Source organism: Pseudonocardia sp. GCM10023141 (assembly GCF_042653605.1).
On the sequence record NZ_JBHSIR010000023.1, the window covers coordinates 1 to 55,053 of the forward strand.

A 55,053-nucleotide genomic window follows, 5' to 3' on the forward strand; every position below is an offset into this window, starting at 1 on the left:
ACCGAGGCCGCCCGCCGGTTAGCAGAAGACCTCACGGACTGATCACCCAGGTTCGACAACACCCTCTGAGGATGCCGGTCGCGACGGGGCCGGGTGTCTGGTGTTTCACCGACTCCCTCCCCGCGACCGCGGCGGCGGAGTTCGCCTGCCGGCTGGAAGATCTCGGATACACGGCGCTCTGGCTGCCGGAGACCGTCGGCAGGGAGCCGTTCACGCACGCCGCGCACCTGCTCGGCGCCACGCGGACGCTCACGCTCGCCACCGGCATCGCCAGCATCTACCACGCCACCCCGGCACGACCAGACAGGCGGCAGCCACGCTCGCGGAGCAGAGCGGCGGCCGGTTCGTACTCGGCCTGGGCGTCAGCCACGCCCGCACCGTCGTCGGGCTGCGCGGTCTCGACCACAGCCGGCCGCTCCAACGCATGAGCGAGTACCTGACGGCCATGGACGCCTCGCCGTATCGCGGGCCACGGCCGGACGCGCCGGCTCGCTGCTCTCGGCCCGCGGATGCTGGCGCTGGCCGCGGCGGCCGCCGATGGTGCGCACCCCTTCTCGACAACACCGGACCACACCGCGCTCGCGCGGGCCGCGCTCGGCGCCGGAAAGCTGCTGTGCGTCGAACAGAAGGTGGTGCTGAGCCACGATCGGGACGCCGCACGCGCGGCGGCCCGCGGTGCGCTGCAGGTGATCCACACCCTGCCGAGCTATCGCGCATGCTGGCTGCGGCTCGGATTCACCGAGCACGAGATCGACGCCTTGGCCCACCGTTTCGTCGACGCCGTCGTCGCGCACGGCGACGAGGAGCAGATCCGCGCCCGCGTGCGCGCCCACTACGACGCGGGCGCGGACCACGTGTGCATCCAGCCGCTCGATCCCGCCGGCTCGCCCAGCCCGGACATCCGGGCGCTGGAACTGCTCAACCCTCTGAAGGGAGCCCTCTCATGACGCCGGAAGAGCTGGAGCGCACGGTTCGCGAGCTCGCCGACCGCCAAGCCATCCTCGACTGCCTGATGAGCTACTCGCGTGGGGTCGATCGGTTGGACCGGGAGTTGCTGCTGTCCTGCTACCACGAGGACGCTGTCGACGATCACGGCATGTTCGTCGGCGACCGTGAGGAGTTCGCGGACTGGGTGGTCGGCATGCACTCCGACACCCACCTGTCGCACCAGCACTGCCTGTTCAACCACAGCTGCGACCTCGACGGCGACGTCGCGCACACGGAGACCTACTACATGTTCGCCGGCATGAACCGCGTCGGAACGCCGCTCGTGACCAGCGGCGGTCGCTACATCGACCGCTTCGAGAAGCGGGACGGCCGGTGGGCGATCGCCGACCGCGTCTGCATCCGCGACTGGGCACCGCTGGACGAGCAGCCCGACCCCGAGGACCCGAGCACCCTCACGGCCATCCGGGCCGCGCTGCCGCCCTCGGTGCTGGCGTTCATGCGGGGCGGGCCGCTGCCCACACGCGACCGCCGCGATCCTTCCTACAGGCGGCCGCTCACGACGGATCCCGAGCGGCTGAAGCTGGGACGTGAGCTGCGCGCTCAGGCGCCCAGGTAGGCGGCCCGGACCGCGTCGTCGTCGCGGACGTCGGCGGCGGGACCGCTCGTCACCACCTTCCCGAGCTTGAGCACGATCGCCGTGTCGGCGATGGCCAGTGCCTCCTCGGCGAACTGCTCACTGAGCAGGACGGTCGTCCCGGCGTCGCGCAGTGCGCGCACCTCGTCGAACACCTGCCGCACCACGAGGGGCGCCAGGCCGAGCGAGGGCTCGTCGAGCATCAGCAGCCGGGGACGGGCCATCAGCGCCATCGCGATGGCGAGCATCTGCTGCTGCCCGCCCGAGAGCGCACCGGCCATCCCGGAGCGCCGCTCACCCAGGACCGTGAACCGGTCGAACATCCGCTCCCGATCGGCGGCGGCGCCGTGGCGGTCGCGCCGCCGGGTCCAGCCGCCGAGTCGGAGGTTCTCCTCCACGGTGAGCATCGGGAACAGCCGCCTGCCCTCCGGGACGAGCGCGATTCCCGCCCGCCCGACAGCTGCGGGACCCGCCTTCGTCAGATCCGCCCCGGCGAACCGGATGTTGCCGCCGACGACCGGGTTGACGCCGATGATCGTGCGCATCAGCGTCGACTTGCCCGCGCCGTTGGCCCCGATCACCGCCAGCAGCTGCCCCTCGGCGACGGCCAGGTCGATGCCGTGCAGCACGGGCACCCGGCCGAAACCGCTCACGAGACCGTGACGGTGTCGGCCAGGCGCATCACGAGATCGACGTGGTGCTCGACGAGCAGCACGGCGACGCCCGCGGCGCGCAGCGCCCGCACCACGTCCTCCAGCTCCTCGATCTCGGGGCCCGAGAGCCCGGCAGCGGGTTCGTCCATGAGCACCAGCACCGGATTCGAGCGCCACCACCCGTGCGATCTCCAGCAGCCGGCGCTCACCCGGGGGCAACGCACCGGCCGGCGCGGCCGAGCGGCCGGCGAGCCCGACCGCGGTCAGGATGGCGGTGGCGCGGTCCACGTTGGCTCGCTCCTCGCGCCGGGCGCCGGGAAGCCGCAGTGCGTGGGCGGCCATACCGTAGCGGCGGTGCGCGTCGAGCGCGGCGAGCACGTTCTCCAGCAGCGACATCTCGGCGAACACGAAGGGCGTCTGGAACGTCCGGCCGAGCCCGTTCCGCGCTCGGGCGGGCACGCCCCCGGCCGCGGGCTGCCCGCGGAACTGCACGATGCCCTCGTCGGGGGTGAGGAAGCCCGAACACGTGTTGAGCAGCGTCGTCTTGCCCGAGCCGTTGGGTCCGATGAGTGCGTGCACCGTGCCCGCGTCAACGGTGAGGTCGACGCCGTCGAGCGCGCGCACTCCGGAGAACGCCTTGCGCACGCCGGCGAGCCGGAGCACGGCGCCACCGTCGGTCACCGGCGTGATCGCACCGGCGATCTCCGCACGGGCCCGCTCGGTCGCCGGCAGCCCCGCGTGACGGCGGAACGGGCGCGCAACCGCCACCACGCGCTCATCAGGCCACGGGGGAACAGGAACACCGACAGCAGCAGCACGCCGTAGACCAGCAGCGGGAGCTCCCCCGCCTGTCCGGTGAGGCGGTCGACCTCGATCGGGAGCCGGAACAGCAGGTTGCGCGCCTTGACCGTTGCCGCCTGGTCCGGGCCTGCGGCCTGGAAGACGACCAGCACGTCCGGCTTGGCCTCGACCAGGGTGCGAACCTGTGGGCTGAGATCGGGAAGCCCGGTGTCGTGCAGCTGCGGCGCGGTGGCCAGCGTGAGTCCGGACCCCGCGATCCCCTTCGTGAACGCGCCCTCGAGGAACGTCCCGAGTGCGTTGTTCACCGCGATGACCGCCGGCTTCGTGTATCCCTTGCGCTTCAGGTACGCGATCAGCGACTCGGTGATCTGCGACGAGCTGAACTCGGTCATGAACGCGTGCGGGTAGGTCTTCGCGTCACCCCCCACGGGGTTCGCGCTCAGCGGGAACTGGGTGACGGGTGCTCGGGCACTGACCTCCAGCGAGGCCCCGGTCGGCGCGGACAGCACCGGCCCAACGAGCACTTCGGCGCTTTCCTGGTCGGTGAGCTCGCGGGTGACCTGGGTGGCCGTGGTCGGGTCACCTGCATCGTCTTTGACGATCAGCTTCAGGCAGCGGCCGAGCACGCCGCCCTTGCCGTTGACGTCCTGCACCCCCATCTCGGATCCCGCCTTGACCAGCGCACCGAGGTCGGCGGACGGGCCGGTGAGGCTCGCGATGCTGCCCAGTACCGCGTCGCCGAGCGTGGCAGGACCTCGTCGCACACCTGTCCCGGTCCTCGCACGCCTTCGGCGATGTGCGACGACGGGTACAGCCGTGCGAGGACGTTCCTAGATGCCCATCTCCTTGGCGATGATGCTCCGCTGGATCTCGCTCGCACCCCCGCCGACCATGGCGTGCTTGGCCTCTCGGAAGTAGCGCTCCATGTCGTACTCGGGCAGCTGCGCGTACCCGCCGAGCGCCTGCATGCCGTTGAACGAGGTCTTGAAGGCGACATCGGCAGCGAAGACCTTGGCCATCGAGACCTCCTTCACCGCCCGCTCGCCGCGGGCCATCTTGGTGGCCGCGTTGTAGACCAGCAGGCTCGCCGCCTGCACCTCGCACTCGTTCTCGGCCATCCGGTGCTTGAGCACCTGGAACGACGACAGCGGCTTGCCGAACTGGGTGCGGCCCTTGGTGTAGGCGACGGTGTCGTCGAGCGCCGTTCTGGCGTTGCCCACATAGGAGGCTGCCAGGCTGAGCCGTTCCCACTCCAGGTGACCCTTGATGAGCGCCCAGCCGTCGCCGGGACCGCCGATGATGTTGCCCTCCGGGACCTTCGCGTCGGTCAGGAAGATCTCCGTCGTCCCGAGGCTGCGCCGGACGATCGTGTTCAGCTTGCGGATGTCGACGCCGGGAGTCGTGTTCGGCACCAGGATCAGGCTCATACCGCGATGCCGATCGGGACCGGTGCGGGCCAGGATGGTGATCACCGTGCCGGGCAGGTGCGCCCCCGAACACCAGGTCTTGTTGCCGTTGAGCACCCACTCCCCGTCGCGCAGCTCGGCCTTGGTGGCCACCGCGGCCGCGTCGGATCCCGCCCCCGGCTCGGAGATGGAGACGCTGAACTTGGTGTCGCCCGTCAGGAACCCCGGAAGGTAGGTCTCCTTCTGCTCGTCGGTGCCGTGGTGGGCGATGTTGGTGGCGGTGAACATCGACGTCATCACGCAGGCGGCGAAGTCGAGGCTGAACTTGGCCATCGCCTCGCAGAAGATCGCGTACATGACCGGGTCGGCGTCGAGGCCGCCGAGCTTCTCCGGTACCAGCAGGCCGAGCCAGCCCCGGTCGGCGATCTTGCGGTAGGCCTCTTCCGGGAACTCCCGCGACTCGTCGTGTTCGCGGGTGTACTCGCGCCCGACCTCCTTCTCCATGAACGCCTGCAGCGTGTCCTTCCACAGCTGCTGCTCATCGGTGAGCCTGAAGTCCATCGCGGTCACTCCCGTGTTCGGTACTGCCGGTGCATCCGTCCGTTGACCACGCTAACCGACCGTGCTACAAACAAACAAGTGATTGTTTAATCCGATGACCTGCGAAGATTACCAACGGACCTGCGGGGTTGCATGAGTCTGGAGCGCACCTACACCGACCTGCGGGTGCTCGATCTGAGCGAGAACATCGCGGGCCCGCTCGCCTGCATGATCCTGGCAGATCTCGGCGCCGATGTCGTGAAGATCGAGCGACCGGCCACCGGCGAGGCCACCCGGAGCCTGCCGCCGAGGTGGCCGGCCGCAGACGGCGACGAGAGCACGGTCTTCCTGACCGTCAACCGCAACAAGCGCAGTGTGGCGCTCGACATCGCCAGCCCTGCGGGCCGCGATGCCGTGCTGCGCATCGCCGCGGGGTTCGACGTCGTCGTCGAGTCCTTCCGGCCGGGCGTCGCCGAGCGGTTGGGACTCGGCTTCGCCGACTTCGCCCGCACCAGCCCGCGTGTGGTGCACTGCTCGGTCAGCGCCTTCGGCGAGGGACCGCTGGGCCACGACCGACCCGGTTACGACGCGATCGTCCAGGCGTTCAGCGGGATCATGGAGATGACCGGGGATCCCGACGGCCTGCCGGCCCGCGCGGCCCCGTCGATCGTCGACATCTCCACCGGACTGTGGGCCACCACCTCCATCCAGGCAGCACTCGCCCGCCGGGCCACCGAGCAGGGTGCGCAGCGGCTGGAGGCGACGCTGGTCGACAGCGCGTTCTTCCTCATGTGCCACCAGGTGATGGGGTACCTCGGCACCGGCGAGTTCCCCGGCCGCCTCGGCTCGGCCGCTCCGAGCACCGCCCCCTACCAGGCCTTCCGCACGGCAGACCGGCCGATCATGATAGCGGCGGCCACCGATCGCCTCTTCGAGCGACTGTGCATGGTCCTTGAGCTGCCCGACGTACTGACCGACCCGCGGTTCCGCTCGGTGCAGGCGCGGGTCGCGGCCCGGGACCCGCTCACCGAGCTCATCGAGGAGCGGCTCGGCACGGCCCCGTCGACGCACTGGCTCGCCCGGATCCAGACCGTCGGGGTCCCGTGCGGACCGGTCAACGACCTCGCCGCCGCGCTCGCCCATCCGGTCACCGCCGAACGACGTATGGTCCGTGCGGTCGCATCCGAGCGCTTCTCCGGATTCCGCCAGGTCAGGCTGCCGATCGACACCGCGGGCGAGTGCGCGATGCGGGAGCCTCCCGCGCTGGGCCAGCACACCGAAGCCGTGCTCGCCGAGGCCGGCCTGACCCCGAGCGAGATCGACGCCCTCCTCCCCCGCCCGATCCCGGAAGCAACGGTGACTCCGCGATGACCACGCCGCCATCAGCCAACCCGTCGGTGGAGCAGCGCCGGGCTGCCCTGGAGGCGCGCCACCCGACCTGGGTGCCCCGCACCACGGCTCAACAGCTGGACGTGGTCGCCGCCGAGCACCCCGATCGGCCGCTGGTCCTCACCGACGACAACGCCTTCACCTACACCGAGATCGCGGCATGGTCGGGCCGGCTCGCGGCCGGCCTGATCGCCCTCGGTGTCCGCCCGGGCGACCACGTCGCCGTCGACATGGCGAACCTCCCCGAGGTGGTCGCGCTCAAGTTCGCGGTGGCGCGGGTCGGGGCGGTCTCCGTGTCGATCAACTTCCAGCTCCGGCACGAGGAGCTCGGCTACGTGCTGCGCCAGTCCGGCGCCCGACTGCTGATCACCATGGACGCGTTCCGCAGCCTCGACTACCTCGACGCGCTCGACCGCATCGTCCCCGGCTGGGAGCACGACGCCGGTGGCGCCGAACTCCCCCGTCTGCGCGACATCTTCGTGCTCGGCACCGCAGGCCCCACCCGTCGGGGGCGGCCGCTGTCGGAGCTGATCGACCTCGGCTCCGGCATCACCGATGAGCAGGTGGCCGCGCGCACCGCGGCCGCCGATCCACTGGCGACATCGGACCTGCTCTACACGTCCGGCACGACCGGCCAGGCCAAGGGCGCCACCCTGCACCACGACGCCGTGCTGCGCACCGCGTACTCGAGCGCCTACACGCGGGCGTTCGCCGACGGTCGGCGCATCCTCTACGCGCTGCCGATCTATCACGTGTTCGGCTACATCGAAGGCCTCATCGCGGCGCTGTTCGTCGGCGGTGCCGTCTGCCCCCATCCGGTCTTCGACCCCGACAAGATCCTCCGCGACATCTCCCGGCACCGCATCGACGAGCTGATCTGCGTGCCCGCGATGACCAGCGGGGTGCTCGCGACCGCCAGCACCGGCGACTACGACCTCTCCTCGCTGCGCGTCATGTTCTCCTCCGGCGCCGCGCACCTGCCCGGCATGTTCCCGGAGATGCGTGCCGTGCTGGGCGTCGACGAGCTCTTCACCGCCTACGGGCAGACCGAGACCACCGCATCGACGACGTGCACCCAACCCGGGGACCCGATCGAGCGACTGGCCACCACGAACGGCACCCTGAAACCGGCCGGCGTGGCCGGGGACCCGGCACTGGGCGGCGTGCTCGCGGTCTACAAGACGGTGCACTCGGAGACAGGCGAGACGCTCCCGGTGGGCGCGGTCGGCGAGCTGGTGGTGCGCGGGCCGATCGTGACCCACGGCTACCACGACAAGCCGGAGGAGACCGCAGCGCTGTTCACCGACGACGGCTGGATGCGCACCGGCGACCTCGGCCGCATCGACGAGCAGGGGTACGTCGTGCTCACCGGACGGAAGAAGGAGTCCTACCGGTGCGGTGGAGAGCTCGTCCTGCCGGGCGAGATCGAGCAGGTCCTCATCGATCATCCCGGTGTCCTCGCCGCACACGTCGTCGGGATCCCGCACCCGCGAATGGGTGAGGTCGGGTGCGCCTGGGTCGTGCCCGCCTCCGAACGCCCCGGCGACGACGAGCTCATCGCGTACTGCGCGAGCCGGCTGGCGCGCTTCAAGGTGCCTGCTGTGGTGCTGTTCACCCGAGCCGACGAGCTCCCGACGACAGCGACCGGACGGGTGCAGAAGTTCCTGCTGGCCGAGCGCGCCACCACGATCCTGGCGCGCAGCGCAGCCGGGAACACGGCAGGCGCGGTGGCAACGCCGTGACCGGCGAGCCGCGGGTCGTCATCGTGGGAGGCGGGCTCGGCGCCGTGCGCACGGCGCAGGCCGTGCGCGACCTCGGCCACGGCGGCGAGGTGCGCATCCTCTCGGCGGAGGCGGAGATCCCCTACGACCGTCCACCGCTGTCCAAGGGACACCTCGCCGGATCCTTCGACGACACCGCGCTGGCCCTGCTGCCACCGGAGTCCTACGCCGGTCTCGACATCCGTCTCGAGCTCGATCAGGAGGTCGTTCGCATCGAGTCGGACGACCGCACCGTCGTCACGGCCGACGGCACCCGGGTGCCCTACGACCGGCTGGTGATCGCCACGGGCGCGCAACCGCGATCACTGCCGATACTGGCCGACCGGCCCGGCGCATTCCCGCTGCGCACCGCGACGCAGTCCCGCAGGCTCGCCGCGTCCGTCCGAAAAGGGCGACCGATCGCGGTGGTGGGTGGCGGTTTCATCGGACTGGAGGTGGCCGCGACGGCGCGCACCGCGGGCTGCGACGTCCACGTCGTCGAGGCACAGCCGGCGCCGCTGCTGGGCGCAGTGGGCCCCGACATCGCACGCTGGCTGCGCACCCGCCACGAGCAGCACGGGGTCGAGTTCCACTGCGGTGTCACGGTCGTCGCGGCCGAGGACCGGCCCGGCGGAGGCGAGCGGCTCGGTTTGAGCGACGGCACCTCGATCGACGCCGAGGCGGTCGTGGTCGGCGTCGGGGTCGTCCGCGACACGGCGTGGCTCGCCGAGGCCGGGCTCGAGATCGCCGACGGGTTGGTCTGCGACGAGCACGGTCACACGAACCTGCCCGACATCTTCGGTGTCGGAGACATCGTCTGCCGGCGCACTGCCGCCGGTTCGGCCCCGGTTGGGCACTGGACCGCTGCCGGCACGAGTGCCCGGCTGGCCGCGCACGCGCTGCTCGGCCTGGACGTGCCCGATCTCGTTGACGACGGCTTCTTCTGGTCCGACCAGTACGACCTGCGCCTCCAGTCGGTGGGCCGGATCAACCCCGGCGACGAGTTCGCGGTCGCGGCCGGAGACATGAACGACAACTCCTTCGTCGCCCAGTTCCGGGCCGACGGCGAGGTCACCGCGATCCTGGCCGTCAACAACCCGCGACAGTTCCTGCGACATCGCCGTGACCTGCGCGCGACCGCGGCGGCGCCGCGATGAGCGTCGCGCTGGATCCGGAGCAGTGCGAGCACATCCGGCTCGTGGAGCCGTCCGCCCCGTATGCCCGCGATGTGGACGGGGGCGGGCCGGCGCGGAGTTGACCACCTGCACCCGTACGATCGTGCGGACGGCTGGAGGCTTGACGTGGCAAAACGCAGGGTGCGGAGCAGTTCGGGCCCCGTCTCGGCCGAGTTGATCGAGCAGGAGGCGGTACGCCTGTTCGGTGAGCGGACCTACCCGGTCGTCGGCATGCGCGACATCGGTGATGCGGTGGGACTGCTCCCCGGCAGCCTGTACGTGCACATCAGCAGCAAGGAGGAGCTGCTGCTGAGGATCGTCGAGAGAGGCATCCAGAACTACCTCGACGCCATCACCCCCGTCGTGGAGTCCGGTGAGCCTGCGGCCGCCCGATTGCGCGGCGCGATCTCGGCCCACATGAGCGTGCTCGCCGCCACGGTCGAGCAGACGCGTGTTGCCGTGCACCAGTGGACCTATCTGAGCTCGGAGAACCAGAAGCAGGTCGCCGCGATGCGCAACCGCTACGAGGAGCTGTTCGACAGGATCCTGCGCGAGGGGATCGCGTCCGGCGACTTCCGCGCGATGCCCCATCCCCGGGTCGCCGTGCTCTCGACCATCGGGATGCTCAACTCGGTCACGGAGTGGTACTCCCCCGACGGCTCGCTCACCGCTGCGGACATCGGCGAGGCACTGGCCGACAACGCTCTTGTCGGCCTGCAGCAGCCGTGACCCCACTCACCTGCTGAACCGCTCGCGGAGCACCTTCTTGAGGACCTTCCCGTAGGCGTTGCGCGGCAATTCGTCCACCCACTCCACCGCCTTGGGCACCCGGTAGCCCGCCATCTGCTGCTTGCATGCGGCGATGACGGCGGCGGAGTCACGGTCGGAATCGTCTCCCGGGCCGGCTGCGACGAGCACCGCGGTCACCGCTTCCCCCCACACGCGGTGCGGGAGTCCGATCACGGCGGCGTCCTTCACCGTGGGGAACGACATCAGCACGTCCTCCACCTCGCGGGCGTAGACGTTCGACCCGCCGGTCACGATCATGTCCTTCTTGCGGTCGACGATGTAGAGGTAGCCGTCGTCGACGTGACCGATGTCCCCGGTGTGCAGCCAGCCCTCCGACAGCGTTCGTTCGGTGTCGTCGGGTCGCCCCCAGTAGCCGTTCATGGTCTGCGGCGCGCGGGCCACGATCTCCCCCGCGTCGCCGTCGTGAACCGGTTCTCCCGCGTCGTCGATGATGCGGAGCTCGACGCCCGACAGGATCCGACCGGCCGACCGCACCAGCGGTGAATCCGGATCGGTGAGCACTTGCCGATGGTCGTCCTGGTCCAGCACCGTGAAGAACATCGGCGACTCCATCTGCGCGAACGACTGCACGAGCCGCCCCGCGAAGGCCGCCGCGGCCTCGCGCATGGTGTCGGGATCGATGGGCGAACCCGCGTAGTAGAGGCGCCGCAGCGTCGCCGGCACCCGCCACCCCTCCGGACGGGCATCGAGCATCATGCGGATCATCGACGGGACGACGAACAACCCGGTGACGCCGTATTCGCCGAACAGGCGCAGCGTCCGCGCCGCGTCGTAGGAGCGGCACAGCAGGTTGTGGCCCCCGAGCTCCAATGTCGGCAGCAGCAGGAATCCGGCCCCGTGGGTGAGCGGTGCGACGTGGAGGGTCACCTCGCCCGCTCCCATGTCGAGCACTCTGATCGCGGTGTCGGCGACGCTGCCCCAGGCATGGTGGCTCAGCACCACCGCCTTGGGCGCTCCGGTCGTGCCGCTCGTGTACATGAGGCTCGCGGGCGCCGTGCCGGCCGCCGCTGCCGGCTCGCGCACCGGCTCCCCGCGACCGGCGAGTGCATCCAGCTCCCCGAGGTCGGCCCGGACCACGGTCACGCCGGGAAGGGCGAGCTCCGGCACCCGATCGAGGAACTCCCCGGTGGTCACCAGTAGCCGGGTACCGGAGTCGGTCAGCATGTGGAGGTAGTCCGCGCCCACGAGCCGGACGTTGAGCGGGACGACGACGAGACCCGCCGCGATCGCGCCGAGGTGACTCTCCACGTAGGCGTGGCTGTTGTGCAGCAGCAGGGCAACGCGGTCGCCCGGTTCTAGCCCGACGTCGAGCAGCCCGCCGGCGACGGCGGCGACCCGCGCGACGAGCTCTCCGTAGCTGAGTGTGGACGCACCACCGGTCGCGTCGAGATCGGTGACGCACGGTGCGTCCGGGGTCGTCGCCGCGACGCGCCAGAGATCCCAGGCCGCGGTCTGCACGCCGTTGTCCATGTCCTGAACAGTACGAAGCCACCACCCGCACAGATATGGAGAAAGAACATATTTGCCCGGTGCGATCTAGAGTTTCCTCCATGCCCCCACGAAGTGAGCACCTGCTCGTGGCCGTCGCGTCCCGGCTCCGCCACCGCACGGACGATCTGGTCGAGCGGCAGCTCGCGGTGTTGCGGCGATTCCCCTCCTACGATCGCGTACCGGCCGATGACCTGCGCCGCTCCTGCCGTCGGAACGTGGCCCGCGTCGTGGCGACACTCGAACAGCACGACCGCGAGCCTGCGCAGATCGAGCTCCCGGCGCACATCGAGGAGGACGAACGCTCCTCGGGCCAGCGGCGCGCTCTGCAGGGCGTTCCGTCCGACGACGTCGTGGAGGCCTACCGCGCGGTGCTCAGCGTCCTGCGTGACGCCTTCATCGACGAGGCGGGCGCTGCCGATGCCGACCCGCGGTCGGTGCTGGCCGGTACGCGGAGGCTCTGGGATCTCACCGATCGGTACAGCAACGTGCTCGTGTCCGCGCGCCAGCAGGTGGAGATCGATGCCGCCCGCCGCGACGAACGCCATCGCATGGCTTTCCTGCAGCGGCTGTTGACCGGGGGCGTCGAGCACGCGGAGCTGGTCGAGGGCGGCGCGGTGCACGGCGTCCTGCCCGACCACGAGTACTGGGTGCTCCGCGGCCGCCAGCGATCGGGGGACCCCCAGCGGCTCAGCCGCCACCTCGAACTGTCCCCGACGATCGGCACCCGCCCGCTCGTGACCCTCGTCGACGACGACGTGGCCGGGATCAGCACCGCTCGCCCGGCCCCGCTGGACGGCGCCGTCATCGCCGTTGCCGGTCCGGTGGCACTGGCCGGCGTCGCGACCGCGTTCACCGAGGCGACCCGCGTGCTCACCGTCGCCGTGCGATACGACCGGAGCGGGGTGGTGGACAGCTCCTCGCTCTCGGTGCGCGTGGCCGTCGAACAGCAGGCCGAGCTCGGCGAGCAGCTCTACCGGCGTTACGTCAGCCCGTTCCGGGACGCCGGAGCCGCGTCCGAGGAGGTGCTGCAGACCATCCACACCTACCTGCATCAGCATCGATCCGTGGCGACGACCGCCACATTGCTGTCGGTGCACGAGAACACCGTGCGCTACCGGCTCGAGCGGTTCAGGACCGTGACAGGTCGCGATCTCTCCGACACCGATGTACTGGTCGAGGTCTGGTGGGCGCTCGAGTACGCCACGATCCGCGTCCCGCGATCCTGGTCACCGACGGGCCCGTCGGCTTGACATCACCACCCACCCGACAAACACTTGTTTGGCAAGCCTTCCTCCAGGCCCGCGTGGGAAGAACGACCGAACGGAGACATTGCGCATGGCCATGGCCCGAACCATTTCGGGTGCTCCATGAGCATCGACCCGGCCCCCGAGCGCCCCTCCGCCGCTCGCGAGGCGATCTTCTCCGCCGCCACCCGCCTGTTCGGTGAACGGGGCTACACCGGCACCACCATGCGGGACATCGCGAAGGCCGTCGGCATCCTGCCGGGAAGCCTCTACGCCCACATCCAGAGCAAGGAAGCGGTGCTGCTCGAGATCATCGAGGGTGGCGTCGACCGCTTCAACGCGGCGGTCGACAGGATCGACGCGATGAACCTCGCCCCGGAGCCCGCACTGCGCCAGGCGGTCCGCGAGCACCTGCGCATCGTGGCCGACAGTCCCGGTCGCACCCTGATCGTCTTCCACCAGTGGCGCTTCCTCGACGACGAGAACCGGGACCGGCTGCTCGCGAAACGTGCGCACTACGAGGCCTTCTTCGTCCGTACGGTCCGCTCGGGCATCGAGCTCGGACATTTCGACGAGCACCTGGACCCGAAGGTCACCGTGCTGGCCATGCTCGGCGCGTTGAACTGGACTCCCGAGTGGTTCTCCCCCGGCGGCCCCGCGTCTCCCGACGAGGTCGCGGACAAGATCGCCGACGGCCTGCTGGGCGGGACTCTGCGCCGCGCCTAGCGCGTCCACTACGGGTTGACGGGCCCCGAGTCGCGTGACACTCTGAACAAACAGTTGTTTGCTCAGGAGGTCGCCCGTGATCGGCATGTCGCGATGATTGATGGCGCCATCGTGGTGGACGCCGTCGTCCACCCGTACAACCTCGACCCGGGGAACCAGAACCCGGCGGCGCAGGAGCAGCTCGAGGCGGTCTACGGCGCGCACGTCGTCGCCACCGGGCCGGATCATCCCGAGCATCTGCTCACCCGCGAGGAGTTCTTCTCCGACTTCCCCTTCGCGGCGATCGCGGACTCGCTGTTCGTCGAGAGCCCCATCGACCTGGCGATCATCCACGCCCTGCCGAACCTCGGATTCTGCCGCGAGCACGTCACCGATCCGGACCGGGCAGCCGCGTTCCGGGATCGGTATCCGGACCGGTTCCGGCTCTACGCCACGGTGGACACCCCGGCCACCGATGCTGCCATCGCACAGCTGGAACGGCAGGTGCGCGACCTCGGCGTCGACGGGCTGAAGCTGTATCCCGCGTTCTTCTACGACAACACCGGCGAGGGTTGGCGGATGGATGGCGCGGACTTCGCGACGCCACTGCTGGAGGCCGCCCGCGACCTCGGCATCCGCAACGTCGCCGTACACAAGGCGCTCTGGCTGCCGCCGGCTCCGCGCAGCGCGTTCGACATCGACGACCTCGACGGCGCCCTGGAGCGGTTCTCCGACCTCAATTTCTTCATGGTGCACGCGGGCGCGGCGTTCCTCGACCGGACCGCGGACCTGCTGGCCCGGCACCGCAACCTGCATGCCACCCTCGAGTCGGTCTTCGCCTACGCGGTGGTCCGGCCGCCGGTGTTCGCGAAGATCCTAGGCACGCTCCTGCGTTCCTGTGGCGCCGATCAGCTTCTGTTCGGCAGCGGCACCAACCTCTCCCACCCGGCCCCGTTGATCGCCGCTTTCGACGGCTACGAGCTGCCTGCGGATCTCGTCGCGGAGCACGGATACCCCCAGCTCACCGCGGAGGACCGGCGCAAGATCCTCGGCGGCAACGCACTGCGCCTGCACGGCATCGACGCCGCCGCGGTCGAGACGGCCACCGCCGCTGACGAGTTCGCACGGCGGCGCACGGGCACCGACGTCCGGCCATGGGCCGCTCTCCGGGCAGAGACGGCGGTGCGGTCGTGATCACCGACGAGCGCCGGGTCAGGGAGGAGCTGCACCGCATCCCCGAACCGTGCGGCCTGCTGATGCGCGAACCCATCGACATCTGCGAGATGGGCCTCGTCGACGAGGTCCGCTGCACCAATGGGCACGTGCGGATCGTGCTCGTCCTGACCGACGCCTCGTGCGTGCACTTCTCCGGGTTGCAGCGCTACATCGGTGACGTCGTCGGCGCCCTTCCGGGCGTGGAATCGGTGGAGGTCACCGCGTCGACGACGACGATGTGGACGCCCGATCGGCGCACCGCATGAGTACCAGCTCAGGGCTCCTGCGTGGCGACGGACCGGGCCTCGGCCCGCTCGCCCGGCGCTTCCCGTTCGAGGAACGGACGCTGTTGCACGTGCTGGATCTCCAGGTACGGGAGCGCCCGGACCAGGACTGGCTCGTGTTCGACAGCACCGATCACCTGACGTTCCGCTCCGCACAGGAGGGGGCCTACCGGTTCGCCTCCGCGCTCCGCAGTCACGCTCAGGACGAGCCGCCGACGGTCGCTCTCCTGCTGCGCAACCAGCGCGAGTTCATGCCCGCCTTCCTCGGCGCGCAGGCCGCAGGCGGCGTCGCCGCCCCGCTCAACCCGGAACTGCGCGGCCCATTGCTGGAGACCGTGCTCCGACGCTGCGAGGCCACCGTACTGGTGGTCCGCGACGAGCTGCTCGACGTGCTCGACACCGCCCCCTCCCTGGCCGGGGTGAGCCTCGTGATCGTGGCCGGCGGTGGCGGTGGCCGCACCGCGGTGCACGGCGTGCCGGTGGTGGAGCTCGACGAGTGGCTCCGCAGCCACTCCGCGGACCCGCCGGCGGCGTTCCCGTCCCCAACCGATCTCGCCGTGCTGATGTTCACCTCCGGCACCAGCGGCGGGTCGAAGGCGGCGATGTGGTCACATCACTACCTGTACCTTGCCTCCGCCGGGGTGTCGGACGCGCTCGAGCACACCCCGAACGACGTGCTCAGCACGCCGCTGCAGATGTGCCACATCGCCGGGCTGCAGAACTTCGCCAACTCCGCATTGCAGGCGGGCTGCACGGCGCACCTCAAGACGCGGTTCTCGGCGAGCAGCTGGTGGGAGGAGATCGCCGCCGACGGCGCCACGTTCTCGATGCTCATGGGCCAGATGGCGGCGATGATCCTCGACGCCGTGCCGAAGGCACCGGACCACCGGCTGCACCACGTCTACATCCTCCCGCAGCCCGCCGGCCGGGAGGAGTTCGAGCAGCGCTACGGCACCACCGTGATCTGGCAGGGCTGGGGGATGACGGAGATCTTCCCGCACCTGCCCACGAAGCACCGGATCGAGGGGGTCCCGGCCGACACCATCGGGCGGGCACCGTCCTGGGTCGACCACGGCGTCGTCGACGGGAACGACCTGCTACTCGGCCCCGGCGAGCTCGGCGAACTCGTCTACCGCCCATTGCTCCCCTTCGCGATGGCCAACGGGTACTACGGCGACCCTGCGGCCACCACGACGGCGTTCCGCAACTTCATGTTCCACACCGGCGACCTCGGCTACTACGACGAGGACGGACTCGTGCACTTCGTGATGCGCAACCAGGACGCGATCCGGCGGCGCGGCGAGAACATCTCCGCGGTGGAGCTCGAGGCCGTGGCCCGGCGCCATCCCGCGATCGAGGACGCGGCCGCCTACGCCGTCCCCTCCGAGCTCGGCGAACACGATGTGAAGCTCGACGTCGTCGCGCGGGCGGCACTGGATCTGGCCGAGCTGCACGACTGGCTCACCGAGCAGCTCCCGCGGTTCATGGTGCCGCGCTACCTGGAGATGCGGGCGGATCTCCCCCGCACACCGAGCCAGCGGGTGGAGAAGTACAAGCTCGCCGCCGAACCGGTCGACCGGGCTGCGGTGCGCGAGTTCGCGCCCCGTCGCAGATCGGGCTGACCGGCGGTCTTGTGGGTGCCGCAAACCTGCTGCTAACTTGAAACAAACAGTTGTTCTGACCCTCTGGAGGGCGAGATCGATGGCGCTGATCGCTCCAACGTTCGACAAGTACCAGCACAAGTACGAGACCGTTCAGCTCGAGCGTGACGAGGCGGGGATCCTCCAGGTCACGATCCACAACGAGGGCAAGCCCGCGGTGTGGACCTCGACCCTGCACGACGAGCTGGCCTACGCCTTCACCGACATCGGCACCGACGTCGAGAACGCCGTCGTCATCCTCACCGGTGTCGGCGACTCGTTCTGCGCGGAGATCGACTTCTCGTCGTTCAACCTGGGCACCGCCGCCGACTGGTCGCAGATCATCTTCGAGGGCCAGCGACTGCTCAACAACCTGATCAACATCGAGGTCCCCGTGATCTCGGCGATCAACGGCCCGGCGCTGATGCACCCGGAGATCCCCCTGCTGTCCGACATCACGATCGCCTCCGACACGACGGTCTTCCAGGACGGCCCGCACTTCCCGTCCGGCATCGTGCCCGGCGACGGCGCCCACACCGTCTGGACCCACGTGCTGGGCCCGCAGCGCGGCCGCTACTTCCTGCTCACCGGCCAGGAGATCGACGCCAAGCTGGCACTGGAGTACGGCGTGGTCAACGAGGTGCTGCCGCTCGAGCAGGTCCTCCCCCGCGCCCGTGCACTCGCCGAGCAGATCGCCGCCAAGCCGCCGCTGGCCCGGCGCTACGCCCGCGCGGTGCTCACCCGCGAGTGGAAGCGCCTGTTCCACGAGCAGCTCGGCTTCGGACTCGCCCACGAGGCGCTCGCAGCCTTGACGCTGGGCGGATGACCGGGCCCTTCAACCGGCTGCGGCACACGTTCGACGACTTCGCCGTCGGGGATGAGGTGGTCACGGCCGGACGGACGGTGGACATCGGCGACATCACGACCTTCGCCGGTCTAACCGGCGACCACTACCCGCTGCACACCGACGAGGAGTACTGCCGCAGCACACCCTTCGGTGGCCGCATCGCGCACGGGCCGCTGACCTACGGCTTCGCGGTGGGGCTCGTCGCTCTCTCGGGGTTCCTCGGCGACGCGATCATCGCGTTCCTCGAGTGCCAGGGGCTGCGGGCCACAGCCCCCGTCCGGCCCGGCGACACGATCCGGGTGCGCGCGGTGGTCGCCGAGGCCGAACCCGGCAAGAAGCCCCACTACGGCACGGTGCGTATCGACTACGCCGTGCTCAACCAGAAGGACGAGCAGGTCATGCAGTTCCGCATGGTTCTGCTCGCCCGACGCGAGACACCAGCGGAGGAATGACGTTGTCCGAACAGGACGAGGGCGTGTTCATCGGCGTCGGCGAGCTGCCGTCCGGCCGGTACCCGAACCGGCCGTTCATGGGCGACCTGGTCAACGTGGCCGTCGCCGCCGTGCGCGACGCCGGGCTGACCGTGCCCGACATCGACACGATCCTGCTCATCCCGTGCCTGCACTCCCCCGCCGACCAAGCGGACCTGATCTTCTCGCGCGTCGTGGAGGAGCTCGGGCTGCACGGCAGGGCCAAGAGCAGCTACATGGTCCACTCCGGCGGCTCGACGAGTGACAACACGATCCGCGACGCCGCCGGCCTCATCGCCACCGGCCGCGCGAAGAACGTTCTCGTGCTCCAAGCCGAGAAGTGGGGGTCCGCACCGGTCGGTGAGATGATCGACATGCTCACCGCCAACGGGATCCCTCGCGAGTGGGAGAAGCCGTCGGGGCTGAGCTTCAACGCCGTCGGCGCGCTGATCCACCGCCGCTACATGCACGCCAGCGGCTCGACCGCTGCCGACATGGCGTCGGTGTGCGTGGCGCTGCGGGAGTGGTCGCGGCTCAACCCGAACGCGATGTACAAGGACCGGACCCTGTCGGTCGAGCAGGTGCTCGCGTCCAAGGTCGTCTGCGACCCGCTCCACGCGTTCGAGTGCCCGATGCTCGCCGACGGCGCGGTCGGACTGGTCATGACCAGCGCCGGGAACGCCCGGCGGCTGGGCAAGGACCGCTGGGTCAAGGTCGCCGGATCGGGCGGGTGCGTCTCGCACTACTCGATCGGGCAGGAGGCCGACCTCGCCGTGCTGGGCTGGGAGAAGGCCTCCGTGGAGGCCTACGAAGAGGCAGGCTGGGGTCCCGCGGACGCCGACCTCGCCGAGGTCTACGACTCCTACGCCGCGGTGCTGGCCAGCGGCATGGAAGGCCTCGGGCTCGCGCCCAAGGGCGAGGCGGCCCGCATGTTCGCCGCGGGCGACTTCTCTCCCGGCGGACGGCTGCCCGTGAACACCAACGGCGGGCTGCTCTCGGCCGGCCACACCGGCGTCGGCGGCGGCACCGCCCTGCTCGCCGAGGGCGTCCGCCAACTGCTGGGCAAGGCAGGCCCCGATCGTCAGGTCAGCGGTGCCGACCGTGCCGTCTGCGGCGGATCCGGCGGGACCTACATGGACAGTCAGGTTCTCCTGCTGGAGGGAGTGAGCGCGTGACCGACACCGGTATGGAAGCGCTGACCGAGCCCTACTACGAGGCACTGCGCCGCGGCGAGCTCGCGGCCCAGCACTGCAAGGCCTGCGACCGCCCGATCCTCTACCCCCGCCACGTCTGCCCGTTCTGCTACGAGTCCGACCTCGGCTGGGTGCAGCTGTCGGGCAAGGGCGTGCTGCACAGCTTCGCCGTGCAGCGGGTCGGGCCACCCAGTGGCTTCGAGGACGACCTCCCGTACGCGGTCGGCGTCGTGAAGCTGGACGAGGGCGTGCAACTGCTCGGCCGACTCTGGCCCGATGACGACGGCGAATGGAACGGGTACACGTGCGACGGACGCGTCGAGTTCCACGGCGCGACGGGCGACGAGATCGAGCGGCGGCCTGTCGCCTGGTTCCGGCGAACAGGATGAGAGCGATGCGATGAGCAAGGTTCGGGTGGCCGGTGTCGGGATGAACCGGTTCGGGCGGATGGCCGACCGCAGCGAACGCAGCATGGTCGAGGCCGTCGTCGGGATGGCGCTCAAGGACGCGGGCATCACCGCCGCCGACGTGCAGCGCATCTTCTCCGGGAACGCGGCGGCCGGTCTCGTCTCGGGGCAGGAGATGATCCGCGGGCAGGTCTGGTTGCAGGGCACCGACCTGGCCGGGGTCCCGCTGATCAACACGGAGAACGCCTGCTGCTCGAGCAGCTCCGCCGCGAACCTCGCGTTCGAGTCGATACTGGCCGGCCGCTGCGACGTCGCGTTGGTGATGGGCGTCGAGAAGCTCTCGCACCCCGACAAGGGTCGTGCCTTCGCCGCGCTCGGTGGCGCCACCGACGTCTCCTGCGCCGTGGGCGACGGCGCGGACGCGTCCAACTCCGTGTTCATCGACGTGTACGCGGAGGAGGGCCGCAAGTACATCGCCGAGTACGACGCCACCGTCGCGGACCTCGCCGCCGTGGCCGTGAAGAACCGGCACCACGGCAGCCTGAACCCGCTGGCCCAGTACCAGGACCCGCAGACGCTCGCGGACGTGCTGAACGCACGGGTGGTCGTCGATCCGCTGACCCTGCCGATGTGTTCCCCCACCACCGACGGTGCCGCGGCGATCGTCCTGGTGTCCGACGACTACGCGCGCAGGCACGGCATCGGGGGCTGTGAGGTGCTCGCGACGCGGCTGTCCGCCGGGGCCGGGCACGGGTCGGAACCGGTAGCGGTCGCTGCGCGTGCCGCGTTCTCCGACGCCGCGCTGGGCCCGGACGACCTCGATCTGCTCGAGCTGCACGACGCCGCCGCACCGGCCGAGATCCTGCAGTACGCCGAGATCGGGCTGTGCGAGCCCGGCGAGGGTCACCTGCTGGTGCGATCGGGCGCGACCGCACTGGGCGGTCACCTGCCGGTGAACGTCAGCGGCGGCCTGATGAGCCGCGGCCACCCCATCGGCGCCACCGGATGCGCCCAGCTCGTCGAGATCTACCAGCACCTCACCGGCCGCGCGGGAGCCCGCCAGGTCGAGGGTGCCCGCGTCGGCATGGCCGTCAATGCCGGTGGCTGGCTCAACGGCGCCTACGCGGCGTGCGTAGCGACGATCCTGCGAGCCGCATGATGGGGGAACCGACAGTCCTCACCGACCGCGTCGCCGACGGCGTCGTGCTCGTGACCATGAACCGTCCCGACCGGGGCAACGGCGTCGTCCCCGAGCTCGCGGCCGAGCTCGCCGAAGCGCTGACCCTGCTCGAAGCCGACCTGTCGGTCCGGGCCGTCGTCCTGACCGGCGCCGGCAAGCAGTTCTCGGCCGGCGCCGACCTCAAGGCCTTCCGTCGCTATCTCGACGAGGAACTGCCCCGGACCGGCGAGCCCTACAACGCCCGGGTGATCTTCCCGGTGATCCGCCAGATCGTCGCATCCCGGCTCCCGGTCGTCGCCGCGATCAATGGCGGCGCAACGGCAGGCGGCCTGGACCTCGCACTGGCCTGCGACATCCGGATCGCGTCCACCGCCGCCAAGCTCGGCGAGACCTACATCAACATCGGGCTCCCACCGGGCAACGGCGGCACCTGGTTCCTCCCACGCCTCGTCGGCACCGGCATGGCCACCGAGCTCGCGCTCACCGGCGACGTCGTCGACGCCGCCCGGGCACTCGAGATCGGGCTGGTGAACCGGGTCGTCGAGCCCGGCGCTCTCCTCCCGGCCGCCACCGAACTCGCGACCCGCATCGCCGCGAAGTCATGGCGGGCCGTCGAAGCGACCAAGCAGTCCCTACGCGCAGCGTGGAGCGTCGATCTGAACTCGACGCTGAATACGAACTACTGGGCAGCCACGGGCCTGCACCCCGGACCGGACGTGCGGGAGGGGATCGACGCCTTCATCGAGCGGCGTCCCGCGCGCTTCAACCGAGAGTAGACCGCAGCTCCACACCGCTCAGCCGACGCGACGAGCTGGCTGGAAGGGCCCTATCTCCGTGCGGCCAGCGAGCTGTGCGGCCAGCGAGCTAGGGGGTTGCCGCGGTGCACAACCCGGGTCGGGTGAGGCGCTGGAGCCGGCCGAACGGCGACTCGGCGCCACGATTCGCGAGGTCATCGCCGTGACGGTCGGGATCGACGCTGAGCGCATGGCCGGGCTATCGGCCCTGCCACACGGGCTCACGGCGCTCAGCGAAGGCCCGCGGTCCCTCTAGCGCGTCCGCGCTTCGGTAGACCTGCTCGTAGACCGCGTCACCCGCGGCCAGGGCGGCACTGGTGCCCATCTCGCAGGACAGGTCCACGAGGCGTTTGGCTGCGAGCACACTCAGCGGGGCATTCGCCGCGATGAGGTGCGCCATCTCGATAGCGCGCTCGACGAGGCGGTCCCCCGGGACGACGTCGTTGACGAGTCCCACCTCGTACGCGCGGGCCGCGTCGATCGGCTCACCGGTGAGGAGGATCTCCATCATCACCCGCCGGGGCATGATGTCGATCAGCGGCGCCGCCCACGGCGCACCCCGACCGCGCTTGACCTCGGTGATGCCGAAGGTCGCGGTGTCGGCGGCTACGCAGAGGTCGCACTGCTGAGCAAGCCTGAAGCCACCGGCGAACGCCGGCCCGTTGACTGCGGCGATCACCGGCTTGCTCACCGCGCCCCGCGACCCGAGCAGCAGGCCCCACTCCGCAGGGGGGATCTGTACCTGATGCGAGGCCATCTCGATGAGATCGCCGCCTGCGCAGAACACGGGACCGTTACCGGTCAGGACGGCACACCGCAGGTCCGGGTCGTCGTCGAACTCGTCGAAGGCCGCCCGCAGCGCGGCGCGCAGCTCCGCATTGAGTGCGTTGCGCTTCGCGGGACGGTTCAGAGTGACGATGAAGACGTGGCCGTCGCGCCGCGTCAGGCACACCTCGGCTGTCATGACGCCGCCTCCACGGGAAAGAGCACGTCGGCGGTCACGGGGTGACCTTGCGGTGCACCGTGGCCTTGCGGCCCGTGCTCCCCCGGTTCACCCCGACGAGGCCGACCGAGCGGGGATCGGTCCCGAGGATGCTGCCCAGTCGGGGTCCGGCCGCTTCCACGCCGCCGTCGACCGCGAGGTACTGACCGGTGATGAACGTGGAGTCGGGACCGGCCAGGAAGGCGATGGCACCGGCGAGGTGTTCGGGGCGCCCGACGTACGGGAGCGGCTGGATCGCGGCGAGCGGGGAGCCTTCGAATTCCTCCGATGCCGCGGGGTTCAGCGGCGTCGCGATGACCCCTGGGCAGACGCAGTTGACGCGGATCCGGTCGGGACCCAGCTCGGTGGCGAAGACCCGGCTCATGTGCAGCACGCTGGCCTTGGCCGCCGAGTAGCTCTGCGGGCCGGCGTCACCGGCGAGCGCGGCGATGGAGGCGACGTTGACGATCGAGCCGCCATCCGGCTGCCCGCGCATCACCCGCGCAGCGTGCTTGATGCCCAGGAACACCGCCCGGGACAAGACCGCGAACGTGTAGTCCCAGTCCTCCACGGAGATCTCGGTGACCGGCCCGAAGGCGCCTCCGACGCCGGCGTTGTTCACCAGGCAGTCGAGGTGTCCGCCGGCTCCAACGGCCGCGTCGATCGCCGCTTGGATGTCCTCCTCCTCGGCCACGTCGCACCGCGCGAACAGCAGCCGCCCGTCCTTCGCGGCCCCGTCGTGCTCCGCCAGCAGGCGTTCCCCGGACGCGTCGTTGAGATCTGCCGCGACGACGGTCCACCCGTCGTCCAGGAACCGGGCGACGGTCGCGGCGCCGATCCCGCTGGCGCCACCCGTCACGACGGCGGTTCGCGCGTTCACCGGCTCCTCCGGAAGAACCCGCGGACGCGGTCCTGGATCGCTGGGTCGGTGTAGAGCCCTCGCATGGTGTCCTCGTAGTCGATGGGGAGGTCGTAACCGCGGAAGGTGCGCTTGTACGCGGCGATGATCGCCGGACCGTTGGCCGCGAATCGGGCGAGCAGCGCGTGGGCGCGTTCGGTGAGCTCCTCGGCGGGCCGCACCTCGAACACCAGGCCGGCAGACTGCGCGGCGGCGGCGTCGATCAGCTCACCCGAGAAGAGCAGGTATTTCAGCAGGGGCAGCGGGATCTGACCGAACAGGACCGGGGGCACCAGTCCGTCCATGAGCCCGACCTTCGTCTCCGGCGTCCCGAACCGCGAATCCGGGGACGCGAGCACGAAGTCGCACGAGATCGCGGTCGCGAACCCGCCACCGCAGCAGATGCCGTCGACGACCGCGATAACCGGCTTCCGACAGGCCCGGATCGCGTCGAACGGCAGGCTGTCGCGGAACCCCCAGACGTCCCAGTCCACCGGCCCGCGCTCGTCCGGTCCGAGGTACTCGAGCATCTCGGCGAGATCACCTCCCACCGCGAAGTCGCGGGTCGCGGAGTCGATGATCACGCCCGTGACGTCCGGATCGACGTCCGCCGCACGGATCGCCGATCTCAGCTCGGCATAGAACCTCGTGCTGAACGCGTTGCGGCCGTCCGGCCTCGCGAGCGTGATCGTCGCGACGCCCCCGTTCACCGCGAAGCGCAGATTCTCGTAACTCAGGTCGCCCATGACCGCCGTTCTGCTCGCCGCTGTCGCCGCCACGGGGTCCCGCACGGTGTTCGTCTCGTCCGACACTTCCAGGTCGGAACAGTGGAGTCAACATTGCAGCCAATCTTGCATCCGGGTTAGGGTGCGGGCAGTGAAGCGCCGACCAGTGCGCCCGCGCCCTCTGGACGTGCCCCCAACGAAGTCGGAGATTCCTTGATGTCCCAGCCTGCGCTCGACTCCTTGAGCGACAAGTTCCCACACCTCGAGGAGCGGCTCGAGGTGCGACAGGCCGTCCGCAAGATGTGCGCGAAGTTCGACGCGGCGTACTGGGACCGCAGCGATCTCGACCACATTTTCCCGGAGGAGTTCTTCCAGGCGTTCGCTGCGGCCGAGTTCCTGGGCTCGCTGATCCCGGAGGAGTACGGCGGCGGCGGCGGCACGACAGCGGACATGGTGGCGATCCTGGAGGAGGTCGCCGCAAGCGGCGGTGGTCTCAACGCCTGCAGCTCGGTGCACACCACGTTGCTCTGCGTCCCGTCGATCCTCGCGTTCGGCACCGAGGAGCAGCGGCGCGACATCCTGCCTCGGATCGCGGCAGGCGAGCTGTACGTCACCTTCGGCGTGACCGAGCCGGACGCCGGCACCGACACCACGAAGATCACCACAAGGGCCGAGCTGCAGGGCGACACGTACATCGTCAACGGGGCGAAGGTCTGGAACACCGGCGCACAGCGCGGCGACCAGGTCCTCCTATTGGTCCGCATGTCCACTCCGGCTGCCGACGAGCGCCGCGGGCTCGGACTGACGCTGATGCTCGTCGATCTCGACGCCGCGGGCGTCGACATCCGCCCGATCCCCAAGATCGGGCGCAACTCGGTCGCGTCCTGCGAGGTCTTCTTCCACGACGTCGAGGTCGAACCGTCCCGCGTCGTCGGCGAGGTCGGGCAAGGCTTCTACCACCTGCTGCACAGCCTCAACAGCGAGCGCCTGTTCGTCGCCGCCGAGACGATCGGCCTCGGCCGTGCAGCACTGGCCGCCGCCGCCCGCTATGGCATCGAGCGCGTGGTCTTCGGCCGGGCCATCGGCACCAACCAGGCCGTGCAGCATCCGCTCGCCCGCACCTACCTCGACCTGCTGGCCGCCGCCGAGGTGCTCGGCCGCGCCGTAGCGCAGTACGAGGCGCGCGGCCCGCGGGCCGCGGGCACGCTCGCCAACGCCGCGAAGTACCTGTGCAGCGAGGCCGCGTGCGCGGCGACGGACGCGGCGATGCAGGTATTCGGCGGCTACTCCTTCGCGCGCGAGTACCCCGTCGGACGGCTCTGGATCGAGTCGCGCCTTCCCCGGGTCGCTCCGGTCAACAACCAGATGATCCTCAACCACATCGCCGAACAGACCCTCGGCCTCCCCCGGAGCTACTGAGATGACGAACGAGACCCGCACGCTTCGGATCGGACAGTTCACGGGGTGGAACGGCGATCGCGCCGACGGGATCGCCGAACTGCTGCCCGCCGACGTCGACGTGCTGACCGGCGACTACCTCGCCGAGCTCACCATGCTCGTGCTGCAGAAGAACCGCTCGCGGGGCGGGGTGGGCTACGTCCGCGCCTTCCTCGACGTTCTGGACCCGCACCTGGAGGAGATCGCCCGGCGCGGGATCAAGGTCGTCACGAACGCGGGCGGCCTCGACGCCCCCGGCCTGGCCACGGCGATCCGGGCACTGTGCGCCGAGCGGGGTGTCACGCTCCGCGTCGCGGCCGTCGACGGGGACGACCTCACCGCGCTGCTCACTTCGGCGACGGACCTCCCGCTGGTCAACATCGACACGGGCACCGCGCTGCCGGACTCGGCGCGCGAGCGCGTCCTCACCGCGAACGCCTATCTGGGCGCCTGGCCGATCACCCAGGCGCTGGCCTCGGGCGCTGACATCGTCGTGTGCCAGCGGGTCACGGACGCCTCGCTCGTCGTCGGCCCGGCCGCGTGGCACCACGGCTGGAAGCCCAACGACCTCGACGCGCTGGCGGGGGCCGTCGCCGCGGGGCACATCATCGAATGCGGGGCGCAGGCGACCGGCGGCAACTTCTCCGCCTTCGCCGAACACGGCCCGCTCGGACTGCCGGGAATGCCGCTGGCCGACATCGCGGCCGACGGCTCGGCGGTCATCGGCAAGAGCCCCGACAGCGGCGGGCTGGTCATCCGCGACACCGTGCTCGCCCAGCTCTTCTACGAGATCGGCGGCACCCAGTACGCCAACCCCGACGTCGTCGTCGACCTCACCAGCGTCACGGTCGAGGACCTCGGCGGCGACCGGGTGCGGGTGAGCGGGGCCCGCGGCGGCCCGCCGACCGGGATGCTCAAGTGCGCCCTGACCTACGAGGGCGGCTATCGCAACACGATGACGATCGGGCTCACCGGCAGGAACCTCGACGCGAAGCGCCGGTGGGTCGAGGAGCAGGTGCACGCAGCGATCGGTCCGCCCGAGTCGTTCGACGAGTGCCGGTGGTCGATGGTCGGCCCCGCGGACCCGCACGGCGACTTCGAGGCCTCCACCGCATGGCTGATCGTCACGGTCCGCGACACCCGGCGCGAGACGGTCGACCGGGCGCACTTCTCCGCCCCGATCACGGCGATCGCGACCTCGAACATCCCCGGCCTCTATCTGACGACTCCGCCGCAGCGGGCCCGATCGTTCGGCGTGCAGTGGCCGACGCTGGTCGGAAAGGACCTCGCGGTCGCCCGCGTGCTGCTCCCGGATGCCGAACCGGTCGAGGTCCCGTGGCCGCCCGCTCCCGTGGCCGCGCCCGCGACACCGGTCGAACGAGACGACGAGGTGGTGGTGTCGCCGCAGGCCCCGGCCGGGCCCACCACACGCGTGCAGCTCGGGACGGTGCTCGGCACCCGGTCCGGGGACAAGGCTGGCACAGCGAACATCGGAGCCTGGGTGCGCGATCCCCGGGGCCTCGACTGGCTGATTGCGACCCTGACTTCGGCCCGGCTCACGCAGCTGATGCCCGAGCTCGCCGGGCTCAATGTCACGCGGTTCGTGTTCCCGAACCTGGGCGGTGTCAACTTCGTCGTCGCCGGTTACCTGGGCGACGGGGTAGCCGCGTGCACCCGTGTGGATCCTCAGGGCAAGGGACTCGGCGAGTATCTGGCCAGCCGCCTGGTCGACGTCCCGAGTGGCCTCGTCGACCCGGCGCCTGCCAGCTGACTCGCAGTTCCGGGGCTGGCATCCGGCCGAGGGCGGATGCCAGCCCACCGACGCCAGCCCACCGGATGTCAGCCCAGCAGCGGGCCGAGCCGTTCGAGCGAGCGGTTGCGGTGCTCGCGTGCGGCGGCGCACAGCGCGTCGTTGTCGCCTGCCTCGAGGGCTGCGATGAGCTGGTCGTGATCTGAGGCCAGCAGTTTCCAGTCCGTGAACGCGTTGATCGACAGGGCCTGGTACGCGGTCGTCATGCGGGAGATGTGGTGCAGCTGCTCGTGCAGGATCCGCATCCCGGACTGCTGCAGCATCAAGTCGTGGAACCGCGAGTTCAGCTCGATCACGGTAGCCAGGTCGTCGCCGCCCGTGCGGATCTGCTCGTTGATCTCGCGCAACTCCGCCAGCACGGACTCCGCCGGGATCGGGAGTCGCTCGAGCATCGCGGATTCGAGCAGGTCACGGATCGTGTAGAGCTGCTGCATCTCGTCGGTGGTGAACCGGGCGATGAAGTAGCCCCGGTTTCGCTCGTACCGCACGACACCCTCGACCGCGAGCACCTGCAGCGCCTCCCGGATCGGGCCGCGGCTGATGCCGATGCGCTGCGCGAGGTCCTCCTGCCGCAGCTGCTCGCCCGGCAGGAGCTCCCGGCGGAGCACGAGGCCACGGATCTCGAATGCGGCGTGGGCAACCGACCCTCCGCGCGCGGCGCCGACGGGATCGGCTCCAACTTTGGTGACAGTTGCCGTCATGGCGCCGAGAGTATCAGTCATCGGGCGGTGACCCGCTGCCGATCGCGGATCGTCGTCAGCTCAGAAGATGGCCGCCAACGCGCGGCGCCGTTCGGCCGGTCTCAGGCCGGTCAGTCGAACCGCACCGTGCTCGGTCGCCACTGCGCCCACCCAGGCGCCGTCGAGCGTGGGGTCCTCGACCACGTCAACCAGGCGGCTCTTACCGTGCGCGTCGCTGCTGCGCACCGCCACGATGCACAGGCCGTTCGCGCTCGCCGCTGCCCCTCTCGCGAAGTCGGGTGCGCCACCGAGGCCGGAGACGGTCCGGCTCCCGATCCGCTCGGAGTTGACGTTCCCCGCGCCGTCGACGCTCAGAGCACCCAGCACGGCGACGAACCTGTCCTGCCCTCCGAGCCAGGACGGGCTCTGGATGGTGGTCGACGACGACAGCACCACGTCCGCACCCGCCGCCCACAGGAGCAACGACGGAGGCCCGACGACCGACATCGACCGGATCGTGGCGTCGGCCAGCGCCCCGTCGGCAGCCATCCCGGCCACCGCTTCGGTGACCACCCCGGTCAGGACCTCGACGTCCCCGCGGCCGGCGAGCGACAGGGCCAGTGCATCCGGGATCCGCCCGATTCCGAGCGCGAGCCGCGGCCGGTCGGGCAGGAGATCCGCGATGTGCGCCGCGACCCGGGCGTCGATCTCGTCGTGATCGGCCGAGAAGCCGACGGTGGGCCCGGTCGGCGCGGGACGGACGGCGAGCACCTCGCAGTCATCGGGCACTGGAGCCGAACCCGCGATGTACGGGAGCCACGCCACCTCCTCCACCACGACCCGCCCGGCCCGGGCCATCGCGAGGTCGAGGTAGCTCACGATCCCCCCGAGCGTGCGGCGCCCCTGCTCATCGGGCGGGGTAGCGCAGGTGATCACGACGTCCGGGCGGAACTCTCCGGAGACCAGTGCTGCACAGATGCCCTCATAGCTCTTGCGGTGATAGCTGATCGGCGCGATCCCCCGCAGCCCTCGGCCGGGGACGAAGGTGCCGATCGTGAAGTGCCCGGACGGCGCGAACGGCAGCTCCGGAGGTGTGCGGCGCATCCCGAAAACGAGGTGCACGGGATCGTCCGGCGTCGGCGGGCACTGTTCGAGATAAGCCACCAACGCCGCACCGGGCTCGCACGAACCCTCGGCACAAAGGACGGTACGCACAGGTCAGCCGTCCCTTCCACGATTCCGGGTGCAGTGGGTCTCGGCGTCGAAGAACGCGATCAGGTCTGCCGCGGCGTCGCGGCGAAGAGCATCCTTGCGGATCTTCGATGTCGGAGTCCTCGGCAGGTCCTCGACGATGCGGACGTACCGCGGGACCATGTACCGGGGCAGGTTCCCCACAGCGAGCTCGTCCAGGTCGCGCTCGGACAGCTGTGCACCGCTGCGGAGGGTGTAGAAGACGGCGATGTCGTCCTCGGACATCTCCCCCAGGTCCGAGGGCACCGCGACCACGGCCGCCTCCAGTACGCCGTCGAACGCGTGCAGCACGTCCTCGAGCTCCTGGATCGACACGTTCTCACCCCGTCGGCGCAGGGAATCGGACTTGCGGCCCGCGAAGTAGAGGTAGTCGTCCTCGTCGAGGTAGTCCAAGTCGCCGGTGTGGAACCACAGGTTCCGGAAGTCGTCCCAGGTCTCGCGCTCACGACCGTAGCAGCGCTGGACGGTGACGAACGGGTCGTGCCTGCGTACGAGGATCTCTCCGACCGCGCCGCGGGGCACCTCGATGTCATCGTCATCGACGATGATCACGTCGTTGTCGTCCTGCGACGCCGGTGGGCCGGTCGTACCCCTCTCCCGGCCGGGTGATCGAGACCGGTGCGCACTCGGTGAGGCCGTACGGCGTCGCGAAACGGGCGTCGTAGCGCTCGTCGAGCTCCGCGACGTTCCCCGGGAAGGGAACCACCAACACGGTGGAGACCAGGTTGTCGCGCTCCTCGTCTGTGGGCTCCTTCTTCGCGAGCAACTGCAGCATGCTGCCGAGCAGACTGATCGCGGTGCAGTCGCGGCGGCCAACGTCGGACCAGTAGCGGCTCACGGAGAAGCGCCGCCCGAGCACCAGGGGTGGCGCCCAGGCCGATCGCCGGCAGCAGGCTGTGACACCGGGCGTTCGCGTGGGAGAGCGGGAGACAGGTGTAGAACCGGGCCTGTGACGCAGACCCCGTGGTGGTGCCGTAGGGCAGCTCGACGTAGGGGCGCCGGTCGGCGGCGAGCGCAGGCCCCGGATCTCCGTCGCCGACGATCCACACCGTCCCGGTGAGCGGTGCGTCGAGCACAGCCGCGACGCCAGGGGCGTAGGCGGCGCCGACCACCGCGTGGGTGCAGTCCGTCGACCCGAAGAAGTGCCGCGTCAGCGCACCGCGGGCCTGGGCGTGCACCGGCACACCGACGGCGCCGATCCGGGCGATCGCGAGCAGCAGCCAGACGTACTCTGCGCCGTTGTCGAGCAGCACCGCGACGTGAACGCCCTGCGCGACGCCGCCGTCGCGCAGCATGCGGGTCACGCCTGCGACGTGGGTCTCGGCCTCGGCATAGGTGAACTCGCCCTCGTCGGTGACGAGGAAGGCGTGCTGAGGCACGGCGCGAAGGGCGCGGCGCCACAGGCCGTCCACCGTGCGCTCCCGCAGCGGAGGCAGCAGGCCGACCGGCGCGACGTCAATGGCGTTCACCTGGACCTTCAACTGACCGTGATCGGCAGCTCGAGCAGGGAACGGAGGATGGCGTTGTCGGCGTAGCGGGGTACGAAGTCCCGGTCGGCCAGTGCGATGGACCCGAACCGGTCGAGCAGTGCGTTCACGCCGATCTCGGCCTCGAGCCGCGACAGGGCGGCACCCACACAGAAGTGAATCCCCTTACCGAAGGCGATGTGGCCACGCGACTGGCCGGCCTCGAGCCGCACCTCGTCGGGGTCCTCGAAGTAGGCGGGGTCCCGGTTGGCCGCTGCGACCATCACCATCACCTGCGAGCCCTTGAGGACCTTCACATCCGCGATCGTCGTGTCGGAGAGCACCCGCCGTGGGAAGCCCTGCACGGGCGACTGCAGCCTGAGCGCCTCCTCGACCACGGTCGGGACGAGCGAGCGGTCCGCACGGACCCGTTCCATGAGCGTGTCGTCCTGCAGCAGGATCAGCATCACCGAGGACAGGAGGTTCACGGTGGTTTCGTTGCCGGCCACCAGTACCACGTAGGCGATGGCGATGATCTCCTCGACCGACAGCTCGCCGTTCTCGGCGGCGATCAGGGTGCTGAGGAAGTCAGTGGACGGCGCTGCTCGCCGCTCGGCCGACTGGTCGGCGAAGAACTGCAGCAGCTCGATGAGTGACCGGTTCACCCGGATCTGCTCCTGCTCGGTCAGCGTCCCGCCCAACACCGAGGCGGCATCGTCTGACCAGCGCTTGAACGTGTCGAGGTCCTCGCGGGACACCCCGAGGAAGTCGGCGATGACGATGAGCGGGAGTGGCTGCGCGAAGGTCGAGATGAAGTCCACCGTCGGCTCGGCCACGAGACGCTCCGCGAGCTCGTCCACGGTCGACTTCACACCTGGCCCCAACGCGGCGATGCGGCGGGCGGTGAAGGCCTTGCTCACCACCTTGCGGTAGTAGCTGTGCGACGGGGGGTCGTTGGTCAACAACGTCCGAACGATCTGGTGCCCCTCGTCGAGGACCTTCTTGGCCGACTCGTACTGCTTCTGACGCAACCCGGGGCCCGCCTTCGACGAGAAGGTCTCCGGATCGCCGAGCACGCTCACGCATTCGTCGTAGGTCATCACGAGGTAGAGGTCCTCATCCGGGACCTTGTGCACCGGACCGCTGTCCTGGAGCTCCCGATACCGCGCGAACGGGCACTGGACGACGTCGGGCTCGAACAGTCGATCAAGCAAGGCAGGCTCCCCAGACGGCGACTGATTCCTAAACTAATTTAGGTTAGAGTAGCTGCACCGTGGATGGCCTGTCCACCAGGTGAGCGACCTCACGACCGCGGTCCGGGGGCTTGTGCGCGACCTCCGAACCTACAGGGCTTGATTGGAGCCAATTTTGCAGATAGTTTCGGTCCGCCCCAACGAAGAGAGCGTGAGACGGCCTGTGGATGATCGAACGATTCTGGGAAGCCTCGCGTGTGCAGCGGCGCTGTCCTCGGACAAAGACGTTGTACGTTTCGTCGGCGGCGAGAGCCGCACGGCTGCCGCCCTGCTCCAGGACGCGGCGGTGTTCGCGGGCCTGCTCGGTGAGGCCGGCGTGAGCTCTGGCGACCGAGTCGCGATCATGACCTCGAACCGGATCGAGTTCCTGTGGGCGTTCTTCGGAGCGGCTCATGCCGGCGCCATCTCGGTGCCGCTGAACACCAGCCTCCGTGGCCCCATCCTCGAACACATGTTGCGCGACTCCGCACCGGCGGTGGTCGTCGTGGAGACGACGTTCTTCGACGCGGTCCTTCCGGCGCTACGCGCGGTCGGATCCAAAGCCCGGATCCTCGCGGTCCACGACGGCGAGCCCGATCCCACATGGGAGCAGCACGATGTGCGCTACCTCCCACCAGCGATGGAAGGTGCGGGAGTCCCGCCCGTCCCGACCGACCGCTACGCCGACGCCAGCATCCTCTACACCTCCGGAACCACCGGGCCGTCGAAGGGCGTGCTGCACAGCAACAACTCGATCGTCGCCTTCGGCGAGAACGCGGACTGGATGTTCGAGTACCAGCGCGACGACGTGCTGCACAACTGCCTTCCGCTCTTCCACGCCAACGCGCTCTGCGTGACCCTCCTCCCTGCACTGCGGGCCGGGGCAGCGGCCGTGTTCGGCCGGCGGTTCTCGGCGTCCGGCTTCTGGGCCGAGGTGCGGAACGAGGGTGCGACGACGACGTCCATCCTCGGTGCGATGGTGCCGATCCTCTGGGGGGCGCCCGAGCGTCCCGACGACGCCGACAACAAGGTCCGCACAGCACTGTGCGTGCCGACACCGACCGCCGACCTCTACGAGTCCTTCGAACGCCGCTTCGGGATCAGGCTGGTGTCGCAGTACGGCATGACCGATACGTCCAGCATCATCGGCACGCCCCCCAACGTGACCGGGCGCCCCGGATACGCCGGCGTTCTCCACCCTGACTTCGAGTGCATCGTCGTGGACGACCACGACCACCCCGTTCCCGACGGCGTCGCCGGCGAAGGACTGGTGCGGCCTCGGAAGCCGGACGTGATGATGCGCGGCTACTGGAACAACCCGACGGCGACGCTGGACGCCTTCCGCAACCTGTGGTTCCACACCGGAGATGTCCTGATCCGCGATCCCGACGGCTGGTTCCGCTTCGTCGACCGCTCCAAGGATGCGATGCGGCGATTCGGCGAGAACATCTCGTCGTTCGAGGTCGAGTCCGTCATCTCCCTGCACCCCTCGGTCGAGGAGGTGGCCGTGTACGCCGTGCCCTCGGCGCTCTCCGAGGACGAGGTGATGGCGACGATCGTGTTCCGCGCAGGCGTCGCCGGCGACCTTGCGGAGATCGGCCTGCACTGTGACGACAAACTTCCCTACTTCGCGTCGCCGCGCTTCCTCGTCAGTGCTGACGCGCTGCCGAAGACCGCGAACCAGAAGGTGCGCAAGGACGTCCTGCGAAAGGCCGGCGTCACCACCGATGCGCTCGATCGCGGCCAGCGCGGCCGCAGCCGCACCGCGAAAACGGGGTCCTGAAGCGCGGCCGGCCGATCCACCCCGGAAGATCTCGAGTCTATGTTAGATTAGAACTCTGATGCGGACCACCACGGTGTCTCGCACGACGACCGAGGAGGCGCTGTGTCGACAGCATCCAAGTGGGAGTACAAGACCGCAGCAGTCGAACAGTCGGACGACGGTGTCCTGACGGTGCGCCTGCACTCCCGAGGCGGGGCGCTGCGGTGGACCGGCCTCCCCCACCGCGAACTTCCTGCACTGTTCCAGCAGATCGCGAGCGATCGCACCGTGCGCGCGGTCGTGCTGACCGGTAGCGGGGACGAGTTCATCGAACTCGAGCCGGCCTTCGAGGAGGCCGTAGCGCGAGGCGAGGCCACCGCCGTGCAGATGGACACCGGGTCCTTCGAGGGCACGTTGATGTTGAACGCACTGCTGTCCATCGACGTCCCCGTCATCGCCGCGGTCAATGGTCCCGTATCGGTGCACGCCGAGCTCGCGCTGCTCAGCGACATCGTCCTCTGCACGCCTGACACCTATTTCCAGGATGCCGCCCACGTCCCGCTCGGGCTCGTGCCCGGCGACGGCGTCCAGGTGGTGTGGCCACTGCTGCTCGGCCCCAATCGCGCACGGTACTTCCTGCTGACCGGCGAGAAGATCTACGCCCCCGAGGCGCGCGCCCTCGGCCTCGTCGGCGAGATCGTCAGCCCAGACCGCCTCCTCGGGCGGGCCACAGACCATGCGGCCCGCCTTGCGGCGTGCAATCCGGTGTTCGTGCGCAACACCCGGATCGTGCTGGTCACGCAACTGCGACGCGCTATCGCCCTCGATGTGCCCTCAGGTCTGGCACTGGAGGCTGTGGCGTCGTGGTCCGGTGCCGCCTGGAGCGGACCGCATGCTCCAGCAGCTATTCCCCTTGACCTAGTCTAACTTAGATTAGCGAAACGTCAGGTTCACGGTTAGCATCAGCGCATGAAGCAAGACGCGCCCACGGAGGCGGCACCACCTCCGCTGACCAGCCGCGGCGAGTCGACGCGAGAACGAATTCTGCAGAGCGCCGCTGGAGTGCTTGCCGAGCACGGCTACGCCGGATCGACGCTGAACGACATCGCTGAACGAGCAGGCACCAAGGCAGGCAGTCTGTACTACTACTTCGCCAGCCGCGAGGACCTCATCCGCGAGATCATGACGCGCGGAATCACTGAGACGTTGGCACACGTGATCGCAGCGGTCGACGCGCTCGAACCATCGGCCTCGTCGCAGGATCGCCTCGCTGCAGCGGTCACGGCCCACGTGCGGTACCTCCTGACCGAGAACGACATCGCCCGCGCCGCCATCCGCACGCTGGGTCAGGCTCCTGCCGACGTCGAAGGACCGGCGATCGAGCTCCACCGCGACTATGGCCGATACCTCTCCACCCTGATCGATGACGCGACGGCCGATGGGTTCCTCGATCCGGCCATCGACGGGCGGGTGCTCCGGCTGCTCATCGCGGGCGCCCTCAACTGGTCCACGGCGTGGTTTCGGCCGGAGGGCCCGGCGTCCGTGGCCGAGATCGCCGATCTCGCGGCGCGGCTGGCCACGGGGCGCATCGCTCCCGCTCCATCGTGACGCGGCCACCCTGGGCCATGCCGATGCGATGATGTCGGCGACAGATGGAGAAGGACCTGGACCCGATCGGGCCCGCCCTCTCGCCGCGCCGGAGGTCAAGTCCGGTTGCGGCCACCCACTGGTGCATCGGCGTCGCGCCTACCGCTCTCGGCCGGGGCGGATCTCAGGCTCGAGCGGTGGACAGCCCTGCCCTCGGGGCGATCCAGAGACCCTCACCTTGGGCGAGCACGGTCCCGCGGTGGGAAAGCTCGATACCCATCTGGAGCTTCCGGCCGGTGAAGCTGACGACGGTTCCGTGAAAGTCGAGGTCCTCACCCACCGGGGTCAGGTTCCGGAAGTCGACCCGCAGGTAGGCCGTCCGTGCCTCGACGGCCCGGGAATCCACGAGCCTCCCGAGCACGTCGTCGAACAACAGAGCGATGGCGCCGCCGTGCACGGCGCCTCGCCCCGTGAAGGCCTGGGTGAACCGCACGGTGCCGCGCACCGCATCAGGCGACGACTCGACCACCCAGAAGTGCGGGACCAGCACCTGGTCCAACCCGATCGTCGAGCCGCTGAGGTCGCGGCTCCGGGCGCCAGGGCTCGATGGGGGCGGACCGTGACGCTCGAGGACCTTGCCCAACGCCTGCGCCGTCCACCGGTCCAGGTCCGGTGATCCCGACGCATCCGCCAGCCGGTCCTGGAGCCGGCGCAACGTCGCGATGAGCTCGGAGCGGTCGGCCTCGCCCTCGACCGGACGCGGAGCGACGTGCGGAGAGTCCGCTGCCGTCATGCGTCGCCATAGGCGGCGCTGAGAATCCGCTCCTCGGTAGCGTCGGCAGCTCCGAGGACGGCCGACACCCGCCCGGCGGCCATGACCACCACGCGGTCGCACATCTGCGACAGCTGCTCGATGTCGGCCGAGAAGATCGCCACCGCGCTCCCCGCGTCCGCGGCGCTCGCGACGATGTCCAGGATGTCTCGCCGAGCCCCGGCATCCACACCCTGTGTGGGCTCATCCAGCAACATCACATCGGGGTTCGTGGACAGCCACTTGGCCATCACGATCTTCTGCTGGTTCCCTCCGCTGAAGGCGTCCAGACGCAGCCCGGGATCCAGGGGGCGCACCCCGAACCTCTCCATCAGTTCGTGTGCCTCCGCCGCTTCCTCTCGCACCCGGAGTCGGGGCCATCGGAAGAACCGCGTGAGCCGCAGCAGGCTGATGTTCTCCTGGGCGGTGCCCTTCAGCCAGACTCCATCGCGTTGGCGATTTCCTGGCACGACCGCGATGCCTCGCGCGAGGAGCTTCTTCGGGTTCATTCCCAACACGTCGGTGCCCCGATGGACGACCGAACCCGCCGTGCGCGAGGCCAGGCCGGCCAGGAGATAGGGGATCTCCTGGAAGCCGGAGCCCACCAGCCCGGTGACCCCCACGACCTCGCCTGCATGCAGGTCGAGGTCGAATTGCCGGGTCGCTCCCCCAGCCACCCCCCGAAAACTGACAAGCTGCTCCCGCCGGTTGTTGCGGGGCTCCGGGTAGAAGCGGTCGAGCGGACGCCCGAGCATCGCGGCGATGACGTCCCCGCGATTGACGTGGGTGGTCTCGAAGCTGTCGACGAGGTGCCCATCCCGGAGCACGACGAGCCGGTCGCACGATTCCACCACTTCATCGAGGTGGTGGGAGATGAAGATGACGCCGGCACCGTCGTCTGCCGCGCGGCGCATCAGCCGGCGCACCCGCAACGAGTCGTCGTGGCCGAGGTAGGCGGTCGGCTCGTCCAGGATGAGCAGCTGATTCTCGGCGTTGCCTCGAAGCACCCGTATGGATCGCGCTATCGCGACCGCGGACCGGACGGAGGGGGCCAGGTTGCCGAGCGGTTCCTGGAGGTCGACGTCGACGTGGAAGCTCGCGAGCAGAGACCGGCAGAGATCGGCCTCCTTCTTCGTCTTCACCGGGGCCAGCACGCGGGTGCCGTAGGACGAGGAGATGCCGAGGTTCTCGGCCACCGTCATCGACTCGATGAGGCCCAGGTCCTGGTGAATGACGGAGATCCCGCGCTCAGCGGAATGGGCCACCGGGAACGCCAGCTCCGTCGAACCCATGTGCACGGTGCCGCTGTCGGGCGCGTGGTAACCCGTCAAGATCTTGACCAGTGTGGACTTGCCGGACCCGTTCTCGCCCACGAGGCCGACGATCTCGCCGCGTCGCACGTCCAGGTCGACATCCTGCAGGACCCAAGGTCCCCCGAAGTGCTTGCCGAGTCCCCGGACGGTCAACAGATCATCCACCATCGCGGTCATGATCTGCCTCGGCGGTTGCTCGCCAGCTTCGCAAACGTGATGGCGGCGATCAGCGCCCCGCCGTTGAACACGTTCGTCGCCCACTCCGTTGCACCGAACAGCTGCAGACCTGCGATGCCGATGACCAGCAGATAGAGGCCGACGAGTGTGCCCAAGGCGTTGAAGCGGCCGACCGCGATGGTCGTCGCCCCGAGGAACGCAGCGGCGTAGGGCTGGAGCAGGTACTGCCCCGCGATGGAGGTGTCGACCGCGCCGAAGCTGCCGGCCAGCATGAACCCGGCGAAGCCGGCCAGTACTCCAGCGCTCATGAGGGCCACGGTCCGAATGCGGGTGACCGAGAGGCCCGCCAGCTTCGACGCGTCCGGGCTGCCGCCGACGAAGAGGAGGTAGCGCCCAGCGGGGGTGCAGTTGTACACGTAGAACATCACGCCGACGAGGATCCACGCGTACCAGGTCATGGCTTGGACGCCGAGGAACTTCGCGGTCACGATGCTGACGACCGAGCTCGAGACACCCGTCAGGATCTCGCCGCCGGATATCGCCAGAGCAATCCCCTCGAGGGCCGTCAGCGTTCCCAGCGTCACCACGAACCCGTCGAGGCCCAAGCCCACTATCAGAGCCGAGTTCGCGGCGCCCACGACGGCACCCATCACGAGAACGGCCACCAGCACAACCGGCCAGGGAACCCCCTTTGCCGTCATCACCGCCACCAGGCCGGCACTGACGACCATCGTTCCGGCGATGGAGAGGTCGAACCCGCCGGCCCGCAGCGGGAGCGTGGCGGCGAGCGCCAGCACCAGCACGATGGCCGAAGAGTTCACGATCGTCCGCGCGTTCCCCAGGGTGGCGAACGTGCTCGGCAGCAGGAGTGAGAACACCAGTATGAGAAGCAGGGCCGCGATGACGACGCCGTACTTCGCGATGATCGAGGTGATCGTCGAGCCGGCCCCGCCCCTGGGAACCGACAGCGCTGCGGAACCCGAGCTCTCGGGTTCAGGGTTGCTGTCTGACGGGACGACAGCTTCCGGTGTGGCGGTGGAGCTGGGAAGGCGGTCCATCAGCTGACGCCCCAGAGCGCGGCGAACGACGCCTCGACGCCGGAGAATCGGGGAAAGATGTCGGCGTCGGACTTACCGACGTTCGAGGAGTCGACGAACCGGATCGGAAGCGTCCAGTCGACGGCTGCCGCGCCAGTCATACCCCGCATGATCTGGTCCATGAACGCGTAGCCCTGGTACACCTGTGGGGCGATGGCGACGACTGACTTCTGGACGCTGTTGCCACTCCTGATCCGTTCGAGCGACGCGGTGTCACCGCCCATCGACGCCACCTTGACGTCGGCGTTGCCCGCCTGCTGGATCGCCGGCGCGATGAAGGTGACGGCGCCGTCAAGGTTGGAGTACACGTACTTCATGTCCGGGTTCCGCCTCAGGACCTGCTGAACCTGGGGCCCCGAACTCGTGGCCAGCTTGGGGAGATCCAGAGTCTCGAAATCGCTCTTGCACGCGCCGCCGCACACCGTCTGGAACTCCGTCTGAGCTGCGTCGCTCTGCGCCTTGTGCGGGGCCAGGGCGGCATTGCCGAGAATTGCGGCGTTGAGGTTGCACTTCGAGTCGGCCATCATCCAGGCCGCGATCATCTTCCCGCCTGCCGCGTAGTCGGCCGACACGTGCCCGAAGAAGCCACCCGCGGACATGTCCGTGCCGACGTTGCTGTTGTAGGTGTCGACGACCGGAATGCCCGCAGCCTTGGCCTCGGCGACCTGAGCAGCCACGCCCGTCGGCGCGATGGCCAGCAGGACGATTCCGTCAGCCTTCTGGGCCACGGCTTGGGACACGGCGCTGACGATCGTCGGGATGCTCCCCTCGCCGGACACCGCCTTGACAGTGACGCCGACCCGCTCACCAGCGGCTGTCATCCCCTTCGTGACGGCCGTCACCAGCGGCGTCACCGAGTTCTGGATGAGCCAGACGGTCTTGCCCTTGACCTTGGATGCGTCGACCGGGGCGCTGGGCAGGAAGGGTGCGACGTCGGCACGGCCCGCACCGACCACCGAGTTCGCGGCCGCAGTGCAGTCGGCCGAGCCACCCGTCGCTCCGCTCGGCGCATCGGTCGAGCTCCCGCACGCGGTGACGACCATGGCGAACAGAAGCGCCGACGCCGTCACGGACAGTAATGTCTTCACAGGTTCTCTCCAAGTTGAACCGACTGAGCTGCCGTCGAGCACTCATCCCGGCGCTGGGTCGATGGCTAGCCAGGGAACCGGTCGATTCCCTCACGCTCAATACGGACGACTGCCCGTCCACGTCGCTGTCCTGCTCGGAGCGGCCGATGGCATGCGGGGCGGAGGACATCCGGGTCCTGACAGGAGGAATCGTGACACGTGGCTCGGCGACTTACAAGAGGTTCTGGAACCTAACTTAGAATCAAGTTGCTGAGACCAGCAGGACAAATTCGATTACCATGAGTAACCGAGATCGGCATCGCCGCCAGCGCGGACCCCGGGCATCGACGGAGCCCACGCGTACAACAAACACTTGTTTGCTATCCTGTGCCAAGCCGAAGTCGTCGAACAGCTCACCACCGCAGCGCTCGCGGGAGGCAGCCATGCGATCCGAGGAATGTTCCGGTCGCCGTCGGCCGGCTCCGTGCCTCCGCGAACGGGGTCGATCGTGGTAGCCGCGTCCACCCCCGCTGTGGCACGTGTCGGTGAGGTCGAACTGGCCTACGAGACGATCGGCGACCCCGAACGCCCGACGGTGTTGCTCATCATGGGTCTCGGCGGGTACCGCCACTACTGGCCTGATGGCTTCTGCCGCATGCTCGCCGACAGCGGGCACCACGTCGTTCGGTTCGACAACCGCGACGTCGGCGATTCCACGCACCTGGCCGACCACGGTCCCGTCGACATCGCGGCGGTGCTCGCCGGCCGGGCGGCACCTCCGTACTCCCTGGAGGACCTCGCCGACGATACGGTCGGGCTGATCGAGGCATTGGGACTGCGTTCGGCACACCTCGTCGGCATGTCGTTGGGAGGGATGATCGCCCAGTCGGTCGCGATCGGCCACCCCGACCGGATCGGCTCTCTCACGTCGTTCGCGTCGACCACGAACGATCCCACCGTGGGTGGCGCACAACCCGAGGCGATGCGGGCACTCACGGCCGCGCCGCCGACCACCCGAGAAGGCATGGCCGAGCATGCAGTCGCGACGGCGCGGGTGATCGGTTCCACCGGATTCGACCTCGACGAGGGGTGGCTGCGGGACCGGGGCAGGCGAGCCTTCGACATCGGCGTCGATCCTGCCGGCCTCAGCCGCCAGACCGCCGCGGCACTGACGGCACGGGACCGCACGCCGGCTCTGCGGAGTCTGCGGGTCCCGACGCTGGTCGTGCACGGCGCGGTCGATCCGCTCTGCGATGTGAGCGGCGGCCGGGCGACCGCTGCCGCTGTCCCGGATGCCGATCTCATGGTCGTCGACGGGTTGGGCCACGACCTTCCGCCCGGGTTCTGGCCGAGCCTCGTCGATGTCGTGATGTCGATAGTGCAACGGGGAGAGCGGCGCGCGGCCGGCAGATGACGAGCAGGCACGGCGGGGATACCTGCTTCACGCATCTGCAGCGGTGCTGGGGCTGGCCTCGATCGCACCCTCGCTCTGGCTGCTCCTCGTCGCGATGGTGGTCATCCGGCTGACTGCCGCCGCGGCGCAGGTCGCGATCCCCTACGCCGCGTCACGTGCCGCCCCGCAGCGGCGCGGCCAGGTCATTGGCACAGTGATGGGCCGGGTGATCCTGGGCATCCTGGTGTCCATGACCGCCAGCGGCGCGCTGGCTGGGCTACGGGCTGGCGGTGGGTGTTTGTCAACGGCCAAGTAGTGGGGGCTCTGGCGCAAAGTCCGTGAATCCGTGGTGGCCGGCTCAGGTGGGGAGTAGGACGCGGCGGCGGAGGAGATCGAAGTTCGCTCGGCCATACATCGCTCGTTTGACCGCCTTGAGCTTCCCGACGGCACCTTCGACGGCGCCGCTACTCCAGGGCAGGGTCAACCCATTGCGCACGGCGTCGTAATCCTTGAGCAGGCCGGTGGCGAACCCGTGCAGCTGCGGGATCTCGCTGGCCTGGGCTTGCGCGATCCAGGTGTCGAGGTGCTGGCCGTGGAGGTGGCGCAGCATTCCGCCGAAGTCGCCGACCAGCTGATCGACTGCGCGTAGGACCGGGCAGCGATCCACGATCCGCGCGAGAGCGGCATGGCGTGCTTGGTGCGGTCGCACGCGGGGCGGATGATCCACCCGGTGACCTGACGCGGTGTCGGCGGGCCGGTGGGCGTGGCGACGGGGCCGGCGCTGGCACGCCACGTTTGCAGCAGGCGGCGTACGGACCGTTCGCTGCCGCGGTAGCCGCGCTCGCGCACCTCGGCGGTGAGCCGGACAGCGTTGGTGCAGCCCTCTTGCCAGCGTGTGGCCAGGTAGGCGGCGTGGGCATCGAGTTCGTGGGCCCGGCGCGGCATCGTGGTGAGCAGCTCCTCTGCGGCTGCGCGGGCGTAGCGCCGCACCGTCTTGGTGTCCAGATTCAGCGCCCTGCTGATCGCAGTGGTCCCGATCCCCTTGTCCGACAAGGCGCGGACCTCAGCCCAACGCAGTCGGGTCAGCTCGGCTCGGTGCCCCACGACAACATCCTGCGGTTCGCCGTCCGGCGCGGCGGGCTGGGTTGGATCGGACTGGGTCGGATCGGGCTGGGCCACGGCGTCGGAAGCGGGCTGATCACGCAGGCACTTCTGACGCGCGCACGACGCGCTTGACCGCGTCGGTGAGGTTGTAGAGCAGGTGAAACCGGTCCGCGACCTGGATCGCGTCCGGGGCGCCGACGCGGGCGCCTTCGGCGTTTCCGCTGGCACGGTCACGACAGATCACCTCGGCGCCGGGGTGGGCGCGCAACCAGTCGGCGAAGGTGTCGCCGAGGCGGTCGGGCAGTACATCGACGGGCCGGTGGGTGTCCATGTCGACCAAGATCGTTCCGTAGGTGTGGCCTCGACGGAACGCGAAGTCATCAACGCCGTGCACGGTCACCGTGCCAGGTTCTGCCAGGGGCAGGGCGCGGACCAGGCGTAACAGCGTGGTGCGCGACGCCGCGATGGTGAGCCGTCGGGTCAGGCGTTGGCCGGGTCGGCCACCTACCGAGCACCACCTGCGGTTCGCTGAATACCCGGCGGCGCCTTCCAAGGGAAGGCCCCAGGGCTGCGGTCCGAGTCAGCGCTACTCGCCGACCGGCGTGGTGACGAGCCGAGCGGCGTTCATGTCCAGCCAGCTGAGCGTGTCGGTGGGGACCATCGCTCCGTCGGTGTCCAGCACCTCAGCCCAGTGCGCCGCAACGTCCTCCGGAGTCAGGTCGACCCCGGGATGCACGTAGCCCGGGGTCTCCGCGAGGTAGAGCCGCGCCTGCCGGCGACCCCCTGCGAGGAAGGTCTCCCCCGTCACCGCACAGCTCTCGTGACACAACAACGCCACCAGCGGCGCTACGAGCGAGGGTGCGGACGAGTCGACACCGAACCGCCCTCCCGGCGCGTCATCGGTGGCACCGGTCATCCGAGTGGCCGCGACGGGGGCCACGCTGTTGACCAGGATGCCCGCGGTACCGCCTGCCATGGCCAACGCCCTGGCCAGCGCGAAGACCGCTCCCTTCGCCGCACCGTAGGACGTCAGCGCCGCGGAACCCAGCATTCCGTGCGAGGTCGTCATCACGACCCGGCCGTAGCCGGCCCGCACCATGTGCGGCCAGCACCTCCGCGTGACGGCGAAGCTGCCGCCCACGTGCACGTCGAAGTAGCGGCGGAACTCTGCCGGTTCGATGTCGGGGAAGGCGTCGGGCAGATAGATGCCCGCGTTGTTGACCAGCACATCCACCCGGCCCCATGACGCGACGGCGGTGTCGACCAGCGCCGCGGCACCGTCCGCGGTCGCGATGTCCGAGCCGTCGGCGACCGCCTCACCCCCGGCGTCCCGAATGGCGGCCGCGACACTCTCGGCCACGCCGGGGTCCCCGTCCACCCCTGCGCGTGTCCCGCCCAGGTCGTTGACGACGACCTTGGATCCGCGCGCGGCGAGCAGCGTGGCGTACGCCCGCCCGATGCCACGGCCTGCCCCGGTCACGATCGCGACCCGCCCGTCGAAGCGCAGCTCGTCCTCGGCGATCTTCATCGGTTCTCCTCGCTCCCGGAGCGTCGCATCACTCGTCCACGACGCTGATCGCCTCGGCCGGGCACACGAATGCCGCCTCGCGGACGGCTGCGTCGCGCTCCGCAGGCGGCGTCGCCACCAGCAGCACGACCATGCCGTCCGAGTCGCGCTGGTCGAACACCTCCGGCGCGCTCCCCACACACAGTCCCGCCCCCACACACCGGGACGTATCCACCTCGACGCGCATGCGACCTCCCTTTCACCATCACCACGTGACCGGCATGGCGCGCGGTCCGTACGCGAACGCCGTGTCCTTGAAGACGACCTCGGACAGGTCCACCGCAAGTCCCGGCAGCCTGCGGAACACCGCAGGGAGGACGATCGTGAGCTCCAGGCGGGCCAGCGGCTGTCCCAGGCACTGGTGCACCCCGTAACCGAACGCCACGTGGCGGCGGGCATCAGCTCGCTGGAGGTCGAGCCGGTCCGGGTCGGCGAACGCGTCACCGTCCCGGTTCGCCGCGTTCAACGAGATGATCACACCGTCGCCGGCCCGGATCAGCTCGCCGCCAACGGTGATGTCCTCCACCGCGATCCGACGCAGCCCCGACTGAACGATGGTGAGGTAGCGCAGCAGCTCCTCGACGGCGGTGGGTGCCGCAGCGGGATCGTGGATCCGCCCGATCTGGTCCGGATGTGCCAGCAGCGCGAGCACGCTGAGGCCGATCATGTTCGCGGTCGTCTCGTGGCCGGCGAACAGGAGGAAAGCACCGAGGTCGGCCGCGTCCCGCAGAGAGAACGTCCCCGCCTCGACGTGCTCCCCGAGCGTGCTCAGGAGGTCGCCGCGCGGCTCCCGCCTGCGGACGTCCACAAGTCGCTCGAGGTAGTCGCCGAGCGCGGCTCGCGCGGCCACGATCTCCGCACCGGTCGAGCGGAAGTCGACGAGGACGCTCGAGTGCTGCTGGAAGAAGTCGTGATCCGCGTAGGGCACCCCGAGGAGCTCGCAGATCACCAACGACGGCAGGGGCAGGGCGAGCGCGGTCACGAAGTCGGCAGGGCCGCCCTGGCTGATCATCGCGGTGAGCAGCCGGTCGGTGATCCGCACGGTCGGCTCCCGCATCGCCTCGATCCGCCGCATCGTGAACTCGCGGGTCAGTGCCTTGCGGAACGTGGTGTGCACAGGGTCGTCGTGGCCCTGGAAGAACCCGTACGGCGGCGGCGGCACCCCCGGCCGCGTGAGCGGGAACCCCGGACGGCCCATCTCGGCGCTGAGGGCCGGGTTCCGCAGCAACGCGCGGGCGTCCTCCCAGCGCGTCACCAGCCAGGCCCGGCCGGTCCCGTCCCAGATGCCGACGGGGGTGACGGGGTTGTCGCGGCGCAGTGCCGCAAACTGCGGCGGCGGATCCAGCGGGGCCTCGGCCAGCCGGATCAGCGGCAGCGTCTGCTGCGGTGGGGGCGGTGGGGCCTCCGGCGTGGACGTCGGGGCGGATGCCATGGTGCTCCTTCCTGGTCGCGGGACAGGGCTGACTCGTTTACCCGAGTACCGCGGGGCCGCTCCCGAGGGCGACGGTGGTCTGCCCTGCGTCGACGGCGAGGGTGTGTCCGGTGATGTGGCGGCCGTCGTCGGAGATCAGGTGCAGCACGTTGCGGCTGACATCGATCGGGTCGAGGGTCGCGATCGGAAGTGCGTTGCCGAAGCTCGCCGCGACCGCCTCGTGCTCGGTCACCAACTGCGCGAAGTGCTCGTTGAGGATCATCGGCGACGCGACGCCGGTCGGGTGGATGGTGTTGACCCGGATGTTGTGCCGGGCCAGCCGGCCGGCGTAGGCCCGCATCAGCCCGACGACGGCGAACTTCGCTGCGCCGTAGCCGTCGAAGTTGGTGGTGACGAAGCCCAGCCCGACGGTCGAGCTGGTGATCACGATCGCGCCGCCGTTGTCGGCGGCGATCATCGACGGCACGGCGACCTGCAGGGCGTTCCACACCCCGGTGAGCATGATGTCGATGCTGTCGCGCCACGCAGCTTCCGAGTCCGTGTACGGCTTGACACCGTGGGCCATCACCCCCGCGTTGGCCAGTACGACGTCGAGCCGCCCGAACTCGGCGAGACCCTCGTCCACTGCGGACTGCAGCGCGGCCCGATCACGGACGTCGGCCCGGCGGGCCACCATCCGGCGGCCCGCCTTCTCCACCAGCGCATCGGTTACGGCGAGATCCTCCGGCGTCGCCATCGGATAGCCCACCGAGTCGATCGGCTCGCAGATGTCGACGCCGATGATGTCGGCGCCTTCCTCCGCGAGCAGCACGGCGTGCGACCGACCCTGGCCCCGGGCGACGCCGGTGATGAAGGCGACCTTGCCGTCGAGCTTTCCCCATAACTGGTCTCCTGTGACTGTCGGTGGGACTGCCTGTTGGGACTGCCGTGCTCAGGACGCGTAGACGTCGGCGAGGAGCTCCTCGGCGTCGGGGAACGGGCTGTCGCGGGCGAACTCCCAGGCCTGTTCGACCTCGGTGCGGGCACGCGCGTCCAGCGCAGCCAGCTCGGCTTCGGTCGCGCGGCCCTGTTCGACCAGCCACGACCGGAAGAGCGGGAGCGGGTCGGCCCGCACCTGCTCGTCCACCTCGCCCGCCGGGATGTAGCGCATCGGGTCGTAACGGGTGTGGCCGCGGAACCGGTAGGTCGTCGCCTCGACCAGTGACGGGCCGCCGCCGGTGCGGGCCCTCTCGATCGCGGTGCCCATCGCGTCCCACAGCGTCGGCACGTCACCCCCGTCGACGGTCACCGCGGGCACGTCGTAGGCGGCGGCCCGGTCGGCGACGTGCGCGACCGGGGAGGTCTTGTCGAAGGCCGTGTGTTCGGCGTAGCGGTTGTTGTGGCACACGTAGACGACCGGCAGCTTCCAGAGCGAGGCGAGCGTGAGCGCCTCGTGGAAGGCGCCCTCGTTCGCGGCGCCGTCACCGAAGGTGCAGACGGTGACCTTGTCGTCGCCCCGCAGCACCGACGCCAGCCCCCAGCCCGCCGCGATCGGCAGCTGGCCGCCGACCACGCCGGAGTTCATCACCACGTTCGCGTCGAGGTCGACCGAGTGCACCCACCCGGACTTCCCCTTCTGGGTCCCGGTGGCCTTGCCGAGTGCCTCGGCGAACAGCCGCTGCACCGACGAGCCCTTCGCGAACTGCGACATGCCGTCGCGGTAGTAGGCGACGAGCTGGTCCTCCGGCCGCATCACGGTGCCCACGACCGCCCCGATCAGCTCCGACCCCCGCCACGAGAACCAGGTCGTGGCGATGGTGCCTGCCATCAGCAGCTGTTGGACCCGGTCGTCGAGTTCCTTGCCGAGTGCGGCGACGGCGTAGACGTCGAGCAGCTGCGCCTTCGGGATCGTCATCGGTGCTCCGTTCAGGATGGATCAGGACGCCGCGATGGCAGCGTCGGGGATGGGGGCGTCGGGGATGGCGGTGGCGGGGATGGCGGTGGCGGGTATGGCGGCGGAGCCGAACTCGGCGCGCCAGTCGTGGGTCTCCAGCGCCTCGCGCACCGCGGAGAGTGCGCTGGCCGCGTACGCCCCGTCGAACGCACGGTGGTCCCAGCCGAGGGTGAGGTTGCCGATCGGCCGGATCGCCAGGCAGGTGCCGCCCGCACCGTCCGCGACCACCGCGGGCCGTGGCGCGATCGCGTCGACCGTGATGATCGCGACCTGCGGCTGGTTGATGATCGGCAGCGTGGTGCGCGCCCCGAACGGCCCCGGGTTGGACAGGGTGAACGTGCCGCCTGCGACGTCCGCGCCACGCAGGGCGCCGGACCGGGTGCGGCCGGCGAGGTCGTCGATCGCCCGAGCCAGGTCCGGCACCCGCAGGTCGTGGGCGTTCGCGACGACGGGCACGACGAGTCCGGCGAAGTCGACGTCCACGGCGATGCCGAGCCCGATCCCGCGCCGCACCTCCAGTGCGTCGTCGGTGAACCGCGCGTTGAGCTGCGGGTAGCGCGCGATCGCGATTGCGACAGCGCGCGCCACGAAGGGCAAGTAGGTCAGGCCGAACCCGTGCTCGTGTCGCCATTGCGGGCCGACCTGGCGGCGGACGTCGTCGACGGCGCCGTAGTCGATGTCGATCATGGCGTAGACGTGGGCGGACGTCGCGGCTGACTTGATCATGTGCTGCGCGATGCGCCGCCGCACGGTCGAGTGCGGCACGCGGACGACCTCGTCGACGTCGGCCATGGTCGATCCTCTCCTCGGGGACGGGAAGTGGTCAGGACGGGAGTGCGGTCGGCCGCCGGGCCTCACCCGCCGGGCGCACCCCGCGCTTGTGGACGGTGGCCCGCCCGGTCGGTCGGGCCTGGCATCCCAGCCGCAGCTCGCCAGGCCGGCGGTCCCGGAACTCCCGCAGCGACTCCAGTGCCTCCCGCTCGAGCCGCCCGATGGCTTCGAACCGGTCGGCGCCCGACACCACCTCGCACAGGCAGGCCGTGCACAGCGCCTGGCCGCGGCACCGGGTCGGCCACCAGAAGCCGTGCCGCCGAGCCGCTGCCATCAACGACTCGCCGGGGAGGACCGCCAGCTCGATCCCGAGCGGCTCGATCCGCACGGCGACCGGCGGCGGCTCAGGAAGCGCCGTGATCACCGAGCACGTGGCGGTCGACGAACCGTTCGAAGTTGCGCACTCCCGCCTCCTGACGGTTGAGGCGCAGCCCGGTGAACGACGTCTGGTGCAGGCCGGCCTGGACGTGGCCCATGTTGGACAGGTCCTGGCCGATGGTCTGGCCCCAGCCGTCGTGGTCCTGCCAGCGTGGGAAGAACTCGTGCTCGACCGGCGGTGGCTGCTGCCCCTCGCCGAACCGGTGCAGGAACAGGACGTCGAACAGGCAGGTGTCGGGATCCTTCCCGTTGGGGCGGAAGCGGAACAGGATCCAGTTGCCCGCGCTGATCGGGCCGACCAGGTTCGGGTAGATGCAGTAGTCGATCGCCGACATGACGTCCTCGTCGGGGATGTGGGAGTAGTCCACGCCCACCGCCGCACCGGCCGCGCGCCGCACATCGGTGAAGAACCGGACGGCCGGCACGTCCCCGGGCACGTTCGCCATCGCCTCGACGTGATCGATATCGTCCTGATGGGCCAGCGAGATCATCTGGTTGAGCCGCAGCATCGCGAGCGCCGCCTGCTTGGGATCACCGTGGTCGCCGAGCGGGGCGCTCTCGGTGAGCATTTCCGGCACGTTGCGCATCAGGTTGTGCGTCGGGAACGCCTCGTAGTGGAACTGGTAGGCACCGGGGGTGCGGCCGTCGGCGTCGCGCACGTCGGGGCGACCGCCGTCGTCCGCGCCACGGGTCCGCCTGCCGGAAGCGCTGACCCGCGCTCCGCGTGCGTACCCGCTGAGGTCCCAGACGTGGGTGGCCTCGACGTGGTAGGCCTCGTTGAACGCGGCGAGACCCACCTTCCAGTTGCAGTCCATGATCGTCGTGCGGTGCCGGATGAGCCGCATCTTCTCCGGCTCGAACGGCGCGAGCCCCTCCACCACCGGCCCGAGGAACTCCCGCAATGGCTCCGGATCCGGCGCGAAAGTGACGAACACGAAGCCACCCCACAGCCCGACGGTGGCCTCACGCAGGCGCAGCTCGGAGCGGGAGAGGCACTCAGGGGCGAAGTCGTCGGCGTCGGGGATCTCCAGCACCGAACCGTCGAGGTTCCAGGCCCACCCGTGGAACGGGCACCGCAGTTCAGCGTCGACGTGGCCGGTGCCGGACGCGATGCGAGTGGCGCGGTGCGGGCACGCGTTGCGGAAGGCCCGGACCGTGTCCTCGGACTCGCGCACCAGCAGGATCGACTGGGTCCCGATCAGGTACTCGTGGAAGTCGCCGACCTGAGGGATCTGCTCGAGCCGGCAGGCCATCTGCCAGACCTGTGGCCAGAGCTTCTCGTACTCGGCCGCGAGCCACTCGGTCGATATGTAGCGGCCCTTGGAGACCAACGCGGATTCGGTGTAGGGCTGCTGGATCCTCGGTTGGGTGGTGGTCATCGGTGATCCATCTCCTGACGACGTCGTCGGTGCGTGCCTATGCGAGCGCGCGTCTGAGCGCGGCCTCGATGTCGGTCCTGCCGACCATGAAGCGCGATTCGAGCGCCCGGCTCGCCGGCACCGGCGTGAAGGGGGCCCCGACCCGCTGCACCGGAGCGGCGAGCTCGCCGAACAGCTCGTGATGGATCTGCGCGGCGATCTCGGCCGAGGGGCCGAACATCGTCCGCGCCTCGTGGACGATCACGGCCCGGCGGGTTCGGGCCACCGAGGCGAACACGGTCTCGGCGTCGAACGGGGCGATCGTGCGCAAGTCGACGACCTCGACCGATATGCCCTCGCCTGCCAGCTCGTCAGCGACCGCGAGCGCGTCGCCGAGCTGCGCGCCGTAGCCGATGACGGTCACGTCCGTGCCGGCGCGGCAGACGTTCGCCTTGCCGAGCGGGATGCGCATGCCGGGCTCCGGCACGTCCATCCGCACCGGCTTGCCGGTGAGCGAGGCCTGCTCGATGAAGATGACGGGGTCGTCGTCGAAGATCGACGAGGTCAGCAGGCCGTAGGCCTCGACCGGGTTGGACGGCTGCACGACCTTGAGCCCGGGGCTCGCGGCGAACCAGGACTCGAGCTGGTCGCAGTGCTGCGCTCCCACCCCGCTGCCGGCGCCGGCCAAGGTGCGGATGGTGATCGGGACCGAGCTGCGGCCCGCCGTCATGTAGCGCCACTTGGCGGCGGTGTTGTGGATTGGGTCGATGGCCATCGTGATGAAGCCCATCAGCATCACCTCGACCACCGGTCGCAGGCCTGCCTGCGCCGCGCCGATGCCGGCGGCGACGAAACCCTGCTCAGCGATAGGGGTGGACCGCACGCGGTCGGTGCCGAACTTGGTGGACAGGCCTGCCGTGGCCTTCCAGACCCCGCCGTCCTCCGGGTCGGCGATGTCCTCACCCATCAGGAAGACCGACGGGTCGGCGGCCAGCGCGTCGTGCAGGGCCAGGTTCACCCCCTTGACAAAGTTGATCTTCTTCGAGGACCTGTCGGCCACGAGGGGCTCCTTCATTCGATGATGCCGATCTGGGTGCCGACCGGATAGGACTCGCCCGCTTCGGCGGACCGGCGCAGCACCCCGCTCGCCGGGGCGGCGACCTCGTTCTCGACCTTGTCGCTCTCGAGGATGTAGAGCGGTTCGCCCTCGGCGACCTGCTCACCGTCCCCTACGAGCCATTCGGTGATGACGCCCTCCTCCATCGTCCAGCCGAGCTTGGGGATGGTGATCGGCGAGCTCACGTCGTCACCGCGTCCGCCGTCGCACGCATGGCGTTGCGCCACCTCTCGGAGTTGTTCTGTCAATGACAGTAATGAACCGTACAGCTCACCGCCGAGTCAGGGAAGTACTACTTCGATTGACAGTATGATGAGTTACAGTAGGACCGCGCCCGACCGCCCGGCCGGGTCCCAGACGGGACGGAGCATCCGTGAGGGCAGCACTGCACATCGAGGGCGAGGTCGCGCCCGGTTTCGAGGGGGTCCGCGACGCCTTCGCCGCGAACTTCGACGAGCGCGGCGACGTCGGCGCGTCGTGCGCGGTCCACCGCGACGGCCGGACCGTCGTGGACCTGTGGGGCGGGATGGCCGATCCCGAGACCGGACGCCCCTGGACACGCACGACGACAGCGCTGGTCTACTCCACGACGAAGGGCGTCACGGCCGTCTGCGTCCATCTGCTGGCCGAGCGAGGTGTGCTGGACCTGGACGCCCCGGTCGCGACCTACTGGCCGGAGTTCGCCGCGGGCGGCAAGGCGGAGATCACCGTCGCCGACGTCCTCAGCCACCGGTCCGGCCTGCCGGTACTGGACGAGCGGCTCGACCGCGCCGCGCTCCTGGAAGGCAGCGCCGTCACCGCGACGCTCGCCCGCCAGGCACCCCTGTGGACGCCCGGCACCGCCCACGGCTACCACGCGTTGACCTACGGCTGGCTGCTCGGCGAGATCGTCCGCCGGGCGAGCGGGCGCCGCCTCGGTGCCGTCCTCACCGAGGACATCACCGGGACGCTGGGCCTGGACCTGTGGATCGGCCTGCCGGCCGACCACGAGACCGACGTGGCACCGCTGCTCGACGCCGTCCCCGATCCGGGAGCTCTGGACCGGCTGGCCGACCCGGCGGCCCGCGAGCTCGCGACCCGCATCGCAGCTACCGCATCGGACCCGACGTCGCTGCTGGCCAGGGCCGCGTCGTCGAACGGGGCGCTGCCGACCCCGCACGCCGCGACCTGGAACGACCCGGCGGCCCGCCGCGCCGAGATCCCCGCGGCCAACGCCGTCACCAACGCGCGCTCGCTGGCCCGGCTCTACGCGGCCTGCATCGGGGAGGTGGCCGGGCTGCGGCTGCTCGCCCCCGCCACCGTCGAGCGGGCGCGAACCGAACAGGTGCGCGGCCCCGACGCCGTGACGATCGCCGAGACCCGGTTCGGTCTCGGCTTCCGGCTGCCCACGCCCGGTGCTCCCATGCTGGGCGAGGGCTCCTTCGGGCACAACGGCGCCGGCGGCTCACTCGGCTTCGCCGACGTCGACGCGGGCATCGGGTTCGGCTACGTGCCGAACCAGATGGTGGCCTCGCCCACCGGGGACCCGCGCACGGCGGCCCTGATCGCGGCACTGCGGGAGGCACTCGCCCGGGCCTGAGCGGGGCGGGCCGGGTCCAACCGATCCTGGTATCGGCTGTACCTGTCTCCCCGTCGGGGGCGGGGCGACCGTGGGCGCATGAGCCTCTCACCCCCGGCCACCCTGGCCGGTCCGATCACCCACTGGATCGACGGCACCGCCACCGGCAGTGCCACCGGATCCGACACCATCGACGTGGTGAACCCGGCCACCGGCCTGGTCATCGGCGCCGTACCCGCGGGAACCCCGGCCGACGTCGACGCCGCCGTCGCGGCAGCAGGCGCCGCGCAGCAGGCCTGGGCCGGCACCGGCGTCGCCGAGCGCATCGCCGTCGTGCAGCGCATCGCCGCGGGCCTGCAGGCCCGTGCCGGCGAGATCGCCGACCTGATCACCGCCGAGGTCGGCACCCCGATCGCCCTGTCCCGAATGGCCCAGGCCGGGCTGCCCGTGCTGGTCGCCTCGACCTTCGCCGGCGTCGCAGCCGGCTTCGCGTGGACCGAGGAGATCGGCAACTCACTGATCGTGCGCGAGCCGATCGGGGTCGTCGGCGCGATCACCCCGTGGAACTTCCCGCTCCAGCAGACCGTCGCCAAGCTCGCGCCCGCGCTGCTCGCGGGGAACACGGTGGTGTGGAAGCCAGCCGAGCTGGCACCGCTGACGGCCCGCGTGCTGGCCGAGGTCACCGCGGAGGCGGGCCTACCGGCCGGGGTGTTCAACATCGTGCACGGCACGGGACCGGTCGTGGGCGAGGCGATCGCCGCCCATGCCGGGATCGACATGGTCTCCTTCACCGGGTCGACCCGGGTCGGCAAGCGGATCTCGATGGTCGCGGCCGAGACCGTGAAGCGGGTATCGCTGGAGCTGGGCGGCAAGTCCCCCAACGTCATCCTCGACGACGCCGACCTCGACACTGCGGTCGCGCTCGGGGTCGGTGCCGCCTTCGCCAACAGCGGGCAGGTGTGCGGGGCGTGGTCACGCATGATCGTGCCGGCAGCCCGCCACGACGAGATCGTCGAGCGCGCGGTGGCCGCCGCCGCCGAGTACACGGTCGGCGACCCGACCGACGAGACCAACCGGCTCGGGCCGCTCGCCTCGCACGTGCAGCGCGACCGCGTGCTCGGCTACATCGAGCGGGGAATCGCCGACGGCGCCACCGTCGCCATCGGGGGGCCCGAGCCGATCGAGGGGCTCGAGGCCGGGGCGTACGTCCGCCCGACGATCCTCGCCGGCGTCGACCCCGACGCCGTCGTCGCCCAGGAGGAGATCTTCGGGCCGGTCCTGACCGTGATCCCCGCCGCGGACGACGACGACGCGGTCGCGATCGCGAACAACAGCCACTACGGGCTCAACGGTGCCGTGTTCGGCAGCCCCGAGCGCGCGCTCGGGATCGCCCGGCGCATCCGCACCGGCCAGGTCGACGTGAACGGGGGGCAGTGGAACCCGTTGGCGCCCTTCGGCGGCTACAAGCAGTCCGGCAACGGCCGCGAGTTCGGCCGGTTCGGCCTCGAGGAGTACCTGGAGGTCAAGGCGATCCAACGCTGACCGGGAGCTCCACCTCCCGATCGCCGGGCACCGACAGCAGGCGCAACCTGTCGTGCGAGTCGGTGCCCGGGTTCGCGGTGTAGACGAGCAGTACCTGTGACCCGTCGGGGTCGGTGAGGATCTGACAGTGCAGTTCCAGCTCGCCCACCTGCGGATGCACGAACCGCTCCGACCCACAGCGGCGCCCGGCCACCGGGTGCTCCCGCCAGATCGTGGCGAACTCCTCGCTCACCGCGAGCAGGGCATCGACCAGCTCGGCCGCCTCGGACCCCTCCCCGTCGCGCACCAGCACCTGCTGCAGGTCCGAGACGATCCTTCGGCTGCGGGCCGGGTGGTCGGCTGCGGGATACAGGGCGCGCTCGCGACGATCGGTGAACCATCGGTAGTGCAGGCTGCGCGCCGGTCCGATGTGGTGGGTCTGGTCCCCCAGCAGGGCGACGGCGGGCTGGGTCTGCCGCAAGGTGGTGCCGAGCCGGTTCACCACCTGGGCGATGCCGTCCGCCAACCCGTCGAGGATCCGCAGCATGCCGGGGTTGATGTGGTCGCCGCGCGGAACAGCCCCCGGCGCCGGGTAACCAGCCAGCCGGAACAGGTGGTCACGCTCCTCGGGCGAGAGCCGAAGGCCTCGAGCGAGCGCGCCGAGCAGCTGCTCCGAGGGATGCGGGCCCCGTCCCTGCTCGATGCGGACCAGGTAGTCGACAGACATGTCCGACAGCACGGCGACCTCCTCGCGGCGCAGGCCCACCGCGCGTCGGCGACCGCGGGGCAGGCCCACGTCCTCGGGCTGCAGCGCCTCCCGTCGAGTGCGCAGGAACTCCGCCAGCCGCTCGCGGTCCATCGAGACACCCCTTTTCCGGACAGCCCCGTCCGTATAGTCTCACGAATGCGGACACAGGTGTCGGCGAAAGCGGGTGCGCACGTGACGACGACCGGTCAGCAGGTCACGACCGAGCGGAGAA

The 55,053-nt window shown here is 70.0% G+C and carries 56 protein-coding genes and 4 pseudogenes (1 of these 60 only partly in view); 30 read left to right on the forward strand and 30 right to left on the reverse strand.

The annotated features are described in order from the left end of the window. Positions 1 to 71: 71 nt before the first annotated feature. The 4 genes and pseudogenes from ACFPFQ_RS11865 to ACFPFQ_RS11880 all read left to right on the forward strand — a co-directional run. Positions 72 to 263 (forward strand): annotated as a pseudogene (locus ACFPFQ_RS11865) (LLM class flavin-dependent oxidoreductase); the annotation flags it as partial. Beyond that, a pseudogene (locus ACFPFQ_RS11870) lies at positions 179 to 394 on the forward strand (LLM class flavin-dependent oxidoreductase); the annotation flags it as partial. The pseudogenes ACFPFQ_RS11865 and ACFPFQ_RS11870, both read left to right, overlap by 85 nt. Positions 395 to 509: 115 nt before the next feature. Then, positions 510 to 947 carry a hypothetical protein gene (locus ACFPFQ_RS11875; protein WP_379617849.1) on the forward strand — a complete coding sequence of 146 codons (438 nt, stop codon included), beginning with the start codon at positions 510 to 512 and terminating at the stop codon, positions 945 to 947. Further along, positions 944 to 1,564 (forward strand): nuclear transport factor 2 family protein, encoded by a 621-nt coding sequence (locus tag ACFPFQ_RS11880; RefSeq protein WP_379618162.1) that lies wholly within the window; start codon positions 944 to 946, stop codon positions 1,562 to 1,564. Before ACFPFQ_RS11875 ends, ACFPFQ_RS11880 begins: the two co-directional genes overlap by 4 nt. Here ACFPFQ_RS11880 and ACFPFQ_RS11885 read toward each other — a convergent pair. The 3 genes from ACFPFQ_RS11885 to ACFPFQ_RS11895 all read right to left on the reverse strand — a co-directional run bounded on the left by ACFPFQ_RS11885 (position 1,549) and on the right by ACFPFQ_RS11895 (position 5,003). Next, positions 1,549 to 3,003, reverse strand: coding sequence for an ATP-binding cassette domain-containing protein (locus tag ACFPFQ_RS11885; protein WP_379617851.1), 1,455 nt, complete (start codon positions 3,001 to 3,003; stop codon positions 1,549 to 1,551). The genes ACFPFQ_RS11880 and ACFPFQ_RS11885 overlap by 16 nt on opposite strands. Continuing rightward, positions 2,913 to 3,800, reverse strand: coding sequence for an ABC transporter substrate-binding protein (locus tag ACFPFQ_RS11890; RefSeq protein ID WP_379617853.1), 888 nt, complete (start codon positions 3,798 to 3,800; stop codon positions 2,913 to 2,915). The genes ACFPFQ_RS11885 and ACFPFQ_RS11890 overlap by 91 nt, the downstream gene beginning before the upstream one ends. 66 nt (positions 3,801 to 3,866) lie before the next feature. Further along, entirely contained in the window at positions 3,867 to 5,003 is a 1,137-nt protein-coding gene (locus ACFPFQ_RS11895; RefSeq protein WP_379617855.1) for an acyl-CoA dehydrogenase family protein, read from the reverse strand. 132 nt (positions 5,004 to 5,135) lie between these two features. Here ACFPFQ_RS11895 and ACFPFQ_RS11900 point away from each other — a divergent pair, with 132 nt between their 5' ends. The 4 genes from ACFPFQ_RS11900 (at position 5,136) to ACFPFQ_RS11915 (ending at position 10,035) form a co-directional block, all read left to right on the forward strand. Then, on the forward strand, positions 5,136 to 6,353 hold the full coding sequence (locus ACFPFQ_RS11900) for a CaiB/BaiF CoA transferase family protein (protein WP_379617857.1): 1,218 nt from the start codon (positions 5,136 to 5,138) through the stop codon (positions 6,351 to 6,353). Then, a complete protein-coding gene (locus tag ACFPFQ_RS11905) occupies positions 6,350 to 8,113 on the forward strand; it encodes an AMP-binding protein (RefSeq protein WP_379617859.1) in 1,764 nt (587 codons plus the stop codon). Before ACFPFQ_RS11900 ends, ACFPFQ_RS11905 begins: the two co-directional genes overlap by 4 nt. Continuing rightward, on the forward strand, positions 8,110 to 9,288 hold the full coding sequence (locus ACFPFQ_RS11910; protein ID WP_379617861.1) for an NAD(P)/FAD-dependent oxidoreductase: 1,179 nt from the start codon (positions 8,110 to 8,112) through the stop codon (positions 9,286 to 9,288). Before ACFPFQ_RS11905 ends, ACFPFQ_RS11910 begins: the two co-directional genes overlap by 4 nt. Positions 9,289 to 9,447: 159 nt before the next feature. Then, positions 9,448 to 10,035: a TetR/AcrR family transcriptional regulator gene (locus ACFPFQ_RS11915; protein WP_379617863.1), complete on the forward strand. Its 588-nt coding sequence runs from the start codon at positions 9,448 to 9,450 to the stop codon at positions 10,033 to 10,035. A gap of 6 nt (positions 10,036 to 10,041) precedes the next feature. On the opposite strand, the gene ACFPFQ_RS11920 is transcribed toward ACFPFQ_RS11915, so the two are convergent. Next, entirely contained in the window at positions 10,042 to 11,586 is a 1,545-nt protein-coding gene (locus ACFPFQ_RS11920) for a class I adenylate-forming enzyme family protein (protein WP_379617865.1), read from the reverse strand. Between the two features lie 80 nt (positions 11,587 to 11,666). Here ACFPFQ_RS11920 and ACFPFQ_RS11925 point away from each other — a divergent pair, with 80 nt between their 5' ends. The 11 genes from ACFPFQ_RS11925 to ACFPFQ_RS11975 all read left to right on the forward strand — a co-directional run bounded on the left by ACFPFQ_RS11925 (position 11,667) and on the right by ACFPFQ_RS11975 (position 21,568). Next, positions 11,667 to 12,857 carry a PucR family transcriptional regulator gene (locus ACFPFQ_RS11925; protein WP_379617867.1) on the forward strand — a complete coding sequence of 397 codons (1,191 nt, stop codon included), beginning with the start codon at positions 11,667 to 11,669 and terminating at the stop codon, positions 12,855 to 12,857. A gap of 117 nt (positions 12,858 to 12,974) precedes the next feature. After that, complete coding sequence (locus ACFPFQ_RS11930; protein WP_379617869.1) at positions 12,975 to 13,577, forward strand: TetR/AcrR family transcriptional regulator; 603 nt, start codon at positions 12,975 to 12,977, stop codon at positions 13,575 to 13,577. Positions 13,578 to 13,670: 93 nt separating this feature from the next. Further along, entirely contained in the window at positions 13,671 to 14,750 is a 1,080-nt protein-coding gene (locus ACFPFQ_RS11935; protein WP_379617870.1) for an amidohydrolase family protein, read from the forward strand. After that, on the forward strand, positions 14,747 to 15,037 hold the full coding sequence (locus tag ACFPFQ_RS11940) for an iron-sulfur cluster assembly protein (protein WP_379617872.1): 291 nt from the start codon (positions 14,747 to 14,749) through the stop codon (positions 15,035 to 15,037). The genes ACFPFQ_RS11935 and ACFPFQ_RS11940 overlap by 4 nt, the downstream gene beginning before the upstream one ends. Next, a complete protein-coding gene (locus tag ACFPFQ_RS11945; RefSeq protein ID WP_379617874.1) occupies positions 15,034 to 16,677 on the forward strand; it encodes an AMP-binding protein in 1,644 nt (547 codons plus the stop codon). Before ACFPFQ_RS11940 ends, ACFPFQ_RS11945 begins: the two co-directional genes overlap by 4 nt. A gap of 79 nt (positions 16,678 to 16,756) precedes the next feature. Then, complete coding sequence (locus ACFPFQ_RS11950; protein ID WP_379617876.1) at positions 16,757 to 17,521, forward strand: enoyl-CoA hydratase/isomerase family protein; 765 nt, start codon at positions 16,757 to 16,759, stop codon at positions 17,519 to 17,521. Continuing rightward, complete coding sequence (locus tag ACFPFQ_RS11955) at positions 17,518 to 17,994, forward strand: MaoC family dehydratase (RefSeq protein WP_379617878.1); 477 nt, start codon at positions 17,518 to 17,520, stop codon at positions 17,992 to 17,994. The genes ACFPFQ_RS11950 and ACFPFQ_RS11955 overlap by 4 nt, the downstream gene beginning before the upstream one ends. 2 nt (positions 17,995 to 17,996) lie before the next feature. Then, positions 17,997 to 19,187: a thiolase family protein gene (locus ACFPFQ_RS11960; protein ID WP_379617880.1), complete on the forward strand. Its 1,191-nt coding sequence runs from the start codon at positions 17,997 to 17,999 to the stop codon at positions 19,185 to 19,187. Further along, a complete protein-coding gene (locus ACFPFQ_RS11965) occupies positions 19,184 to 19,594 on the forward strand; it encodes a Zn-ribbon domain-containing OB-fold protein (protein ID WP_379617882.1) in 411 nt (136 codons plus the stop codon). The genes ACFPFQ_RS11960 and ACFPFQ_RS11965 overlap by 4 nt, the downstream gene beginning before the upstream one ends. Before the next feature lie 10 nt (positions 19,595 to 19,604). Next, positions 19,605 to 20,771: a thiolase family protein gene (locus ACFPFQ_RS11970; protein ID WP_379617884.1), complete on the forward strand. Its 1,167-nt coding sequence runs from the start codon at positions 19,605 to 19,607 to the stop codon at positions 20,769 to 20,771. Further along, positions 20,771 to 21,568: an enoyl-CoA hydratase/isomerase family protein gene (locus tag ACFPFQ_RS11975; protein ID WP_379617886.1), complete on the forward strand. Its 798-nt coding sequence runs from the start codon at positions 20,771 to 20,773 to the stop codon at positions 21,566 to 21,568. The genes ACFPFQ_RS11970 and ACFPFQ_RS11975 overlap by 1 nt, the downstream gene beginning before the upstream one ends. A gap of 217 nt (positions 21,569 to 21,785) precedes the next feature. On the opposite strand, the gene ACFPFQ_RS11980 is transcribed toward ACFPFQ_RS11975, so the two are convergent. The 3 genes from ACFPFQ_RS11980 to ACFPFQ_RS11990 are packed head-to-tail and all read right to left on the reverse strand — an operon-like array spanning position 21,786 to position 24,212. Beyond that, positions 21,786 to 22,550 (reverse strand): enoyl-CoA hydratase-related protein, encoded by a 765-nt coding sequence (locus ACFPFQ_RS11980; protein WP_379617888.1) that lies wholly within the window; start codon positions 22,548 to 22,550, stop codon positions 21,786 to 21,788. Between the two features lie 34 nt (positions 22,551 to 22,584). Next, positions 22,585 to 23,448, reverse strand: a complete 864-nt coding sequence (locus ACFPFQ_RS11985) for an SDR family NAD(P)-dependent oxidoreductase (RefSeq protein WP_379617890.1) — start codon at positions 23,446 to 23,448, stop codon at positions 22,585 to 22,587. After that, complete coding sequence (locus ACFPFQ_RS11990) at positions 23,445 to 24,212, reverse strand: enoyl-CoA hydratase/isomerase family protein (protein WP_379617892.1); 768 nt, start codon at positions 24,210 to 24,212, stop codon at positions 23,445 to 23,447. Before ACFPFQ_RS11990 ends, ACFPFQ_RS11985 begins: the two co-directional genes overlap by 4 nt. 195 nt (positions 24,213 to 24,407) lie before the next feature. On the opposite strand from ACFPFQ_RS11990, the gene ACFPFQ_RS11995 reads away from it, so the two are divergent. After that, entirely contained in the window at positions 24,408 to 25,610 is a 1,203-nt protein-coding gene (locus tag ACFPFQ_RS11995) for an acyl-CoA dehydrogenase family protein (RefSeq protein ID WP_379617894.1), read from the forward strand. 1 nt (position 25,611) lies between these two features. Continuing rightward, the gene (locus ACFPFQ_RS12000) at positions 25,612 to 27,399 is read left to right on the forward strand and encodes an acyclic terpene utilization AtuA family protein (RefSeq protein ID WP_379617896.1); all 1,788 of its coding nucleotides are present in this window, start codon (positions 25,612 to 25,614) and stop codon (positions 27,397 to 27,399) included. 68 nt (positions 27,400 to 27,467) lie between these two features. Here the strand turns inward: ACFPFQ_RS12000 and ACFPFQ_RS12005 are convergent, their stop codons facing one another. The 6 genes and pseudogenes from ACFPFQ_RS12005 to ACFPFQ_RS12030 form a co-directional block, all read right to left on the reverse strand. After that, on the reverse strand, positions 27,468 to 28,139 hold the full coding sequence (locus tag ACFPFQ_RS12005) for a GntR family transcriptional regulator (protein ID WP_379617898.1): 672 nt from the start codon (positions 28,137 to 28,139) through the stop codon (positions 27,468 to 27,470). Positions 28,140 to 28,199: 60 nt separating this feature from the next. Beyond that, the gene (locus ACFPFQ_RS12010) at positions 28,200 to 29,240 is read right to left on the reverse strand and encodes an acetyl-CoA hydrolase/transferase C-terminal domain-containing protein (RefSeq protein WP_379617900.1); all 1,041 of its coding nucleotides are present in this window, start codon (positions 29,238 to 29,240) and stop codon (positions 28,200 to 28,202) included. Positions 29,241 to 29,336: 96 nt separating this feature from the next. Beyond that, positions 29,337 to 29,921, reverse strand: coding sequence for an AMP-binding enzyme (locus tag ACFPFQ_RS12015; protein WP_379617902.1), 585 nt, complete (start codon positions 29,919 to 29,921; stop codon positions 29,337 to 29,339). Beyond that, positions 29,905 to 30,144, reverse strand: a complete 240-nt coding sequence (locus tag ACFPFQ_RS12020; RefSeq protein WP_379618168.1) for a hypothetical protein — start codon at positions 30,142 to 30,144, stop codon at positions 29,905 to 29,907. The genes ACFPFQ_RS12015 and ACFPFQ_RS12020 overlap by 17 nt, the downstream gene beginning before the upstream one ends. 331 nt (positions 30,145 to 30,475) lie before the next feature. Beyond that, positions 30,476 to 30,838: pseudogene (locus ACFPFQ_RS12025) on the reverse strand (AMP-binding protein); the annotation flags it as partial. An 8-nt stretch (positions 30,839 to 30,846) separates the two neighbouring features. Beyond that, positions 30,847 to 32,049 carry a cytochrome P450 gene (locus tag ACFPFQ_RS12030; RefSeq protein WP_379617904.1) on the reverse strand — a complete coding sequence of 401 codons (1,203 nt, stop codon included), beginning with the start codon at positions 32,047 to 32,049 and terminating at the stop codon, positions 30,847 to 30,849. Between the two features lie 142 nt (positions 32,050 to 32,191). Between ACFPFQ_RS12030 and ACFPFQ_RS12035 the strand changes: the two genes are divergently transcribed. The 3 genes from ACFPFQ_RS12035 to ACFPFQ_RS12045 all read left to right on the forward strand — a co-directional run bounded on the left by ACFPFQ_RS12035 (position 32,192) and on the right by ACFPFQ_RS12045 (position 35,437). Then, the gene (locus ACFPFQ_RS12035; RefSeq protein ID WP_379617906.1) at positions 32,192 to 33,850 is read left to right on the forward strand and encodes an AMP-binding protein; all 1,659 of its coding nucleotides are present in this window, start codon (positions 32,192 to 32,194) and stop codon (positions 33,848 to 33,850) included. Positions 33,851 to 33,952: 102 nt separating this feature from the next. Further along, positions 33,953 to 34,756, forward strand: a complete 804-nt coding sequence (locus ACFPFQ_RS12040; protein WP_379617908.1) for an enoyl-CoA hydratase/isomerase family protein — start codon at positions 33,953 to 33,955, stop codon at positions 34,754 to 34,756. A 42-nt stretch (positions 34,757 to 34,798) separates the two neighbouring features. Then, a complete protein-coding gene (locus ACFPFQ_RS12045) occupies positions 34,799 to 35,437 on the forward strand; it encodes a TetR/AcrR family transcriptional regulator (protein ID WP_379617910.1) in 639 nt (212 codons plus the stop codon). Positions 35,438 to 35,600: 163 nt separating this feature from the next. On the opposite strand, the gene ACFPFQ_RS12050 is transcribed toward ACFPFQ_RS12045, so the two are convergent. The 3 genes from ACFPFQ_RS12050 to ACFPFQ_RS12060 are packed head-to-tail and all read right to left on the reverse strand — an operon-like array spanning position 35,601 to position 38,520. Then, positions 35,601 to 36,209, reverse strand: a complete 609-nt coding sequence (locus ACFPFQ_RS12050) for a PaaI family thioesterase (protein WP_379617912.1) — start codon at positions 36,207 to 36,209, stop codon at positions 35,601 to 35,603. Beyond that, positions 36,206 to 37,801, reverse strand: a complete 1,596-nt coding sequence (locus tag ACFPFQ_RS12055) for a sugar ABC transporter ATP-binding protein (protein ID WP_379617914.1) — start codon at positions 37,799 to 37,801, stop codon at positions 36,206 to 36,208. The genes ACFPFQ_RS12050 and ACFPFQ_RS12055 overlap by 4 nt, the downstream gene beginning before the upstream one ends. After that, a complete protein-coding gene (locus tag ACFPFQ_RS12060; RefSeq protein ID WP_379617916.1) occupies positions 37,714 to 38,520 on the reverse strand; it encodes an ABC transporter permease in 807 nt (268 codons plus the stop codon). Before ACFPFQ_RS12060 ends, ACFPFQ_RS12055 begins: the two co-directional genes overlap by 88 nt. Before the next feature lies 1 nt (position 38,521). Between ACFPFQ_RS12060 and ACFPFQ_RS12065 the strand changes: the two genes are divergently transcribed. Continuing rightward, complete coding sequence (locus ACFPFQ_RS12065; RefSeq protein WP_379617918.1) at positions 38,522 to 38,782, forward strand: hypothetical protein; 261 nt, start codon at positions 38,522 to 38,524, stop codon at positions 38,780 to 38,782. On the opposite strand, the gene ACFPFQ_RS12070 is transcribed toward ACFPFQ_RS12065, so the two are convergent. Continuing rightward, positions 38,775 to 39,884 (reverse strand): sugar ABC transporter substrate-binding protein, encoded by a 1,110-nt coding sequence (locus ACFPFQ_RS12070; protein WP_379617920.1) that lies wholly within the window; start codon positions 39,882 to 39,884, stop codon positions 38,775 to 38,777. The genes ACFPFQ_RS12065 and ACFPFQ_RS12070 overlap by 8 nt on opposite strands. 505 nt (positions 39,885 to 40,389) lie before the next feature. On the opposite strand from ACFPFQ_RS12070, the gene ACFPFQ_RS12075 reads away from it, so the two are divergent. Continuing rightward, entirely contained in the window at positions 40,390 to 41,295 is a 906-nt protein-coding gene (locus tag ACFPFQ_RS12075) for an alpha/beta fold hydrolase (RefSeq protein ID WP_379617922.1), read from the forward strand. Between the two features lie 43 nt (positions 41,296 to 41,338). Then, positions 41,339 to 41,590: a hypothetical protein gene (locus ACFPFQ_RS12080; RefSeq protein ID WP_379617924.1), complete on the forward strand. Its 252-nt coding sequence runs from the start codon at positions 41,339 to 41,341 to the stop codon at positions 41,588 to 41,590. Positions 41,591 to 41,632: 42 nt separating this feature from the next. Here ACFPFQ_RS12080 and ACFPFQ_RS12085 read toward each other — a convergent pair whose 3' ends face one another. The 12 genes and pseudogenes from ACFPFQ_RS12085 to ACFPFQ_RS12140 form a co-directional block, all read right to left on the reverse strand. Continuing rightward, positions 41,633 to 41,941, reverse strand: coding sequence for a transposase (locus ACFPFQ_RS12085; RefSeq protein ID WP_379617926.1), 309 nt, complete (start codon positions 41,939 to 41,941; stop codon positions 41,633 to 41,635). Between the two features lie 531 nt (positions 41,942 to 42,472). Then, on the reverse strand, positions 42,473 to 42,778 hold the full coding sequence (locus ACFPFQ_RS12090; protein WP_379617928.1) for a transposase: 306 nt from the start codon (positions 42,776 to 42,778) through the stop codon (positions 42,473 to 42,475). 186 nt (positions 42,779 to 42,964) lie between these two features. Continuing rightward, on the reverse strand, positions 42,965 to 43,906 hold the full coding sequence (locus tag ACFPFQ_RS12095) for an SDR family NAD(P)-dependent oxidoreductase (protein ID WP_379617930.1): 942 nt from the start codon (positions 43,904 to 43,906) through the stop codon (positions 42,965 to 42,967). A 28-nt stretch (positions 43,907 to 43,934) separates the two neighbouring features. Beyond that, positions 43,935 to 44,132: a ferredoxin gene (locus ACFPFQ_RS12100; RefSeq protein WP_379617932.1), complete on the reverse strand. Its 198-nt coding sequence runs from the start codon at positions 44,130 to 44,132 to the stop codon at positions 43,935 to 43,937. An 18-nt stretch (positions 44,133 to 44,150) separates the two neighbouring features. Then, entirely contained in the window at positions 44,151 to 45,377 is a 1,227-nt protein-coding gene (locus ACFPFQ_RS12105; RefSeq protein ID WP_379617934.1) for a cytochrome P450, read from the reverse strand. A 37-nt stretch (positions 45,378 to 45,414) separates the two neighbouring features. Next, positions 45,415 to 46,242: pseudogene (locus ACFPFQ_RS12110) on the reverse strand (mycofactocin-coupled SDR family oxidoreductase); the annotation flags it as partial. Positions 46,243 to 46,308: 66 nt separating this feature from the next. Then, complete coding sequence (locus tag ACFPFQ_RS12115) at positions 46,309 to 47,271, reverse strand: thiamine pyrophosphate-dependent dehydrogenase E1 component subunit alpha (protein ID WP_379617936.1); 963 nt, start codon at positions 47,269 to 47,271, stop codon at positions 46,309 to 46,311. 21 nt (positions 47,272 to 47,292) lie between these two features. Beyond that, entirely contained in the window at positions 47,293 to 48,102 is an 810-nt protein-coding gene (locus tag ACFPFQ_RS12120) for a 2-oxo acid dehydrogenase subunit E2 (RefSeq protein WP_379617938.1), read from the reverse strand. Between the two features lie 31 nt (positions 48,103 to 48,133). Further along, the gene (locus ACFPFQ_RS12125) at positions 48,134 to 48,505 is read right to left on the reverse strand and encodes a 2Fe-2S iron-sulfur cluster-binding protein (RefSeq protein WP_379617940.1); all 372 of its coding nucleotides are present in this window, start codon (positions 48,503 to 48,505) and stop codon (positions 48,134 to 48,136) included. Then, complete coding sequence (locus ACFPFQ_RS12130; RefSeq protein WP_379617942.1) at positions 48,486 to 49,898, reverse strand: aromatic ring-hydroxylating oxygenase subunit alpha; 1,413 nt, start codon at positions 49,896 to 49,898, stop codon at positions 48,486 to 48,488. Before ACFPFQ_RS12130 ends, ACFPFQ_RS12125 begins: the two co-directional genes overlap by 20 nt. A gap of 37 nt (positions 49,899 to 49,935) precedes the next feature. Next, positions 49,936 to 50,937: an alpha-ketoacid dehydrogenase subunit beta gene (locus ACFPFQ_RS12135; RefSeq protein WP_379617944.1), complete on the reverse strand. Its 1,002-nt coding sequence runs from the start codon at positions 50,935 to 50,937 to the stop codon at positions 49,936 to 49,938. Positions 50,938 to 50,948: 11 nt separating this feature from the next. After that, on the reverse strand, positions 50,949 to 51,179 hold the full coding sequence (locus ACFPFQ_RS12140) for a lipoyl domain-containing protein (protein WP_379617946.1): 231 nt from the start codon (positions 51,177 to 51,179) through the stop codon (positions 50,949 to 50,951). A 188-nt stretch (positions 51,180 to 51,367) separates the two neighbouring features. Between ACFPFQ_RS12140 and ACFPFQ_RS12145 the strand changes: the two genes are divergently transcribed. Then, positions 51,368 to 52,573, forward strand: a complete 1,206-nt coding sequence (locus ACFPFQ_RS12145; RefSeq protein WP_379617948.1) for a serine hydrolase domain-containing protein — start codon at positions 51,368 to 51,370, stop codon at positions 52,571 to 52,573. Positions 52,574 to 52,651: 78 nt separating this feature from the next. Continuing rightward, the gene (locus tag ACFPFQ_RS12150) at positions 52,652 to 54,094 is read left to right on the forward strand and encodes an aldehyde dehydrogenase family protein (protein ID WP_379617950.1); all 1,443 of its coding nucleotides are present in this window, start codon (positions 52,652 to 52,654) and stop codon (positions 54,092 to 54,094) included. On the opposite strand, the gene ACFPFQ_RS12155 is transcribed toward ACFPFQ_RS12150, so the two are convergent. Continuing rightward, a complete protein-coding gene (locus ACFPFQ_RS12155) occupies positions 54,075 to 54,932 on the reverse strand; it encodes a helix-turn-helix transcriptional regulator (RefSeq protein WP_379617952.1) in 858 nt (285 codons plus the stop codon). The genes ACFPFQ_RS12150 and ACFPFQ_RS12155 overlap by 20 nt on opposite strands. Positions 54,933 to 55,013: 81 nt before the next feature. Between ACFPFQ_RS12155 and ACFPFQ_RS12160 the strand changes: the two genes are divergently transcribed. Beyond that, positions 55,014 to 55,053: the 5' end (the start) of a TetR/AcrR family transcriptional regulator gene (locus ACFPFQ_RS12160; protein WP_379617954.1), read on the forward strand. The gene runs 560 nt beyond the window's last position; the window shows 40 of its 600 coding nt (coding positions 1-40); its start codon is at positions 55,014 to 55,016; the stop codon falls past the right edge of the window.

Excerpts from the sequence above, each read along its gene's own strand:
- ACFPFQ_RS11875 (WP_379617849.1), top strand. The coding sequence starts at position 510 with ATGCTGGCGCTGGCCGCGGCGGCCGCCGATGGTGCGCACCCCTTCTCG.
- ACFPFQ_RS11880 (WP_379618162.1), top strand. The coding sequence starts at position 944 with ATGACGCCGGAAGAGCTGGAGCGCACGGTTCGCGAGCTCGCCGACCGC.
- ACFPFQ_RS11895 (WP_379617855.1), bottom strand. The coding sequence starts at position 5,003 with ATGGACTTCAGGCTCACCGATGAGCAGCAGCTGTGGAAGGACACGCTG.
- ACFPFQ_RS11900 (WP_379617857.1), top strand. The coding sequence starts at position 5,136 with ATGAGTCTGGAGCGCACCTACACCGACCTGCGGGTGCTCGATCTGAGC.
- ACFPFQ_RS11905 (WP_379617859.1), top strand. The coding sequence starts at position 6,350 with ATGACCACGCCGCCATCAGCCAACCCGTCGGTGGAGCAGCGCCGGGCT.
- ACFPFQ_RS11920 (WP_379617865.1), bottom strand. The coding sequence starts at position 11,586 with ATGGACAACGGCGTGCAGACCGCGGCCTGGGATCTCTGGCGCGTCGCG.
- ACFPFQ_RS11925 (WP_379617867.1), top strand. The coding sequence starts at position 11,667 with ATGCCCCCACGAAGTGAGCACCTGCTCGTGGCCGTCGCGTCCCGGCTC.
- ACFPFQ_RS11930 (WP_379617869.1), top strand. The coding sequence starts at position 12,975 with ATGAGCATCGACCCGGCCCCCGAGCGCCCCTCCGCCGCTCGCGAGGCG.
- ACFPFQ_RS11935 (WP_379617870.1), top strand. The coding sequence starts at position 13,671 with ATGATTGATGGCGCCATCGTGGTGGACGCCGTCGTCCACCCGTACAAC.
- ACFPFQ_RS11945 (WP_379617874.1), top strand. The coding sequence starts at position 15,034 with ATGAGTACCAGCTCAGGGCTCCTGCGTGGCGACGGACCGGGCCTCGGC.
- ACFPFQ_RS11950 (WP_379617876.1), top strand. The coding sequence starts at position 16,757 with ATGGCGCTGATCGCTCCAACGTTCGACAAGTACCAGCACAAGTACGAG.
- ACFPFQ_RS11955 (WP_379617878.1), top strand. The coding sequence starts at position 17,518 with ATGACCGGGCCCTTCAACCGGCTGCGGCACACGTTCGACGACTTCGCC.
- ACFPFQ_RS11970 (WP_379617884.1), top strand. The coding sequence starts at position 19,605 with ATGAGCAAGGTTCGGGTGGCCGGTGTCGGGATGAACCGGTTCGGGCGG.
- ACFPFQ_RS11975 (WP_379617886.1), top strand. The coding sequence starts at position 20,771 with ATGGGGGAACCGACAGTCCTCACCGACCGCGTCGCCGACGGCGTCGTG.
- ACFPFQ_RS11980 (WP_379617888.1), bottom strand. The coding sequence starts at position 22,550 with ATGACAGCCGAGGTGTGCCTGACGCGGCGCGACGGCCACGTCTTCATC.
- ACFPFQ_RS11990 (WP_379617892.1), bottom strand. The coding sequence starts at position 24,212 with ATGGGCGACCTGAGTTACGAGAATCTGCGCTTCGCGGTGAACGGGGGC.
- ACFPFQ_RS11995 (WP_379617894.1), top strand. The coding sequence starts at position 24,408 with ATGTCCCAGCCTGCGCTCGACTCCTTGAGCGACAAGTTCCCACACCTC.
- ACFPFQ_RS12000 (WP_379617896.1), top strand. The coding sequence starts at position 25,612 with ATGACGAACGAGACCCGCACGCTTCGGATCGGACAGTTCACGGGGTGG.
- ACFPFQ_RS12005 (WP_379617898.1), bottom strand. The coding sequence starts at position 28,139 with ATGACGGCAACTGTCACCAAAGTTGGAGCCGATCCCGTCGGCGCCGCG.
- ACFPFQ_RS12020 (WP_379618168.1), bottom strand. The coding sequence starts at position 30,144 with ATGCTGCAGTTGCTCGCGAAGAAGGAGCCCACAGACGAGGAGCGCGAC.
- ACFPFQ_RS12045 (WP_379617910.1), top strand. The coding sequence starts at position 34,799 with ATGAAGCAAGACGCGCCCACGGAGGCGGCACCACCTCCGCTGACCAGC.
- ACFPFQ_RS12050 (WP_379617912.1), bottom strand. The coding sequence starts at position 36,209 with ATGACGGCAGCGGACTCTCCGCACGTCGCTCCGCGTCCGGTCGAGGGC.
- ACFPFQ_RS12065 (WP_379617918.1), top strand. The coding sequence starts at position 38,522 with ATGGCCGAAGAGTTCACGATCGTCCGCGCGTTCCCCAGGGTGGCGAAC.
- ACFPFQ_RS12095 (WP_379617930.1), bottom strand. The coding sequence starts at position 43,906 with ATGAAGATCGCCGAGGACGAGCTGCGCTTCGACGGGCGGGTCGCGATC.
- ACFPFQ_RS12100 (WP_379617932.1), bottom strand. The coding sequence starts at position 44,132 with ATGCGCGTCGAGGTGGATACGTCCCGGTGTGTGGGGGCGGGACTGTGT.
- ACFPFQ_RS12105 (WP_379617934.1), bottom strand. The coding sequence starts at position 45,377 with ATGGCATCCGCCCCGACGTCCACGCCGGAGGCCCCACCGCCCCCACCG.
- ACFPFQ_RS12115 (WP_379617936.1), bottom strand. The coding sequence starts at position 47,271 with ATGACGATCCCGAAGGCGCAGCTGCTCGACGTCTACGCCGTCGCCGCA.
- ACFPFQ_RS12120 (WP_379617938.1), bottom strand. The coding sequence starts at position 48,102 with ATGGCCGACGTCGACGAGGTCGTCCGCGTGCCGCACTCGACCGTGCGG.
- ACFPFQ_RS12130 (WP_379617942.1), bottom strand. The coding sequence starts at position 49,898 with ATGACCACCACCCAACCGAGGATCCAGCAGCCCTACACCGAATCCGCG.
- ACFPFQ_RS12150 (WP_379617950.1), top strand. The coding sequence starts at position 52,652 with ATGAGCCTCTCACCCCCGGCCACCCTGGCCGGTCCGATCACCCACTGG.
- ACFPFQ_RS12155 (WP_379617952.1), bottom strand. The coding sequence starts at position 54,932 with ATGGACCGCGAGCGGCTGGCGGAGTTCCTGCGCACTCGACGGGAGGCG.